Annotated in this window: 36 protein-coding genes and 1 pseudogene (1 of these 37 running past the window's edge); 22 read left to right on the forward strand and 15 right to left on the reverse strand. The window is 70.7% G+C overall.

All coding sequences use genetic code 11. The annotated features are described in order from the left end of the window. Positions 1–570, reverse strand: partial view of a hypothetical protein gene (locus AB4078_RS11725; protein WP_441977284.1) — the 5' portion only. 117 nt of this gene lie to the left of the window's left edge; only the first 570 of its 687 coding nucleotides appear in the window; the start codon lies at positions 568–570; its stop codon lies beyond the left edge, outside the window. A 153-nt stretch (positions 571–723) separates the two neighbouring features. Here AB4078_RS11725 and AB4078_RS11730 point away from each other — a divergent pair, with 153 nt between their 5' ends. Continuing rightward, complete coding sequence (locus AB4078_RS11730; protein WP_441977285.1) at positions 724–1,308, forward strand: TetR/AcrR family transcriptional regulator; 585 nt, start codon at positions 724–726, stop codon at positions 1,306–1,308. 226 nt (positions 1,309–1,534) lie between these two features. Next, positions 1,535–3,535 (forward strand): primary-amine oxidase, encoded by a 2,001-nt coding sequence (locus tag AB4078_RS11735; protein ID WP_441977286.1) that lies wholly within the window; start codon positions 1,535–1,537, stop codon positions 3,533–3,535. Positions 3,536–3,544: 9 nt separating this feature from the next. Here AB4078_RS11735 and AB4078_RS11740 read toward each other — a convergent pair whose 3' ends face one another. Further along, positions 3,545–4,153, reverse strand: coding sequence for an FMN-binding negative transcriptional regulator (locus tag AB4078_RS11740; RefSeq protein WP_441977287.1), 609 nt, complete (start codon positions 4,151–4,153; stop codon positions 3,545–3,547). After that, positions 4,153–5,073, reverse strand: coding sequence for a DMT family transporter (locus AB4078_RS11745; protein ID WP_441977288.1), 921 nt, complete (start codon positions 5,071–5,073; stop codon positions 4,153–4,155). Before AB4078_RS11745 ends, AB4078_RS11740 begins: the two co-directional genes overlap by 1 nt. On the opposite strand from AB4078_RS11745, the gene AB4078_RS11750 reads away from it, so the two are divergent. Further along, positions 5,072–6,478, forward strand: a complete 1,407-nt coding sequence (locus AB4078_RS11750; protein ID WP_441977289.1) for an aminotransferase-like domain-containing protein — start codon at positions 5,072–5,074, stop codon at positions 6,476–6,478. The genes AB4078_RS11745 and AB4078_RS11750 overlap by 2 nt on opposite strands. Before the next feature lie 37 nt (positions 6,479–6,515). Here AB4078_RS11750 and AB4078_RS11755 read toward each other — a convergent pair whose 3' ends face one another. Further along, a complete protein-coding gene (locus tag AB4078_RS11755; RefSeq protein ID WP_441977290.1) occupies positions 6,516–7,445 on the reverse strand; it encodes a LysR family transcriptional regulator in 930 nt (309 codons plus the stop codon). A 77-nt stretch (positions 7,446–7,522) separates the two neighbouring features. Here AB4078_RS11755 and AB4078_RS11760 point away from each other — a divergent pair, with 77 nt between their 5' ends. Then, a complete protein-coding gene (locus AB4078_RS11760) occupies positions 7,523–9,289 on the forward strand; it encodes an FAD-binding protein (protein WP_441977291.1) in 1,767 nt (588 codons plus the stop codon). A 131-nt stretch (positions 9,290–9,420) separates the two neighbouring features. Next, the gene (locus AB4078_RS11765; protein ID WP_440733416.1) at positions 9,421–10,377 is read left to right on the forward strand and encodes a helix-turn-helix domain-containing protein; all 957 of its coding nucleotides are present in this window, start codon (positions 9,421–9,423) and stop codon (positions 10,375–10,377) included. A 44-nt stretch (positions 10,378–10,421) separates the two neighbouring features. Here AB4078_RS11765 and AB4078_RS11770 read toward each other — a convergent pair whose 3' ends face one another. Further along, on the reverse strand, positions 10,422–10,988 hold the full coding sequence (locus tag AB4078_RS11770; RefSeq protein ID WP_441977292.1) for a dihydrofolate reductase family protein: 567 nt from the start codon (positions 10,986–10,988) through the stop codon (positions 10,422–10,424). Positions 10,989–11,173: 185 nt separating this feature from the next. Here AB4078_RS11770 and AB4078_RS11775 point away from each other — a divergent pair, with 185 nt between their 5' ends. The 6 genes from AB4078_RS11775 (at position 11,174) to AB4078_RS11800 (ending at position 17,178) form a co-directional block, all read left to right on the forward strand. Next, complete coding sequence (locus tag AB4078_RS11775; RefSeq protein WP_441977293.1) at positions 11,174–11,986, forward strand: MoaF C-terminal domain-containing protein; 813 nt, start codon at positions 11,174–11,176, stop codon at positions 11,984–11,986. A gap of 86 nt (positions 11,987–12,072) precedes the next feature. Then, entirely contained in the window at positions 12,073–12,462 is a 390-nt protein-coding gene (locus AB4078_RS11780) for a nuclear transport factor 2 family protein (protein WP_441977294.1), read from the forward strand. 68 nt (positions 12,463–12,530) lie between these two features. Beyond that, entirely contained in the window at positions 12,531–13,706 is a 1,176-nt protein-coding gene (locus AB4078_RS11785; protein ID WP_441977295.1) for an ABC transporter substrate-binding protein, read from the forward strand. A gap of 121 nt (positions 13,707–13,827) precedes the next feature. Beyond that, positions 13,828–14,688 carry an ABC transporter permease subunit gene (locus tag AB4078_RS11790; protein ID WP_441977296.1) on the forward strand — a complete coding sequence of 287 codons (861 nt, stop codon included), beginning with the start codon at positions 13,828–13,830 and terminating at the stop codon, positions 14,686–14,688. Next, positions 14,675–16,489, forward strand: coding sequence for a branched-chain amino acid ABC transporter ATP-binding protein/permease (locus AB4078_RS11795; RefSeq protein WP_441977297.1), 1,815 nt, complete (start codon positions 14,675–14,677; stop codon positions 16,487–16,489). The genes AB4078_RS11790 and AB4078_RS11795 overlap by 14 nt, the downstream gene beginning before the upstream one ends. Continuing rightward, positions 16,486–17,178 (forward strand): ABC transporter ATP-binding protein, encoded by a 693-nt coding sequence (locus tag AB4078_RS11800; RefSeq protein WP_441977298.1) that lies wholly within the window; start codon positions 16,486–16,488, stop codon positions 17,176–17,178. Before AB4078_RS11795 ends, AB4078_RS11800 begins: the two co-directional genes overlap by 4 nt. A 143-nt stretch (positions 17,179–17,321) precedes the next feature. Here the strand turns inward: AB4078_RS11800 and AB4078_RS11805 are convergent, their stop codons facing one another. After that, on the reverse strand, positions 17,322–17,834 hold the full coding sequence (locus tag AB4078_RS11805; RefSeq protein WP_440733424.1) for a DUF3465 domain-containing protein: 513 nt from the start codon (positions 17,832–17,834) through the stop codon (positions 17,322–17,324). Between the two features lie 66 nt (positions 17,835–17,900). On the opposite strand from AB4078_RS11805, the gene AB4078_RS11810 reads away from it, so the two are divergent. Then, positions 17,901–18,710 (forward strand): potassium channel family protein, encoded by an 810-nt coding sequence (locus AB4078_RS11810; RefSeq protein ID WP_441977299.1) that lies wholly within the window; start codon positions 17,901–17,903, stop codon positions 18,708–18,710. A 57-nt stretch (positions 18,711–18,767) separates the two neighbouring features. On the opposite strand, the gene AB4078_RS11815 is transcribed toward AB4078_RS11810, so the two are convergent. Beyond that, the gene (locus AB4078_RS11815) at positions 18,768–19,574 is read right to left on the reverse strand and encodes an SDR family NAD(P)-dependent oxidoreductase (RefSeq protein ID WP_233312560.1); all 807 of its coding nucleotides are present in this window, start codon (positions 19,572–19,574) and stop codon (positions 18,768–18,770) included. A 60-nt stretch (positions 19,575–19,634) separates the two neighbouring features. Then, a complete protein-coding gene (locus AB4078_RS11820; RefSeq protein ID WP_441977300.1) occupies positions 19,635–20,381 on the reverse strand; it encodes an SDR family NAD(P)-dependent oxidoreductase in 747 nt (248 codons plus the stop codon). A 264-nt stretch (positions 20,382–20,645) separates the two neighbouring features. Between AB4078_RS11820 and AB4078_RS11825 the strand changes: the two genes are divergently transcribed. The 4 genes from AB4078_RS11825 (at position 20,646) to AB4078_RS11840 (ending at position 26,056) form a co-directional block, all read left to right on the forward strand. After that, positions 20,646–22,091 carry an APC family permease gene (locus tag AB4078_RS11825; RefSeq protein WP_440733427.1) on the forward strand — a complete coding sequence of 482 codons (1,446 nt, stop codon included), beginning with the start codon at positions 20,646–20,648 and terminating at the stop codon, positions 22,089–22,091. A 34-nt stretch (positions 22,092–22,125) separates the two neighbouring features. Then, complete coding sequence (locus AB4078_RS11830; protein WP_441977301.1) at positions 22,126–22,989, forward strand: molybdenum cofactor biosynthesis F family protein; 864 nt, start codon at positions 22,126–22,128, stop codon at positions 22,987–22,989. Between the two features lies 1 nt (position 22,990). Continuing rightward, complete coding sequence (locus AB4078_RS11835) at positions 22,991–24,640, forward strand: amidohydrolase (protein WP_441977302.1); 1,650 nt, start codon at positions 22,991–22,993, stop codon at positions 24,638–24,640. A 144-nt stretch (positions 24,641–24,784) separates the two neighbouring features. After that, complete coding sequence (locus AB4078_RS11840) at positions 24,785–26,056, forward strand: MFS transporter (RefSeq protein WP_441977303.1); 1,272 nt, start codon at positions 24,785–24,787, stop codon at positions 26,054–26,056. Positions 26,057–26,080: 24 nt separating this feature from the next. On the opposite strand, the gene AB4078_RS11845 is transcribed toward AB4078_RS11840, so the two are convergent. The 3 genes from AB4078_RS11845 to AB4078_RS11855 are packed head-to-tail and all read right to left on the reverse strand — an operon-like array spanning position 26,081 to position 28,313. Continuing rightward, positions 26,081–26,722 (reverse strand): hypothetical protein, encoded by a 642-nt coding sequence (locus AB4078_RS11845; protein ID WP_441977304.1) that lies wholly within the window; start codon positions 26,720–26,722, stop codon positions 26,081–26,083. After that, positions 26,719–27,081 (reverse strand): PadR family transcriptional regulator, encoded by a 363-nt coding sequence (locus tag AB4078_RS11850; RefSeq protein ID WP_441977305.1) that lies wholly within the window; start codon positions 27,079–27,081, stop codon positions 26,719–26,721. The genes AB4078_RS11845 and AB4078_RS11850 overlap by 4 nt, the downstream gene beginning before the upstream one ends. A gap of 59 nt (positions 27,082–27,140) precedes the next feature. Further along, positions 27,141–28,313: a DUF1611 domain-containing protein gene (locus AB4078_RS11855; protein ID WP_441977306.1), complete on the reverse strand. Its 1,173-nt coding sequence runs from the start codon at positions 28,311–28,313 to the stop codon at positions 27,141–27,143. 266 nt (positions 28,314–28,579) lie between these two features. On the opposite strand from AB4078_RS11855, the gene AB4078_RS11860 reads away from it, so the two are divergent. The 3 genes from AB4078_RS11860 to AB4078_RS11870 are packed head-to-tail and all read left to right on the forward strand — an operon-like array spanning position 28,580 to position 32,573. Then, positions 28,580–30,097: a class I adenylate-forming enzyme family protein gene (locus tag AB4078_RS11860; RefSeq protein WP_441977307.1), complete on the forward strand. Its 1,518-nt coding sequence runs from the start codon at positions 28,580–28,582 to the stop codon at positions 30,095–30,097. Continuing rightward, a complete protein-coding gene (locus AB4078_RS11865; protein ID WP_441977308.1) occupies positions 30,094–31,404 on the forward strand; it encodes a beta-ketoacyl-[acyl-carrier-protein] synthase family protein in 1,311 nt (436 codons plus the stop codon). The genes AB4078_RS11860 and AB4078_RS11865 overlap by 4 nt, the downstream gene beginning before the upstream one ends. Continuing rightward, complete coding sequence (locus AB4078_RS11870; RefSeq protein ID WP_440733436.1) at positions 31,401–32,573, forward strand: acyl-CoA dehydrogenase family protein; 1,173 nt, start codon at positions 31,401–31,403, stop codon at positions 32,571–32,573. Before AB4078_RS11865 ends, AB4078_RS11870 begins: the two co-directional genes overlap by 4 nt. Positions 32,574–32,647: 74 nt before the next feature. Here the strand turns inward: AB4078_RS11870 and AB4078_RS11875 are convergent. Next, a pseudogene (locus AB4078_RS11875) lies at positions 32,648–34,144 on the reverse strand (DHA2 family efflux MFS transporter permease subunit); the annotation flags it as partial. A 93-nt stretch (positions 34,145–34,237) separates the two neighbouring features. Here AB4078_RS11875 and AB4078_RS11880 point away from each other — a divergent pair. Continuing rightward, on the forward strand, positions 34,238–34,906 hold the full coding sequence (locus tag AB4078_RS11880; RefSeq protein ID WP_441977309.1) for a winged helix-turn-helix transcriptional regulator: 669 nt from the start codon (positions 34,238–34,240) through the stop codon (positions 34,904–34,906). Positions 34,907–35,016: 110 nt separating this feature from the next. Here AB4078_RS11880 and AB4078_RS11885 read toward each other — a convergent pair whose 3' ends face one another. From AB4078_RS11885 to AB4078_RS11895, 3 genes are all read right to left on the reverse strand, one after another. Further along, complete coding sequence (locus AB4078_RS11885; protein ID WP_441977310.1) at positions 35,017–36,501, reverse strand: GMC family oxidoreductase; 1,485 nt, start codon at positions 36,499–36,501, stop codon at positions 35,017–35,019. 3 nt (positions 36,502–36,504) lie between these two features. Beyond that, entirely contained in the window at positions 36,505–37,938 is a 1,434-nt protein-coding gene (locus AB4078_RS11890; RefSeq protein ID WP_441977311.1) for an aldehyde dehydrogenase family protein, read from the reverse strand. A 117-nt stretch (positions 37,939–38,055) separates the two neighbouring features. Continuing rightward, positions 38,056–39,132, reverse strand: a complete 1,077-nt coding sequence (locus AB4078_RS11895) for a DUF998 domain-containing protein (RefSeq protein WP_441977312.1) — start codon at positions 39,130–39,132, stop codon at positions 38,056–38,058. Between the two features lie 206 nt (positions 39,133–39,338). Here AB4078_RS11895 and AB4078_RS11900 point away from each other — a divergent pair, with 206 nt between their 5' ends. Both AB4078_RS11900 and AB4078_RS11905 read left to right on the forward strand, forming a co-directional pair. After that, on the forward strand, positions 39,339–39,989 hold the full coding sequence (locus tag AB4078_RS11900) for an HAD-IA family hydrolase (protein WP_441977313.1): 651 nt from the start codon (positions 39,339–39,341) through the stop codon (positions 39,987–39,989). A 231-nt stretch (positions 39,990–40,220) separates the two neighbouring features. Next, complete coding sequence (locus AB4078_RS11905; RefSeq protein WP_441977314.1) at positions 40,221–40,745, forward strand: hypothetical protein; 525 nt, start codon at positions 40,221–40,223, stop codon at positions 40,743–40,745. Positions 40,746–41,020: the final 275 nt, after the last annotated feature.

Raw genomic sequence — 41,020 nt, forward strand, 5'->3', positions numbered from 1 at the left:
GGAAGACGCGCCACCGGCGGCGACAGCCACGACGCTCGCTGTCGCGCGAGCACCGACCGCTGCGGCACGGCCCAGAACCGTACGGTGCCGCACCCGCGCGAAGAGCATGAGCCCGAGCAGCACGGTGACTCCGGTCGCCGCCACCACGGACAGCGGCACGATCCCGCCGTGACCGGCATGCCCAGGACCCGCGGCCGCCGCCGCGGCGACGCCGCCGGTCGAGCCCGGATTCGCGCCCGTGACGACCTCGGTACGCAGCATCGCCAGAGCGCACACCGCCATCACCACGCCGCCGAGCGCGCGGTGGAAGCAGGCGTCGGCGTGCGTCCGCCCGCGCGTTCCCGCCACGCCCAGCATCGCGGAGACGATCCCCGAGACCGCGACCAGCAGCAGGATGCGGGCGTCGTGGCCGCCCGCACACAAGGCGACCATGCCGAGGGCCATCACCACGGCGCTCTGCCGCGCCTGCCATGGCACCGCGCTGGGCACGACGCGTCCGGCACCGAGGCAGCACGCCGCCGCGGCGATCGCGGATCCGATCATCAGCACCGTCGCTGCCATGTGGAGCATCCGAACAGTGTTATTGATCGAACGCTCAAAAACAATACCCCCGGGAGGCATCCGGATCTCGACGACCGATCGGTGACTGGCCAGACCGGATCCATCCGCGGCGCCACCCGGATGCGCGGACGACCATCGCGGAATCTGCGCCAGGATGGATGCATGCCCAGAGTCGTCGATCACGACGCGCGCCGGCGCGACATCGCCGCGGCGCTGCTGGCCGTCGCCGCCCGCGACGGCCACGACGGGGTGAACTCGCGGGCCGTGGCGCGCGAGCTGGGCGTCGCCGTCGGGTCCCTGTGGCACTACTTCGACGGCTTCGACGACGTGATCCGCGCCGCAGCGGCCGAAGTCACCCGCCGTACCGAGGAGCGGATCCGCACGGCGACCGAAGGCCTGCGCGGGCTCGCACGCCTGGAGGCGATCATGCGCGAGGTTCTGCCGGTCGACGCCACCACGCGCACCGAAGCGCATGTCGTCGTGGGGTTCTGGGGGCGCCTCGCCTCGATCGCGCCCACCGCCGAGGCGTCCGCTCCGACGATCCCGCTCTGGCGCACGGAGACCTCCGAAGCACTCGAACAGGCCGTCGCCGACGGCGAACTGCGGGCGGACACTCCACTCGACGACATACTGGCACTCCTGCGCGCGATCACGTACGGGCAGCAGATCGTCGAGGTCGCCGAGCCGGCGGACGCTGCCACGCACCTGCGCGTGCTCGCGGCGATCCTGCACCCCTGGCGCGCCTGAGGGACCACAGCCGGCCCACGCCGTGTCACGATCGGCACACTCCGTGACGATCAGCACAGGAATGGCGCCGATCCGTGTGCCGATCGCCACACGCTGTGCCGATCGTCACACGCTGCACCCCGTGACGGCGCGCGGATCCGCCCGTTGCGCCCGCGCCCCTGCGCGGCCTATCATCGAGCCAACCCGTTTCTTGAGCAAGCGCTCAACTAAACCGCAGAGGTCGACGATGCCCCACCACGCCCCGCAGCCGATCACGCTCGACGCCATCCCGACGCCCCATCCGCTGGATCCCCTCGCCGGCCCCGAGATCGCAGCCGCCCGCGCGATCCTCGCATCAGCGGGCCTGCTCGGCGACACCGTGCGGGTGCCGATGCTGCTGCCCGACGAGCCCACCCGGCAGGAGCTCGCGGCCTGGCGGCCCGGCGCTCCGATCGACCGCAGAGTCGACGCCACTCTGCTCGACACGGCGACGGGCGTCGCCACCGATGTCGTCGTCTCGATCACCCGCGGCGAGGTCATCCGTGCCGAACGGGTGCCGAACGACGCACCGCCGTACGGCCAGCCGCAGTACCTCTTCGAGGAGTACGAGCGCGCCGAGGCGATCGCGAAGGCCTCCCCCGAGTGGCGCGCCGCGATGCAGCGCCGCGGGCTCGCCGACCACATCGACCTGGCGTTCTGCGCCCCCCTCGCCCCGGGCTTCACCGGACGTGCCGACGAGGTCGGGCGCCGAGTGATCCGCTCGCTGACGTTCCTCCGATACGACGAGCTCGACTCGCCGTGGGCGCACCCGGTCGAGGGCCTCGTGGTGCACATCGACCTCACGTCGAACGCGGTGATCCGGGTCGAGGACCACGGAGACGTGCCGGTGCCTGCAGGTCACGGCAACTACTACCCCGAGGTGCAGGGCGAGGCGCGCACGAGCCTCAAGCCGATCGAGATCGTGCAGCCCGAGGGCCCGAGCTTCTCGGTCGCCGGATCCCTCGTGGAGTGGGAGAACTGGTCGATGCGGGTGAGCTTCAACGCCCGCGAGGGCCTCGTGCTGCACGACGTGCGCTTCGACGGGCGCCCGGTGCTGAGCCGCGCGAGCGTGCCCGAGATGGTCGTCCCGTACGGCGACACCGCGGCCGGACGGTTCTGGATCAGCTACTTCGACGCGGGCGAGTACCTGCTCGGCAAGAACGCCAACCACCTCGAGCTGGGCTGCGACTGCCTCGGCGTGATCCGCTACCTGGACGGCTACGTCGCCGACGACCAGGGCCACCCGGTGCGGATCCCGAACGTGATCTGCATGCACGAGGAGGACGCAGGGATCCTCTGGAAGCACACCGATCTGCAGGGCCGGTCCGAGGTGCGCCGCTCCCGCCGCTTCGTCGTGTCGTACTTCTCCACGATCGGCAACTACGACTACGGCTTCTACTGGAACTTCGGCCTGGACGGCACGATCGAAGTGGTCGCGAAGGCCACGGGCATCGTGTTCGTGGGCGCGGGCGAGCCGGGGATCCCGCAGCGGCACGCGACCGAGCTCGCGCCCGGCGTGTTCGCGCCCGTGCACCAGCACCTGTTCTGCGCGCGGCTCGACGTCGCGGTCGACGGCACGGACAACCGCCTCCTCGAGGTCGACGCCCAGCGCGTGCCGATGGGTCCGGAGAACCCGTTCGGCAACGCGTTCAGCTGGACAGAGACCGTGCTCGGCTCGGAATCCGCCGCGCAGCGCGAGGCGGACACCTCGGTCGCCCGGGTATGGGAGGTGCAGAGCGCCTCGCACACGAACGCCGTCGGACGGGCGACCGCCTACCAGCTCGTGCCGCAGCCGACCGCGCTTCTGATGGCCGATCCCGCGTCGTCCGTCGCCGCGCGCGCGACCTTTGCGACCAAGCACCTGTGGGCGACCGCGCACCGCGAGGGCGAGCTGTGGCCGGCCGGACGATTCCCCAACGCGCACCAGGGCGGATCCGGTCTGCCCGCCTACTCCGCAGGGGACGCACCGCTCGACGGGCCCGACGGCGCGGATCTGGTGCTCTGGCACACGTTCGGGCTCACGCACTTCCCGCGCCCGGAGGACTGGCCGATCATGCCGGTCGACACCGCCGGCTTCGCGTTCCGGCCGTACGGATTCCTCGATCAGAACCCGGGGATGGATGTGCCCGAGTCGTCGCAGGCGCACGCTGTCGCGGGCAACGGATCCGCATGCTGCGGCGGCGGGGACGGCTGCACCTGCGGACACTGACCGGACGGATCAACCCCGCCGGCGCCGCATCTCGACGGCGAGGGCGGGGTTGCTCTCGTCCAGGCGGGCGGCGATCGTGTCGCGCACCTCGGGCGTCTTGTTCTGGCTGAGCTTGGCCCGGGCGTCGAAGCGATCCACGGACATCCGCAGACCGACTGTGCCCCGGGCGATCCGGCGGGTGCCCTCCTCGTCCTCGGACAGGCTGCGGCCATGAGGGCGGTGCTGCTCGAAATGATCGGTGAGCCGGCCGAGCATCGCGTAGTTCTCCTCATCGGAGAGGATCTCCGGCGTGCCGTAGAGGTGCGCCGTGACGTGGTTCCAGGTCGGCACGAGGTCGCCCGGCGCGTACCAGCTCGGCGAGACGTAGTCGTGCGGACCCTGCACGATCACGAGCACCTGGTGCGCACCGAGCTCGTGCAGCTGCTCGTCGGGGCGACCGAAATGGCTGACGATCACGATCTCATCGCCGGCGGAGGCGGCCTCGTCCAGGATCACGGGGTAGTGCGAGGCGACGAGCCCGGTCGCCGTGTGCGAGACGAACGTCGCCCACGGGTGCGCGCGGATCAGCCGCTTGACCTCGTTCGGTTCGGTCATCAGGTAGCGAGGGGTGTGACGCATCAGGAGTCCTTCCGAAGGCGGGTGCGCACCGCGAGCGCGGCGCACAGGATGACGGCGAGTCCGCCGAGGATGGTGGCCCAGCCGAGCTGCTCGCGGAGCAGGATCCCCGCCCAGAGGATGCTCAGCACGGGCTGCACGAGCTGGATCTGGCTGACCTGCGCCATCGGCCCGATCGCGAGTCCCCGGTACCACGCGAAGAAGGCGAGGAACATGCTCACCACCGCGAGGTACGCGAACGCGAGCCACTGCACGGGTGTCGCGTCGGGCGGTCGGTTCACGAGCGCGAACCTCGCCAGCACGAGCATGAGCGGCGCCGAGAGCACGAGCGCCCAGGACACGGTCTGCCAGGACCCCAGCTCCCGCGCGAGCAGCCCGCCCTCCGCGTAGCCGATCGCGGCGGCGAGCACCGCGCCGAACAGCAGCAGGTCGGACGGCCGCAGCTCACCGAGGCCTCCGTTCTGCAGCGCCGCGAACAGGATGGCCGTCAGGGCGCCCAGGGCGGCGAAGAGCCAGAACGACCGGGCGGGGCGCTCCCCCGTGCGCACCACCGCGGCGACGGCGGTCGCCGCAGGGAGCAACCCGATGACGACCGCACCGTGACTCGCCGGCACCGACGTGAGGGCGAAGGACGTGAGCAGGGGGAAGCCCGCGACGACGCCGCCGGCGACGACCGCCACGCGCAGCCACTGCCGCGCCGTCGGCCGCTTCTGCCGTGTGAGAGCGAGGGCGGACGCGGCGAGGACAGCGGCGACCACGGCACGGCCGGAGCCGATGAACAGCGGAGAGAGCCCGCCGACGGCGACCCGGGTGAACGGCACCGTGAACGAGAACGCCACGACCCCGAGAAGACCCCAGCCGAGCCCAGGAGGGAGGGAAAACGCTTGGCGTGGCGGTTGAGTAACGCTACTCTGTTCTTTCATGAGTCAGGATAGCACCGAGCGCATCGTGACAGCGCTGCGCGAGTGGATCGCACGTGCGGCGCCGGGCGCCCGTCTCCCCTCGAATCGGGAGCTGACGCTCCAGCACGGGGCCAGCCCGGTGACGGTGCAGAAGGCGATGCGCCGACTGTCCGCACTCGGCCTGATCGAGACCCGGCCCGGGGTCGGCACGTTCGCCCGCGCGATGCGCACGGCACGACCCGCCGACTACTCCTGGCAGACCGCGGCCCTCGGGGCGCTGCCGTCGCGGATGCCTCTGCTCTCCTCGACCCAGCGCTCCGCGGCCCCCGATGCGATCGCACTGCATTCCGGCTACCCGGCTCCCGAACTGCTGCCCGAACGCCTGGTCCGGCAGGCGCTCGCCCGCGCAGCCCGCCTGGAGGCGGCCGTGCTGCGCTCCCCCGCGGCGGGATCCCCCGAGCTGCAGGCATGGTTCGCCGGGGAGCTCGCCGCTGCCGCTCCGGTCGGTGTGACCCCGGCATCCGCCCGAGACGCGCTCATCATCTCCGGCAGCCAGAGCGGGCTCAGCTCGATCTTCCGCGCCGTGGTCGGCGTCGGCCAGCCTCTGCTCATCGAATCGCCCACCTATTGGGGCGCGATCCTCGCGGCAGCGCAGGCGGGCGTCGAGCTCGTGCCCGTCCCCGCCGGTCCGGATGGGCCGGATCCGGATGCCGTCGAACGCGCCTTCGCCGAGACCGGCGCCCGCGGGTTCTACGCCCAGCCGACGTTCGCGAACCCGACGGGCGCGATGTGGTCCGAGACGACGAGGACCGCCGTGCTCGAGATCGTGCGACAGCACGGCGCGTTCCTCATCGAGGACGACTGGGCGCACGACCTCGCGATCGACGCGGATCCCCGTCCGATCGCCCTCCAGGACGACGACGGCCATGTGATCTACCTCCGTTCGCTGACCAAGAGCGTGTCGCCCGCCCTGCGCGTCGCGGCGGTCATCGCCCGCGGGCCTGCGCGGGAGCGCATCCTGGCCGATCGCGCCGCGGAGTCTATGTACGTCAGCGGGCTGCTGCAGGCCGCGGCGCTCGACGTCGTCACACAGCCCGCCTGGCGCGCTCATCTGCGCGGCCTGCGGGAGCAGCTGCGGGCCCGCCGGGATCTGCTGCTCGACGCGCTCCACGAGCACGCCCCGACCGCGAGCGTCGAGACGGTGCCGCGCGGCGGGCTCAATCTGTGGGTGCGCCTGCCCGAGGGCGGAGACGCCGAGCAGGTCGTGCGCGAGTGCGCGGTGCGCGGCGTGATCCTCGCGCCGGGGTCGGAGTGGTTCCCCGCAGAGCCGTCTGGTGCGTTCGTCCGACTCAACTACTCCGGAGCGGCCCCGGAGCGCTTCCCTGAGGCCGCACGCGTCCTCGGCGACGTGCTCTCCGGATCCTGATCCGCGCGACGCTCGGAGAGGACGAGCCGGAGCGGACTCAGACCGCCTTCGCGACGAAGCCGCCGGATCCGACGAGCGCATCGGCGGTGGCGATGATGGTGTCGCGGAGGGCCGCGGCCGCTCGCGTCGGCGCCATGTCGGCGCGGTGCGCCAGGCTCACCGTGCGGGTCAGCTTCGGCGAGGCCAGCGGCACGGCGCCCAAGCCCGGGCGGTCGAGCGCCACCATGGCGGGGACGACAGCGACGCCCACTCCGCGCTCCACGAAGCGCAGCACGGTGTCCATCTCCGGCCCCTCCACGACCACCTCCGCGGTCAGCCCCGATCCGGCGAAGGCGGCATCGGTCGCGGCGCGCAGCTCATAGCTGCGCGGGAAGGCGATGAGCGGCAGATCCGCGACCGCGGCGAGCGCGATCGCCCGGCCGTGGCTCACCGGCGACTGCGCGGCGGACGAGATCACCACGAGATCCTCTTCCAGCAGCGCGGTACGGGTGAGGCTCACCGGAGAGGCCGCCGCCGCATCCGAGGAGGCGAGGAGCGCAAGGTCCAGCGCGCCCTCGGCCAGCGCGGACACGAGCCCCCGCGAGCCGCGCTCGGTGATCTCCAGTTCGATCCCGGGGTGTGCGGCACGGAACGCGCCCACGACCTCCGGCACGATGCTCGCGCACAGCGACGGTGGAGCGCCCAGGCGCACCCGTCCCCGGCGCAGTCCCGCGATCTCGGCCATCTCCCGGCGCACCGAGGCGGCATCGGCGAGCATGCGGCGGGCGTACGGCAGCAGCACCTCGCCCGCGGCTGTGAGCGAGATGTGCCCGCGCGCGCGATGGAACAACTCGGATCCGAGCTCTCGCTCCAGCGTCGAGATCTGCCGGCTCAGGGAAGGCTGCGCGAGATGCAGCTCCTCGGCAGCCCGGGTGAAGTTGCCGAGCCGGGCGATCTCGACGAATCCGCGGAGCTGCTCGAGGTTCATGGCCATAGCCTAGAGGCATTCAGTCCAGCGGCATTATGCATTGGAGTAATCGTCGGCGGATTCCTAGCGTGGAAGCCATGACTGAGAACACCACCCACGAGCGCCTCGTCTCCACGACTGTGCTCGTGATCGGCACCGGCGGATCCGGACTGCGCGCGGCCATCGAGGTCGCCGAGCAGGGCGTCGACGTGCTCGCCGTCGGCAAGCGCCCGCGCCACGACGCCCACACCTCCCTCGCGGCCGGCGGCATCAACGCCGCCCTCGGCACCATGGATCCGCAGGACAGCTGGCAGCAGCACGCCGCCGACACGATCAAGGAGAGCTATTTCCTCGCGGATCCCCGCACGGTCGAGATCGTCACACGAGGCGCGGAAGAGGGCATCCGCGACCTCGAGCGTTACGGCATGGGCTTCGCCCGCGAGGACGACGGCCGCATCTCGCAGCGCTTCTTCGGCGCGCACACCTTTCGCCGCACCGCGTTCGCGGGCGACTACACCGGGCTCGAGATCCAGCGCGCACTCGTCGACCGCGCCGAACAGCTCGAGATCCCGATCCTCGACACCGTCTACATCACGCGCCTGCTGGTCGACGACGTCGCCGCACCCGACGGCGGCACCGCGCCCCGCATCTTCGGCGCCTACGGCTTCGACCTGGTCTCCGGCGAGCGCTACCTCATCCACGCCGACGCCGTGATCCTCGCCGCCGGCGGCCACAACCGGATCTGGCGGCGCACGTCGTCGCGCCGCGACGAGAACACCGGCGACTCGTTCCGTCTGGCCGTGGAGGCCGGCGGGCGGATCCGCGACCCCGAGCTGGTGCAGTTCCACCCCTCCGGCATCATCGAACCGGAAAGCGAGGCGGGAACACTGGTCTCCGAGGCGGCGCGCGGCGAGGGCGGCATTCTGCGCAACGGCCTCGGTGAGCGCTTCATGAGCAAGTACGACCCGGAGCGGATGGAGCTTTCCACGCGCGATCGCGTGGCGCTGGCCGCGTACACGGAGATCGCGGAGGGCAGGGGCACCCGGAACGGGGGCGTCTGGCTGGATGTCTCGCACCTGCCCCGCGAGACGATCATGACCCGCCTGCCGCGCGTGTACCAGACGATGCTCGAGCTGCAGATGCTCGACATCACGAAGGACCCGATCGAGATCGCACCGACCGCGCACTACTCGATGGGCGGAGTCTGGGTGCGCCCCGAGGACCACCGCACCGACGTGGACGGGCTGTACGCGATCGGCGAAGCTTCTTCGGGTCTGCACGGCGCGAACCGGCTCGGCGGCAACTCGCTCATCGAGCTGCTCGTGTTCGGCCGTATCACCGGCCGCGCCGCCGTCGCGCACGCCTACGGACTCGACGCGCAGCGCCGCTCGACCGTCGCGGTGCGCCGTGCGCGGGCGGAGATCGACGACATGCTCGCCGCCGACGGCCCGGAGAACGTGCGAGCCCTGCAGCGGGCGATCCGCGACACCATGACGGCGCACGCCGGCGTCGTCCGCAACGAGGACGGACTGGTCGCGGGCCTCGCCGAACTCGACGCGATCGAGGAGCGGATGACGCGGATCGGGATCCACCCCGACATCGCCGGGTTCCAGGATCTCGCGCACGCGTTCGACCTGCGCTCCTCCGCCCTCGCCGCACGGGCGACGCTGGAGGCGGCGCTCGAGCGCCGCGAGACCCGCGGCTGCCACAACCGCAGCGACTACCCCGCGATGGATCCGGCCCTGCAGGTGAACCTGGTGTGGTCGCCGTCCACGGGCGTCGTACGCGAGGAGATCCCGTCGATCCCGGCGGAGATCGACGCGCTGATCCGCGAGGTGGACACCGCCGGGAAGCTCGTGGAGTAGCGCCGGATCCTCGATCGCCGCGGCCCGTCAGGAGGGAACTCACCCGCCGGACGGGCCGCGGTGGTAGAGTGCCTCAACGGATCGTATACAAAGTCGTCGATCCACCCTTCATCTTCCCGAGGTGATCAGCCGTGGCAGCAGTCCCCGTCGCTCCCGCAGAGTCCGTCTCGACGCTCGTCGCGCGCAACATCAGCGAGTTCCGCTCCGCGGTCTCCGACTCGTTCGTGCCGCTCCAGGTGAGCGGCACCGGAGCCGACCCGTTCCGCGGCATGATCCGGGGCGCCTCGGTCGATGAGGTGCACGTCACCGACGTGCGCGCCACGAGCCATGTCGTCGAGCGCACGCCCGAGCTCATCGCCCGCGGCGACCGTTCCTACTTCAAGGTGAGCCTGATGCTGGCCGGCACCGGCCTGCTCATCCAGGACGACCGCGAGGCTGTCCTGGCCCCCGGCGACCTCGCCGTCTACGACACCGACCGGCCGTACTCGCTCGTGTTCGACGAGGACTTCCGCACCATGGTCGTCATGTTCCCGAAGCACCTGCTGAGCCTGCCGCCGGAGATGGTCGGGCAGCTCACCGCCGTGCGCATCTCGGGCCAGGAAGGCCTGGGCGGCATGGTCGTGCCGTACCTGCGTCAGCTCGCCACGAACCTCGACCAGCTCGCCGGCGCCACGGGAGCGCGCCTCGCGCACAGCGCCCTCGACCTCGTCTCCACCGTGTTCACCCGCGAGCTGGGACTCGACGAGGCGGCCGGCGACCCGCACCGCGCCCTCATCCAGCGCATCCGCGGGCACATCGACCGCAACCTCGCATCCACCGAGCTCGGTCCCACGTCGATCGCAGCCGCGCACTTCATCTCCACGCGGCACCTGCACGGCCTGTTCCAGGAGCAGGGCACCACCGTGTCGACGTGGATCCGCACCCGCCGACTCGAGCAGTGCCGCAGAGATCTGCTGGATCCGATCCTCGCCGATCGTCCCGTCGCCGCGATCGCCGCCCGCTGGGGCTTCGTCGACGCTGCGCATTTCAGCCGCGCGTTCAAGACCGCCTACGGCGTCTCCCCCAGCGAGTACCGCTCCACGCACTGATCTCGCGGTCACCGCCTCCGACGCCCCCTCGAGGAGGTCGCGTTCTACGGCTGGCGCGCGTAACGCAGCTCGACGATCCCGCTGGGATACGGCGTGCTCTGCACGAGTCGCAGCCGCAGCGGCGCGCTCTGCTCCGGGAACAGGGCCGTGCCCGTGCCGGCCGCCGCCGGCAGAACCCAGAGGCGGTACTCGTCGACGAGGTCGGCGGCGATCAGGGCGCGCTGGAAGGTGTCGCCTGCGATCGCGAAGAGGTCCTTGCCGGGTTCGGACTTCAGCCGCGCGATCTCTCCGGCGAGATCTCCTGCGGCGATGCTCGCCTCGCCCCATTCCTCCACCGAGACCGGCGTGCGTGAGAACACCACCTTCGGGATCGCGTTCATCGGCGCAGCGGACGGATGCTCCACCACCGGCCAGAAACCCTTCATCGCGTCGTACGAGGCCCGGCCCATCAGGAAGGCCCCCGCCTCCCAGAGTTGCCGGACATACTCGTTCTCCTGCACGTCGTCGTCGATCGACTCCATGACGCCGCGCATCCCGTTCTCCGCGCCGACGCTCTTGCCGTCGACGGACACGTAGTAACTCAGGATCAGCTTCCGCTCGCTCACTGTCATGGTTGCAGTCTGATCCCGTTACTTGTTTTTAGCAAGCAATCTTCCCGACCGGCGTCTTGCTCCTGGGGGCACGCCGGTTGACTCTCGGTGCGCGATCCGCGTCGGGTTGTTGAGCGCTGGATCGAGTACGGCGGAGCATTGCCTCACCCCGCAGTCCGGCGGGGCTGGGTCGAAGGAGTCCCACTGTGACCGACGATGTGACCGCATCCGCCGCCGATCCGGCGCGCGACGAGTGGCGGACCTACGACGAGTTCGCCGCCGGCATCGACACCTACCGCCTGCCGAACACCGACCTCGCCGGGACGGCGCTGACCCTCACGCTGGACGACGGCCAGACACTGGCGCTCTCGTTCGGCCCTTCGACAGGCTCAGGGACCGTCGACTGGTCCGGCCTCGGCTCCTCCGGCGCCGACCCCTACGACGCTGTCGCCGTACGTGACGATGTCGTCTTCGTGAACGTGCCTCTCGCCTCCCGCGAACGCGAGGCGCTCACCGTCGTCTACTCCACCACCACACACCGGGCGACCGTGATCCGCTCCCGGATCGCCGCGGAGGCGATCGAGGGCACCCCGCAGGTCGGCCAGGAGTTCTGGGCCGCGACGACCGACGGCGGCGAGCCGAGCGGCGAGGCACCCGGTCCGAGCCGCGACCTGATCGGCAAGCGCAACGTCTACCGGTACAGTCCGCACCACCTGTACGAGCACGTGTACCTGTCCAGCCAGCGCTACGCCTGGCAGTGCCTCGAGGGCGTGCAGCGCGGGCACGGCGACACCGACCTCTCCACCGTGTGGAAGTTCGCGGACGGCCTGTACCTGTTCTGCTTCCGGGAGTTCCGGATCGCGGTCGCGAGCGTCTGGCTGCACGACCTCGGCTACCAGCTCAGGACGACCGGCATCTTCCTCGGCCTGAACGGCGAGGGCGCCTCGGAGCACTCCCGCGCCGGCGGCCACATCTACCCGCTCGGGGCGGTCGTCTACCCCGACGCCCAGCCCGTCTGACAGACCGGCCCCCGAGGCTCACGACTCCCTTCCAGAGCCCCGGGGGCCTCCATTCCAGAATCCGACACCGCGAAAGGGCACACACGATGAGCAACGCCGACATCATCCGCGCGCACTACGAGGCGAGCGATCGCGGCGACCTCGACGGCATGCTCGCCCCGCTCGCCGCCGATGTGCGCTGGACCGAGGCTGCCGGCTTCCCCTACGCCGGCACCTACGTCGGCGCGGACGCGATCGTGGAGAACGTGTTCACCCGTCTCCAGGACGACTGGGATGACTACACGCTCGCGGTGGACGAGGTCATCGACGGCGGCGACACCGTGATCGGGATCGGCACCTACTCCGGCACGAACAAGAGCACCGGACGCTTCTTCGCCGCCCGCGTCGCTCACGTGTGGCGGCTCGAAGGCGGCGAAGTCGTGGCCTTCGAGCAGTTCACCGACACCGAGATGGTCTCCCGCGCCACCCGCGACTGACGAACACCTCGCACAGACCTGCACCACAGCGCGGGGGTCCGCCCCGCAACCCGAAAGACAGGAATCACATGAACAAGCGCATCACCGCCGCGGCAGCGCTGCTGACCGCGGGTGTGCTGGCTCTGGCCGGCTGCTCCGGATCCGGCGGATCAGGCGGATCAGGCGGATCCAAGGATCCGATCGTGGTCGGGTCCGTCAACACGATCTCGGGTCCTGCGACCTTCCCCGAGGCGTCCCAGGCCGCGAAGGCCGTGTTCGACCAGTTCAACGCCGCGGGCGGCTTGAACGGCCAGAAGATCGACTACAAGGCCCTCGACGACAAGGGCGACCCTGCCACGGCGACCGCCAACGCCCGCGAGATCGTCGGCAGCGACAACGCGGTCGCGATGGTCGGCTCCGCAAGCCTGATCGAGTGCGACCTGAACAAGAAGTACTACGAGCAGGAGGGGATCCTCTCGATCCCCGGCATCGGCGTCGACACGGGCTGCTTCGACAGCAAGAGCATCTCGCCCGCCAACGTCGGCCCGTACAACGACCTCACGCTCACCCTCACCTACGGCTCCGAAGTGCTGCACCTCGACAACATCTGCGTCCTGCTCGAGATCGCCGGCTCCACCCGTCCGACCTACCAGGCGGCGATCGACAAGTGGACCAAGGCGACCGGCAAGAAGCCCTCGTACGTCGACGACACCCTGCCGTACGGCGCGAGCGACTACACGCCGTACATCGTGAAGGCCCGTCAGGCCGGCTGCAAGGCGCTCGCCGTGAACCCGATCGAGCCGGACGCGATCGGCCAGATCAAGGCCGCCAACGCGCAGGGCTGGAACGACGTCACGTTCCTGTACCTGACCAGCGTCTACAGCGACAACTTCGCCCAGGCGGTGGACAACGCCGGCGCCGGGGTCTACGTGCCCGCCGAGTTCTACCCGTTCACCGACGACAACGCCATCAACAAGGGCTGGCGCGACCTGATGACGAAGAACAAGATCCCGCTCACCTCGTTCAGCCAGGGCGGCTACCTCGCCGCCACGCACTTCATCGAGGTTCTGAAGACGATCAAGGGCGACGTCACCCGGGAGAGCGTCAGCGCCGCGCTGAAGAGCATGAAGCCGATCGACGACAAGATGATCGGCACGCCGTACACCTTCGGCGTCGACAACACGGCCGGCTGGCCGATCGTGCTGAAGAGCGGCACCCACAAGTGGGAGAAGGTCTCGGACGACTGGCTGCGCCTGACCAAGTGATCCGAGGATCCGGTCTGCTCGGTCCCTGAGCCTGTCGAAGGGCCCGAGCAGACCGGATCCGCCTACCCCTTTCCGGGCGCTTCGACGAGCTCAGCGACCGGAACACAGAAAGGACGACGCCATGTTGCAGGGCGCTATCGCCGGCCTCGCCGCCGGCGGCCTCTACGCGGTGCTGGGCGTGTGCCTCACCCTGATGTCGCGGCTGGTGCGGGTGGTGAACTTCGCGCAGGCCGCCACTGGCATGTTCGGCGCGTTCACCGCTGTCTGGCTGGTGCGCCAGGCCGGCCTGCCCATCTGGCTCGGTTCGGTTCTCGGCGTCCTCGTCGCCGGAGTCCTGGCGGTCGCGATCGGCTGGATCGCCGCCACCTGGCTGTCCGAGGCCTCCACCACGACGCGCTCGGCGATGACCGTCGGGCCGCTGCTTCTGCTGATATCGCTGTCGTTCATCCTGTTCGGCAACAAGCCCCAGCCGTTCGACCCGATCATCGCCGGCCCCGCCTTCTCGATCGGCGGCGTCGTGGTCAGCCAGGTCACCGTCGCCACCGTGCTGATGGCGATCGTGACCGCGCTGCTGGTCAAGCTCGTGCTCAGCCGCACCCGGGTGGGCGTGCAGCTGCGCGCCCTGTCCGAGCGGCCCACCACGGCAGAGCTCCTCGGCATCCGCTCCCGTCCGCTGTCGATCGCGGTCTGGTTCGTGACCGGCGTGATCGGCGCGATCGCGATCATCATCGTCGCCCCCTCGCAGTCCAACGACGCCACGGGGCTCGCGATGCTGATCATCCCCGCCGCCGCCGCGGCGCTCCTCGGCGGGTTCAAGCGCCTCGATCTCACCGTCATCGGCGGTCTCGTCCTCGGCGTGCTCGGCGGCCTGGTCGCGCAGATCAACCAGGTCGCACTCGTGCGCAACTTCCTGCCGTTCCTGTTCATCGTGATCCTGCTGCTCTGGACGCAGCGCAAGGAGGTGTGGGATGCCGCACGCTGACCGCCCGCTCGCCCCGAGCCGGGGCCTGACCGGGAACCCCCTGTTCCGCAACACCTGGCCGTTCGCCGTCGCCGTGGTCTGCGTGCTCGTCGGCTTGGTCCTGTCGAACGTGCTCTCCGGGTACTTCGTCTTCCTCGCGATCAGCGCCGTGACCGCCGCGATCGCGATCCTCGGGCTCGGGATCGTGACCGGCTCCGCCGGCATGATCGCGCTGTGCCAGCTCACCTTCGCCGCGGTCGGTGCGTGGATCGTGGCACTGTTCAACCTCTGGCACGTGCCGGGAGGCTTCATCGTCTGGCTCATCGCCGGCGGCATCGCGGCAGGCCTGGTCGGCATGCTCGTGGGCCTGCCCGCCCTGCGCCTCCGCGGCGTGAACCTGGCCGTCGTCACGCTCGGCTTCGCGGCTGCGGCGGACGTGACGCTCGTGCAGATCCAGTTCCCCGGATCCGCCGACAGCATCTCGATCGACCGCCCCGCCGGCTTCACGAGTGACAAGCAGTTCTTCTTCCTCTCGATCATCGTGCTGGTGGTGTGCGGTCTCGGCGTCTTCTTCCTGCAGCGCGGCCGCTGGGGCGCGAGCTGGAAGGCCGTCGCCTTCTCCGAGCGCGGCACCGCCGCAGCCGGGCAGAGCGTGCAGAGCGCGAAGCTCACCGCCTTCGCCGTGTCAGCCGCGCTCGGCGGCATCTCCGGCGGCCTGCTCGCCGGTCAGGTGCAGCTGCCGTTCGCATCGAGCTTCACTCCGCTGCAGTCACTCGCGCTGTACGTGCTGGCGATCATGTCGGGCGCGCACCTCATCGACATGGCAGTGTTCGGCGGCATCCTCTGGGTACTCGTCCCCGAGCTGCTGAAGCGATGGGGCATCCCTCAGGACTGGGGCTTCGTGATCTTCGGCGTGCTGGGCGTGCAGGCCCTCACGAGCGGATCCAACCTCGGCCAGACGATCCGCTCGGCGATCTGGAAGCGGCAGGACCGCAAGAACGCGTCCGTGTCCGCCGCGGTGCTCACGGCGCTGCCGGCGGACGCGGACGAGCATGCCGAGGAGATCCGCACCACGACCACCGCCGTGCTCGACCCCGCGGTGCTGAACGGAGAGCCCGTGCTCACCGTCGAGCACCTCACCGTGCAGTTCGGCGCACTCAAGGCCCTGGATGATGTGTCGTTCTCCGTTCCCGCCGCGTCGATCATGGGTCTGATCGGCCCGAACGGCGCGGGCAAGTCGACGTTCGTCGACGCGATCAGCGGGTTCCTGCCCAAGCACGGCGGACGCGTGCTGCTGGGCGGACGGGATCTCGCCGGTCTCTCCCCCACGCGCCGCGCCCGGCTCGGGCTGCGCCGCACCTTCCAGCAGGACCGGGTGCCGCCGCTGCTCACGGTGGGCGGCTACGTGCGGTTCGTCGCACGGCGCCGACTGTCCGCCGCCGACATCGACGAGACGCTCGCGTTCTTCGGCTGCCCGCCCGCCAGGGCGAGGCTATCGAGCGTCGACGTCGGCACTCGCAGGCTGGTCGAGGTCGCGGCGGCGCTGCTCTCGCAGCCGCGGCTGCTGATCCTGGACGAGCCCGCCGCCGGACTCTCGCACGACGAGCACCTCGCGCTCGCCGCCCGGCTGCGCGAGCTGCCGGAGCGCTACGGCACGGCGCTCATCATCATCGAGCACGACCTCGATCTGGTCCGCTCGGTGTGCCCGATGCTCACCGTGCTGAACTTCGGCACGGTGCTCGCCACCGGGCCGCAGGACGAGGTGCTCGCGAACCCCGACGTGGTCAAGGCCTACATGGGAGAGACGGAGCTGCTGTCATGAGCGAACTGGTGCTGGACGGCATCACCGTCAGCCGCGGCGCGGGCCCGGTGATCTCGGACGTGTCGCTGACCGTGCGCGGCGGCGAGGTGCTCGCCCTGGTCGGCCCCAACGGCGCGGGCAAGACCAGCCTGATCGAGTCGATCTCCGGCGTCGTGGGTCATTCCGCCGGTGCGCTCAGGCTGGACGGGGAGCGCATCGACAAGCTCTCCCGCGTGTCGCGGGCCCGCAGGGGCATCGTGCACATCGAGCAGGGCAGAGCCGTGTTCCCGTCGCTGACGGTGCGCGAGAACCTGTCGCTCACCGCGCGCACCCCGGCCGAGCTCGAGGCGGCGCTCGCGCCCTTCCCCGAGCTGGAGAAGCGGATCGACTCCGCCACGGCGCTGCTGTCGGGCGGCGAGCAGCAGATGGTGGTCCTCGCCCGCGCGTTCGCCGCGAAACCGAAGATCCTGCTCATCGACGAGATGTCGCTGGGCCTTGCGCCGGTCGTGTTCATGCGGCTGGTGCCGATCGTGCAGTCGATCGCCGAGTCCGGCGTGGGCGTGCTGCTCGTGGAGCAGTTCACCCAGCTCGCGCTCGGCATCGCGCGCGAGGCCGTGGTCGTGGCGGGTGGGCGTGTGTCGTTCCAGGGAACCGCCGAGGACCTGCACGCGGATCCGCAGCTGCTGCACCGGGCGTATCTGGGCGGGTAGGCGGATCCGCGTCAATTCGGGACGCATCCTGCCGGCTCATGACGGATGAGACCCCGGGGCCTGTCAGCGCAACGAACGCCGACGGCGTCACCACGGCAGTCTCGAGGGCCTGCACAGGTCGCGGAAGCCCCGCGCGCAGGACCTCAGGAGAACGTGCGGCCGTTCCAGCGAAGCCAGCCGCTCTGGTGCTGCCCCGACGGGTCATGGTGCGTCCAATGCACCGTGCCGCCCTTGTCGCTCCACTCGTAGTCGCCGAGGAAGTCGACACGGTCGCCCTTCGACAGTCCGTCAAGCCGCGGGGCGATGTCGATGTTGTGCGCGATGAGGATCGAGACGCCCCCGGGCGTGGTGAGGATGAACTTCTGATGCGGCGAGCCCTCGGTGTCATCCGCCAAGACGCGCGAGACCACGCCGGTGCCCTGCACCTCCACTCCGCTGCGGTGCTCATCGAACAGCGCGCGGACGGGATCGTCGGAGCTTCCGCCGGCAGATCCAGAGGCGGCCGGTCCGACGGCGGCCGGTCCTGAGGTCGCCGTGGACGGAGCCACCACCGCGGGCTGATCAGCAGGGATCCATCCCCTCCCGACGGCGAGCGTCGCGAGCGCGGCGAGGATCACCACGACGACGATCGTCGTCCACCTCGTCCTCCGGGTCACGGCGCCCAGCCTATCCGGGCGCGCGCGGCCATCCCGTGCCGACCCGTCCGGGCGTACGATGCGCGCATGACGTTGGAGCGCTGGCGGCAGATCACCGAGTGGCCGCTCATCGTCGCGTCCGTGCTGTTCCTCGTCACCTATTCGATCCAGGTGATCGTGGATCCCCGGGGAGAACTCGGCGCCCTGCTCGAAGACCTGCTCTGGGTCTCGTGGGGAACCTTCCTCATCGACTACATCGTGAGCCTCGTGCTCGCGCCGCGGCGCTGGCACTGGTTCCTCACGCACCTGTTCAACCTCGCGACCGTCGTGCTGCCGATGCTCCGCCCCTTGCGCGTACTGCGCGTGGTCACCCTGCTCGCCGTGCTTCAGCGCACGGCCGGCCGCGCCGTGCGCGGGCAGATCGTCATCTACGTGACCGGCGCGACACTGCTCGTCGTTTATGTCGCCTCCCTCGCGGTGCTGGACGCCGAGCGCGCCGGCGGCGGCACGATCTCCACGTTCCCGGACGCGATCTGGTGGGCGTTCACCACCATCACGACAGTCGGCTATGGCGACCTCTCACCGGTCACACCAGAAGGCCGCATGATCGCCGTCGGTCTCATGCTCAGCGGCATCGCCCTGCTCGGTGTCGTCTCGGCGACGTTCGCCTCATGGATCGTCGAGCAGGTGTCGGCCGAGAACACCAGTCGCCAGGCCGCCACGGTCGCGCACGTCGATGCGCTGCGCGCCGAGATCGCGGAGCTGCGCACGGTGCTCGCCCGGACGGATCCAGGCCCGCGTGCCGCCGATAGCGCCGCGCCGACCGCCCCGACCACGGCGACAGCGCCGACCGCCGCGAAGACGGACGGCTCGGATCCGCGCGCGTCGAAGAACTGAACGCCTCGAACGCGGATCCGGGCCCTTCGACAGGCTCAGAGACCGGATCCACCCGCCCTACATCCCGGCGTGCTCGAACGCGGTCGTGGGCAGGTCGACGATGTGCGCGCCGCCGTCGACGACCAGCACCGATCCGGTCATGTACGACGACTCGCTGGATCCCAGGAACCGCACGACGGCCGCGATCTCGGCAGGCTGCGCGGGGCGGTGCAGGGGCACGTCCGCGGTGACCGTGGCGTACGCCTCCTCCCGCGACGCGAGGCCGGCGTGCTCCGCGAACTCGTCCATCTCCTCGTCCGCCATCGGCGTCTGCACCCATCCGGGGCAGACCGCATTCACGCGCACCCCGTGCTTGCCGTAGTCGCGCGCGAGCGTGCGAGTGAGGCCGATCAGCGCGTGCTTGCCGACGGTGTACCCCGCGACCGAGGGGCCGGCGAAGAGTCCCGCGAGCGACGAGATCACCACGATCTGCCCCTTGGCCTCGATGAGCGCGGGGAGCGCCTCGCGCGCCATCACGAACGCCGTCGTGAGGTTCGCGCGGATCGCGCCCTCCCAGCCGGCGTCGTCCGTCTCCCCCACCGGGGCGAACCCGTGCCCGCCCGCATTCGCGACCAGCACGTCGATGCGGCCGAACGTCGCCAGCACCTCGGCGACCGCACGCTTCGCGTCCTCGGTCGAGGCGGCGTCGGCGATCACGGGATGCGCGCCGACCGCGCGCTCGACCTCGCGCAGCGGCGCCTCGCGTCGTCCGACGACGACGACGTGCGCGCCCTCCGCGGCGTAGCGGGCGGCGATCGCGGCGCCGATGCCGGTGCCGCCGCCCGTGATGACGACGACGCGTCCGGTCGATCCGTTGGTGGTCATGGGGTCTCCTGTCGGGGAAGCGGGGATGCGAGAGAGAAGGGGCCGGATTGATGTCGAGGCTCAGGCGGGGAAGCCGGAGCGGGCGCTGTATCCGAAGTCGCTGAGGATGCCGGATCCGTTCACGGCGCGGGCGCGCGGAGAGGCGAGATAGACCACGTGCGCCGCGATCTCCTCGGCGCTCTGCACGGGGAAGGCCGGGGCGGCGAACGCCTCGTCGCCGAGATCGCCCCGGCTCATCGGAGTGTCGACGACCGACGGCGACACCGTCGTCACCCGCACGTCATCGTCCGCGAGGTCGACGCTGAGCGCGCGCCCGAACTGCACGAGGGCGGCCTTGGACGCGCAGTACGGCGCCATGCCTGGCGACGCCACGAACGCGGAGTCACTGGCCACCAGCACGACCGAGGCCGCGGGCGCCGCGCGCAGCGCCGGCAGCGCGGCCCGGAGCACGAGGAAAGCCCCGGTCACGTTCACCGCGAACACGGCCTGCCACTCGGCGAGCGAGGTCTCGTCGATCCCGGATCCGACCGAGCCGGAGATACCCGCACAGCACACCACCGTGTGCAGGGCGCCGAGGGCAGCGACGGCATCGGAGACGGCCGCGCCGACCGCGATCTCGTCCGTGACATCGGCGACCACGGGGACGGACCCCGGGCAGGTCGCGGCGGTCTCCGCGAGCCCCTCGGCCGAACGGTCCAGCAGCGCGACCCGCACCCCCTCTGCGGTGAGCGCCTGTGCGACGGCACGCCCGATCCCTCCGGCGGCACCGGTGACCAGGGCGGTCCTGCCCTGCAGCTGCAGCTCCATCGCCGCTCCCTCCGTGTGCGGTGTCGGCCATGCCGACCGTCTCCGTTCCGCCATCCTGCTCCGCCGACGAAGCGGGATCGAGGGGGCGCGGGACGGGTGTGCACGCTGACACCATCGTCCTTCGCTCATGAGCAAGTCCGCCGCACCCGGGAAGGGCAGACTCGGCAGAGTCCGAGAATGCCCGTCTTCCACGCAGCATCACGTCCGCGCTGCGACGCCCACCCTGGCCGGAAGAACGCGCCGTCACCGAGCGAAGGAGCCGACGTGACCACTGAACAAGACCAACAGACCCACACCGCACTGCGACAGGGAGCCCTCGGCGTCGCCGGGATCGTCTTCCTGGTGCTCGCCGCCGTCGCGCCGCTCACCGGCATCGTCGTCGTCGCCTCCCTTGCGATCGCGCTGGGCAACGGCGGCGGCGCGCCGATGTCGTTCTTCCTCGTCGCCGCGATCCTGCTGCTGTTCGCCGTCGGCTATGCGCAGATGTCGAAGCAGCTCGTGAACGCGGGCGGCTTCTACGCCTTCGTCGTGAAGGGCCTCGGCCGCACCGGCGGGCTGATCGCCGGCCTCATCGCCACCCTCGGCTACAACTTCTTCGTGGTCGGCACGATCGGCACGAGCGGCTTCTTCATGCAGTCGATCATCAAGGAGCTCACAGGCTTCGACATGAGCTGGATCCTCTGGGGCCTGCTCTCGATCGCCGTCTGCTTCGTGCTCGCCCGCATCGGCGTCGACTTCTCCTCCAAGGTGCTCGGCGTCTGCCTCGTGCTCGAGACGACGATGCTGCTCGTCTTCGATGTGTCGGTGTTCGTGCAGAAGGGATTCTCCTTCGCCGCGTTCAGCCCCGAATGGGTGTTCTCCGGCTCGCTCCCGATCGGCATGCTGCTCGCGGCGACCGGATTCCTCGGCTTCGAGGCAACGGCGCTGTTCAGCGAGGAGGCCAAGCAGCCGCTGCGCACGATCCCGCGCGCCACCTACACCGCGATCATCGCGATCGGCGTCATCCTCGGCGTCACCACCTGGGCGGTCGTCAGCGCGATCGGCGTGCCGGACGCGCAGGCTGTCGCCGTGAAGCACCTGCCCACGGGCGACCTCATCTTCGTACTGGCCCAGCGCTACCTCGGCGGCCCGCTCACGACGGTCATGATGATCCTGCTGCTGGTCAGCCTGTTCGCCGCGATGCTCGCCTTCCACAACTCCGCGAGCCGCTACCTGTACGCGCTCGGCCGCGCCCGCATCCTGCCCCGTGCGCTCGCCCGCACCCGCGCGGGCGGGTCTCCGGCGATCGCCGGCATCGTGCAGGCCGGCTTCGCAGGCGTCGTCGCCGTGGTCTTCTTCGTCGTCGGTGCGGATCCGATCGTGCAGGTCGTCCCGGCCATGCTCGGCTTCGGCACGCTCAGCGTGCTGATCCTGCAGGGCCTGGCGGCGCTGTCGATCGTCGTGTACTTCCGCCGGCAGCACGACACTCGCTGGTGGAGCACCTTCATCGCGCCGGGGATCGGCTTCCTGGGCATCGCGGCGATCTCGATCCTCGCGATCTTCAATTTCAACATCGTGGCCGGATCCGAGGAGCTCTGGATCAACCTCCTGCCGCTGCTGCTGGTGCTGGCGGTGGTCGGCGGGATCGTCTACGCGCAATACCTGAAGCGCACCAGACCCGCCGTCTACGACGGCCTCGCCGCCGATCTCGAGCAGTTCAGCAACCGCTGACATCCACTTTCACCACCCCTCATCAAGGAGCATCATGACCACCATGAACCCCGCCGACACCTCGACCTGGTTGCCGCTGGATGGCCTCGCCCCCGGCTTCGACGCGAACAAGGCGCCGCACACCACGGCTCTGTCCGGGCGCGAGATCACCGTCACCGCCCCCAACGGCACCCGCATCGCGCATCGCTTCGCCGACGACGAGGTCACCTGGACCTACTCGCCGGGTGAGGGCGACCCGACGGCGCCCGCGACCGACACCGACGCCTATGAGGCCATCGAGGTCGACGACGACCTGTTCTACGTGCAGTTCCACCACCGCTACCTGCCGAACGAGGCGGTCTCCCTCGTGATCGACCTGCGCGCCGGACGCGTGCTCTCGATCATCAGCGAGATCCTGCCGCAGGCCGAGCAGGGCCGCACGCGCGTGCAGCACCACTTCGGCACCGCGACGATCGACGGCATCGAGGCCACCGGCGTCGAGCCGCAACCGACGACCGCCCTCATCGGCCGCCGTGTCGAGTGGGTGTACAGCGAGATCCACGCGTACGAGCACGTGTACCTCTCCGAGCGCTGGTACACCTGGCAGTGCCTGGCCGGCCCGGAGCGCGGGCTCGCCGACACCGATGAGAACAGCGTGTGGGAGATCCGGCCTGGGATCTACATGTTCGCCTGGCGCGAGAAGGTCATCCCGTGCGCGTCGATCACCGTCGCCGACCACCGCGACATCAACAAGATCCGCTCGCACGGCGTGCTGTTCGGACTGGACGAGACCGGCGAGGTGCCCACGCACTTCACGTTCGGCGCCTGGGGCCGCCTCATCTCGGTGACGCACCACGCGCCCGAGCTCGAGCCGGCGGACTTCGGCGCGCAGGGCACCGGCGAGAAGGCGACGGCCTGACATGACGACCGCCCCCGCCGAGCTCATCGTCGCCGCCGACGTCATCCGCACCGTGGATCCCGTTCGGCCGGACGCCCAGGCGTTCGCCGTACGCGACGGCCGCATCGCCGCGATCGGCACGCGCGCCGAGGTCGACGCGCTGCGCGGCGACGGCACCAGGGTGCTCGAGCTCGGCGGGGCCGCGGTCTACCCCGGCTTCGCAGACGTGCACAATCACCACGCTCTGGCCGGGCGCACGGAGCTCTTCGAGCTCACCCTGCCGCCCTCCCTCACTCTGGACGAGATCCTCGACCGGGTGCGGGAGAAGGCCGCGACGCTGCCGGACGACGCATGGATCATCGGCGGCGTGGTCGCCTCGACCATGCTCCCGTCGCTGCAGAGCACGGCCGTCCGGCTCCGGCTGGACGAGGCCGCAGGCGGGCGCCCGGTGGTCATCGCGGAGGACTCCCGGCACAATCGCTGGGCGAACTCGCGCGCCCTCGAGCTCGCCGGCATCGGTCCCGGGTTGATCCCGGCAGGCGGTGTCACGATCCTCGACCCCGAGGACGGCACCCCGACGGGCGTGCTGCTCGAAGCCGCAGGGATCCCCGTGCAGGAGGCGTACGACCGATCCGGCGGCCTGAACGCCGCACAGCACCGCGCGGCGTCGGCGCACGGCGTGCACCTCGCGAACAGTTACGGCATCACCGCGTTCCAGGATGCCGGCGTCTCCATCGACATCCTCGGCGCGCTCCAGGCCCTCGACACGGATGGAGAGCTGAATGCCTGGGTCGTGTCCTCCCTGCTCGTCAACGACGAGATCTTCGGATTCGATCCGATCGGATCCGCCCTCATCGCGCGCGGCGAGGAGTTCCGCACCGGGCACCACCGACCCGACTTCGTGAAGATCTTCCTCGACGGAGTGCCGCCGGCACGCACCGCCTCGTTCCTGGAGCCGTACGTCCCCGACGCGGCGCACGGGGCGCACTTCCACGGTGAGACCACGATGACGTTCGACGAACTGTACGGCTGGCTGCGGCAGGTCGCAGAGCGCGGCCTCGGCGCCAAGGTGCACTGCACCGGCGACGGATCCGCCCGCCTCGTGCTCGATGTCGCGGAGCAGCTGCGCGCCGAGGGTTTCGCGACGCCGATCCAGATCGCGCACGGGCAGTTCCTCGCCGACTCCGACATCCCGCGACTCGCCGCGCTCGACGTCGTGGCGGACATCTCGCCCTTCATCTGGTTCCCCGGTGTCATCCCGCAGATGCTCACCGAGGTGCTCGGCGAGCGTGCCGAGCACTCGCAGCCGAACCGAGCTCTCATCGACGCCGGGGCTCTCGTCGCCGGCGGATCCGACTGGCCGGTGAGCGAGTCGCCGAACCCGCTCGAGGGCATCCAGGGACTGGTGACCCGGGCGGATCCCCTGCGCCGCGCGCCAGGAACGCTCTGGCCGGAACAGGCGATCACCGCCGAGGAGGCCCTGCAGGTCTTCACCCGCAACGCCGCCGTCGCGATGGGCCTCGGATCCGAGACCGGATCCCTGGAGGTCGGCAAGTCCGCCGATTTCGTTGTGCTGGACCGTGACGCGATCGCGGGCCCCGCCGACGCCATCATCGACGCGCGCGTGCTCTCGACCTGGTTCGCCGGGCGTGAGGTGTACACGGCCGACTGAGCAGTCGCGCATCCGTCCGCGCCGCCGTGCTCGTTGCCGGCGGCGCGGAGGCGTTCTGCGTGGCCCCGCCACGGGCGTAGAATGGTATACCAATCGCGCACCGTGCCCCGGAACGCGCCCGCCCGCGCACGATCAGGAGACCGGATGGCCATCGAGGAGCGCCCCGACGCCCGCCCGAATCGGTTCTCCGCCGCTCTGCTCCGCCCGTTCTCCTCCCTGCACGGCAATCGCGAGTTCTCGGCCCTGCTGCTCTCGAACATCGCCTTCTTCGGGGGGATGTGGACACTCACGTTCATCCTCGGCTGGATGGTGTTCGCGCAGACCGGATCCGAGATTCTCGTCGCCGCGTTCACCACGGTGCGGCTGCTTCCCCTGCTGCTCGGCCCGCTCTCCGGCGCGATCTCGGACCGGATGGACCGCAGGCGCCTGCTCATGATCGCGTGCGGCGTCGCGATCGTCGCAGCCGTCGGCCTCGCCGCCCTCACCACGGCCGGGCTCGGCTCGTTCGGCGTGCTCACCGCCGGCGGGCTGGCGCTGGGGCTGGCGCACTCCCCCTCCCAGCCCGCGCGGGCCGCGCTGGTCGCGGGTAAGGTGCCGGCGGAACAGCTCAGCAACGCGAACGCGCTGAACGCCCTGGCGATGAACACGACGCTCATGCTCGGGCCTGCGGTCGGCGGGCTGCTGGTGAGCGCGTTCGGCACGGCGACGGCGCTGTGGATCGGCTCCCTCTGGTTCGTGCTCTCGCTGATCGCGCTTCGTGGCGTGACTGGCGGCTACAGGCTGCCCGAGGTGCCGCACGGGTCGATCTGGCGCATGCTGGGCGAGGGTTTCCTCGCGATCGCGCGCCTGCGCGTGGTGCTGGCAGTGCTGCTGATCACGGTCGCCGTGAACTTCCTCATCTGGTCGATCCACCAGGGCTTCATGCCGGTGTTCGCGCAGAGCATGCGGCTGGACGCGGCCGGACTCGGCCTGCTGCTGACCGCATTCGGAGTGGGCGGAATCGTCGGCTCGCTCGTGATCGCCGCCCTCGGCGACTTCCCGCGGAAGGGCGCCGTGTTCGTGTGCGGGATCGCCGGGATGTCAGTGTGCTGGATCCTGTTCGCCCTGGCGCCCACGACGCTCATCGCGACCGGCGCATTCATCCTCGCGGGGCTCGTCTCGTCGGTGTTCGGAGTGCTGCAGAACACGCTCATGCTGTCCGCCACGCCGCCGACGCTGCAGGGGCGGGCCATGGGCCTGCAGGAGCTGGCGATCGGGGCACAGCCCATCGCGGCGCTGGCCATCGGCGCCGCCGCGCAGAGCATCGGGATCGCCGCCACAACGGTGATCAGCGCGAGCCTGCTGATGCTGTTCCTGGCCGTGATGGCGCTCAGCGTGCCCGCGCTGATGCGCTACCACGGCACACCGGGAGCCTGATCGGATCCGGATCCGCGGCATTCGTCAGCGACGCGGTGCCTCGCGTCCGCGCAGGCGCCAGAGCAGCCATGCTGCGCCGACGGGGACGAAGAAGAACCCCAGCACGATCGACGTGTGCCACATCGCAAGCCCCGATGGCAGCAACGGATTCGACGTGCCCGGTCCGGCGGCCGAGCCGCTGCCTTGCCACAGCGCGCCGAGGAGTGAGATCAGCGCGATCAGGACGCAAACGGCGAACGGCAGCAGGATCGCCACCGCCTTCTCCCACCGCCGCCAGAACCTGCTCGATGTGACCAGGGCCACCCCGATGACCCATCCGCCGATCGGGAACAGGAAGCTGCCGATGCCGAGCACGAGTGCGCCGACGATCGCGAACCACTTCGTGTCGACCGTCGCAGGCTTCGCCGACGGAACAGGTGCCGGAGTCACGACGACCACGGGCGCGGGTGGCGCGGACCCGGTCTCCTCCTTCGCGGCCGCGGCGATCCGCACCGGATCCCCGAGCTGCACGATCCGCGACTGCAGTTCCGCAGCATCGAGCCCGTCGAGCTCCTCCTCGATGCCGCTGCGCAGTTCGTTCGCGACACGCCACGGCAGATCCGCGATGGCGGCGTCGAGCCGTCCCAGGTAGTCGTCGCGCAGGCTCTGCGCCTCGGCCTCGGTCATGCTTCCCCCTCTGCGGTCACCCGCGCCGTCGGCGGGGCCTCTGCGATCAGACCGGCCACGCTGCGCGCGAACGGCGTCCACGATGTGCGGAACTGCGCCAGTTGCCGCACTCCGCTGTCGGTGAGCTCGTAGTAGCGGCGCACCGGGCCGGACTCCGACGGGCGCTCGAACGTACGCACCCAGCCGCTCTGGCGCAGCCGCGACAGCAGAGGATAGAGCGTGCCGATGCTCGCGATGAGCCCCTCGGCCGTGAGCCGCTCGGCGAGCTCCCAGCCGTACATCGGGCCGCGCGCGAGCAGGCCGAGCACGCAGTACTCGACAACGCCCTTTCGCATCTGCGCCCCGGCGTCCGGTGTCATGCATCACAAGCTAGCTTGCATGGCAAGAGAGATCAAGACGAAGCCCGGCAGGGCGGTCTTCAGAGCGACCGCGCGGACGCCAGACGCTCGACCGTCGGGGTGAGCTCCGGGAACGCGTGGAGCACGATCTCGACGAGGGCATCGAGCGGGCGGGTGAGCGGATCGGTGGCGGGAAGGCCGAGCTCGAGCTCGATGCTCTCGATGGCTATGCCGATCTCCGCGTCGGTCATGCCTTCGTGGTTCACCGTCACCCCGATGACCTTCGTGTCGGCGAAGGCCTCGATCAGTGCCACTTCGCTGGCCAGGGTGGGCATCGGCACCATCGGGAAGTCCCCCAGCGTGCGGCGTTTGGGAGCATGCTGCACCAGAACGCCCGCCGGACGGCTGCCGCGAAGGATGTGCGCCGACGTCAGATAGGCGGGGTGGCTGAGCGCGCCCTGCCCTTCGACGACGATGACGTCCGGATCCTCCCCTTCGAACGCGGCGACCACCTGGTCTTCGACCTCGCCGGAACAGTACTGGGGAACCAGAGCGTCGAGAGCGATACCGTATTTGCCGCCCTGGATGATCGTCGTCTGCCCGGTGCCGACCATCACGGCGCGGATGCCGCGCTCGTTCAACGCCCGGACCAGCAGAGTCGCGGTGGTGCGTTTGCCGATCGCGCCGTCCGTGCCAAGGACGGCGATCCGCGGGCAGGTGACGTCGAAGATCCGTCCGGAGAAGAGATGCAGATCCTGCATCTCGCGCGGGCGTCGGATGTCCGTGAGGGAAACGCGCGCCAGGAGGGACGCCGCCACGAACTCGGCGTCGTCGTTGAGGAACTCGTGCAAGCCGTTGATGATGTGCATCCCGTGGGCGATGCCGTCCAGGAGCACCACCCGCTGTTCCGTGGAGAGCAGGCCGTCCGCCGGCGCGACTCCGCAGATCAGGTAGTCGGGCGCTGTGCCCGCATGAGCGATCGCCTCAGCAAGACTGGCGAGCACCGGAATGCCATTGGCATGGCCATCCAGCAGCATTCCCGCATCGGCTCCGGCATGGCGGCTGTCGAGGACGCTCAGGATCTCGTACTTCTCGGAGTGGCGGATGAGACCGTTCGCGGTCTTGCCGTCCTGCTCGCCGAACTGGCCTTCGCAGTAGATCACCGCTGTGGAGCCCGGGGGAAGGGCAGGAGTCGGATCGGTCAGGTCCGCGGAACGCGGCTCGGCAGAATCAACAGCGACAAGAGCGTGCATCGGTCTCCTACAGGTCTCGCAGAGGAGGCGACGCAAAGCGGAAGGCCGAAGCCCGTCGGTCGACAAGAAGTCTTCCCTGGTCGTCGGCAGGAATGCCGACTCCTTCGACAGTAGCACCGTTGCCTGTGCACCCGATCGGCGCGGTCGCCTCGCTCACAGGACGAGTGACCAGCGGCCCGACCGGTCCCGTGACCGCGCCCGGTCATAGACTGGATCGGCGAAGCCGGGCCGCGCCCGGCGCGCACGCGTCACGGGAAGGGCGGGGCATGCCGATCACCAGGACCGTGCTCTCCACCGCCGCGCACGATCCCGCTCAGCCGGCCATCGTCGGGCCCGATGGCGCCCTGGACTACGCCGGGCTCGTCGAGGACTCCCGTCGCGTGTTCGCCGTCGTCGACGCCGCACATCGCGCACAGGCTGCTCCCCCGCCACCCGCGCCGGAGACCCGCGGGATCCCGATCACCGCGGTCAGCATCGCCAGCGCCTTCCACGCCGCGCGCATCGTCGCCGGCCTCGCCGGCTATCGCGCGGTGTCCGCCACCATCGACCCGCAGTGGCCGCTCGCGCACCGCGTGCACGTCGTGGTGGCGGCGGGGATCGGGCTCGTCATCGGCGACGACCCCGCGCTCGCACCCGCACTCCGCGCCGCCGGATGGACCGGCACCGTGCTCTCCCTCGCGGAGTTCCGCGCGCGGGAGGCGACGACGGCTTTCGCGGATCCGCCCACGGTGCGCGATGCCGACGAGGCGTTCCTGCTGCTGTTCTCCTCCGGCACCACGAGCGATCCGAAGGCCTTCCTGAAGACGCGACGGCAGTACCGCGAGAACGTCACCGTCTCGAGCGCGCACCTCGAACCACGTCCCGGTGTGCAGACCCTGGCCCCGGGACCGCTGTCGTACAGCCTCACGCTGTACGCGCTCATCGAATGCCTCGCCACCGGCGGCGGCGCACACCTCGCCGATGCCTTCGATGCCGCCCACCTGGCGCAGCGCGTCGCGGCGGAGAGGATCACTCGGATCGTCGCCGTGCCGGCCGTGGTGCAGGTGCTCATCGATGCCGCCCGGCGCGCTCCCGACGCCTTCGCCGGGCTGGACCTCGTCGTCACCGGCGGTGCGAACCTGCCCGCGGCGCTGCGCGGTGGCCTCGCCACGGCACTGCCGCGCGTGCGGCTGATCAGCTACTACGGCGCCGCGGAGATCGGATTCATCGGCGACAGTCGCGGCGGCGACGGCACCCTGCTCGACGTCTACGACGGCATCGGCGCCGAGATCCGCGACGACGAGGGCAGCGTCCTGCCCGACGGCGAGCTCGGCACGCTGTGGATCCGCGCCGCCGCCTGCTCGGACGGCTACCTCGCTGCGACGACCGACGCCGTGCTGCGAGGGCCCGACGGCTGGGCGACCGTGCACGACATGGGCCGCCTGGTGGACGGGCGACTGCAGCTGGCCGGACGAGCCGGCGACATCGTCACGACGGGCGGGCACAAGGTCTCACTGCCCGAGGTGGAGCGCGCGTTCGACGCGATGCCCGGGCTCGGTCCGGTGTGCGCCGTGGCCCTGCCGGATCCGCGACTCGGCAGCGTTGTGGCGCTCGTGGTCGAGGCGGGTTCCCCCGCGCAGATCACCAAGGCCACCCTCCAGGCCTGGGCGCGCGAGCGGCTGGCGCCGCAGTTCGTGCCACGGCGCTGGTACGTCCTCGAGCGGATCCCGCGCACGGCCGGCGGCAAGATCCGGCGCCCGGCGACCACCGCGCTCATCGAGCAGGGCGAAGGGATCCGGCTGTGAGCCCGGCGGCGCGGCGCGTCGTCGTCACCGGGCTCGGCGCGATCACGCCGAGCGGCCTCGACGTCCCCTCCCTCTGGGACGCGGTCGTCGCGGGCCGCAGCGCCATCACCGCCCTCGACGAACCGGACTTCCGAGAACTGGCCGTGCGGATCGGCGGCAGAATCCAGGGCTTCGACGCGACAGGGGTCGTTGATCCGCCGCTGAGCCGCCGCCTCAGCCCCCTGCAGCTCTGGGCGATCGCCGCCGCGGATCAGGCCCTAGCCGACGCCGGCGTCGATCCCGGCGCGCTGCGCGCCGGAGCAGCGCTCCCCTGGGATCCGACCCGCGCCGCCGTCCTCGCCGCGACCGGATCCGGCCCGGTGGACGCGATGCAGGCCGCCACCCGCGCCCTCGACGCCCGTGGTCCCCGCGGCGTGCCGCTGAGCGTCGTCGTGCACGGCGCGCCGGATGCCGCGGCGGCGCTGCTCAGTGAGCGGTACGGCGCCCGCGGCACCGCGCACGGGGTCACGGCGACGTGCGCGTCCAGCGCGATCGCGCTCGGCGACGGGCTGCGTCGCATCCGGCACGGGTACGCCGACGCCGTGCTCGTCGTCGGCATGGAGGACTGCCTGAACCCTGTCAACCTTGCGGCGAACGCGAACCTGCGCGCGCTCGCCAGCGGGTACGAGTCGGATCCGTCCGCGGCCAGCCGTCCGTTCGACCGCGGACGCCGTGGCTTCGTGATGGCCCAGGGCGCCGCGGCTCTGCTGCTCGAGGCCGAGGACGTCGCGCGCGCCCGCGGCGCCGCACCGCTCGCCGTGCTGGCCGGGTTCGGCGAGTCCAGCGACGCGCACCATCCCACGGCCCCGCATCCGCAGGGACTCGGCGCCGCGCAGGCCGTGGCCGCGGCGCTCGCCGACGCCGGGCTGGATCCGCATGCCGCACACGGCATAGACCACGTCAACGCCCACGGCACAGGCACCCCGGCCGGCGACGCGGCCGAGCTCGCGGCGCTCGAGAACGTGTTCGGCGCGCACGCCCGGCAGATCCCGACCACGGCGACGAAGTCGAGCACGGGACACCTGCTCGGCGCGTCCGGAGCCGTCGAGGCCATCCTGGCGATCCAGACGCTGCGCACCGGCCTGATCCCCCCCACGATCAACCTTGACGACCCCGACTTCCCGGAATGGGACATCGTGCGCGGCACGGCCCGAGCGGCCGGACCGATCCGCCGCGTCCTCTCCCCCTCTTTCGGGTTCGGCGGCCACAACGGCGCCATCGTGCTCGAGTCCCCCGACCTCTCCGACCACGCACAGGAGGCACGATGACCGACCGTCTCACCCGCCACGCCGAGCTCGCCGAGCACTATCTGCCGGATGAGCTGCTCGAGCGGTTCCGCGAACGCGCCGCCGTGTACGACCTGGAGAACCGGTTCTTCGACGAGGACCTCGCCGAACTCACCGAGCGCGGGTACCTGCTGCTGTTCGTGCCGGAGGCGCACGACGGCCCCGGCCTGAGCCTCGATGAGGTCTCGCATCTGCAGCAGCGGCTCGCGACCGCGGCTCCCGCGACGGCGCTGGCCGTGAACATGCACCTCATGTGCACCGGCGTCGCGAAAGCCCTCGCCGACCGCGGCGACCACTCGCTCGACGACGTATTCGCCGAGGCGATGGCCGGCGAGATCTTCGCCTTCGGGATCAGCGAGCCCTCGAACGACTGGGTCATGCAGGACTCGAAGACGGCCGCCGTTCCGCAGGCCGACGGCGGCTACCTCCTCAGCGGCGTCAAGATCTTCACGTCTCTCTCCCCCGTCTGGACCCGGCTGATCACGCACGGCCGCGACGACACGGATCCGGAGAACCCGATGCTCGTCTACGGCTTCCTCGAACGCGGCACGGAGGGCATCACCGTGTCGGACCAGTGGGACGTGATGGGGATGCGGGCGTCGCAGAGCCGCGCCACGATCCTGAAGAGCGTGCGCATGGCGCCGGAACGCGTGAACCGCCGCATCGCCGTGGGGCGGGTGCCGGATCTGCTCACGTTCGCGATCACGAGCAACTTCCAGCTGCTCATCGGGTCCGTCTACGCCGGCGTCGCCCGTCGTGCGCTCGACCTGGGCGCAGCAGGTCTGAAGAAGCGACGTTCCGCGAAAGCTGACGCGACCTACGCCGAGGTTCCCGAGTCCCGCACCCGGCTCGCCGATGCGCACCTCGACTATCTCGCCGTGCCGGCGCAGCTCGAGGCGTACTGCCGCGACTTCGACGAACTGCTCGACCACGGCGCACGGTGGCCGCTGCTGCTCGTGAGTGCACGCCTGAACGCCTCGACGGCCGCCCGCCGCGCCGCCGAGGCCGCCCTCATGTGCACCGGCGGATCCGGCTTCGACAACGGCCACGAACTGAGCCGTCTGTACCGCGATGCCACGGCGGGACTGTTCCACCCGCCGAGCGCGGACGCCGCCCGCCCGATGTTCGCCGCGGCGCTGCTGGACGACTGAGCGACTCCCGCCGCCGACGCCCCCTCGCAGCATCGGGGCCCCCTCGCAGGAACGTCACTGCGAGGGTCCTCCTCCGCCGCCGTCGTCGCCGCCTCCTCCGCCGTCGTCGCCACCGCCGCCGGACGGCGCACGCACAGGGCGAGGGCGATGACGACGAGCGAGAGGATCGCGCCCGCGAGGAACGCGAGGTGCGAGCCCGCGGCAGCTGCTGCCGGCGAGGGGAGGTCGGGATCCGCGGATCCGGTCGCGGTCACCCCGGTCGCATAGAGGGCGACGAAGATCGCCGTGCCCGCGGCGCCCGCCACCTGCTGCAGCGTCGCGATCGTCGCGCTGCCGTGCGAGTACAGCTGCGGGGCCAGCGAACCGAGCGATGCGCTGAACGCCGGCGTGAACAGGAAGGCGAGCGACAGCATCAGCACGATGTGCGCCCCCAGCAGCACCACCCAGGAGGAGTGCTCCCCCAGTCCGAACGCGAGGGTCCAGAGCGAGGCCGCGAGACCGATGGATCCCGGGATGACCAGCGGGCGCGGACCGAAGCGGTCGTACAGCCGCCCGACCGTGGGTCCGGCGAGCCCCATCAGCAGGCCGCCGGGGAGCAGGATGGCGCCCACCCAGAGCGGGTCGAGGCCGAGCGTGTAGCGCGCGAACTGCGGCAGCACGATGAAGGCGCCGAACAGCGAAACCATGCCGGCAGTCATCATGGCGACGGCGACGGCGAAGTCCCGCGAGAGGAACGTGCGCAGATCGAGCAGCGCCGAGTCGGTGCGCTGCAGCACGAGCTGACGCCAGACGAAGAGCCCGAGCCCGGCCAGGCCGAGCACGATCGGGATCCAGGGCTGCACCGCCGCCTCGCCGACAGCGGTCGCGCCGATCTGGCTGAGACCGAACACCAGTGCGGAGAACGCCAGGGCGGCGAGGACCACCGACAGCGCATCGAGCGGAACGGCACGCGTCTCCGAGACGTTCGGGATGCGGCGGATCCCGATGGCGAGCATCGTGAGTGCGATGGGGAGCATCACCCAGAAGAGCCCCTGCCACGGCAGCACCTGGATCAGGGCGCCCGAGACGATGGGGCCGACGGCGGGCGCCACGGACATGACGATCGAGACGCGCCCCATGATCCTGCCGCGCTCCTCAGCGGGCACGACCGTCATCACGGTCGTCATCATGAGGGGCATCATGACCGCGGTGCCCATGGCCTGCACGACACGGCCCACCACGAGCATCTCGAAGACCGGGGACAGTGCGGCGATGACCGTGCCGGCGACGAAGCTCGACATCGCGACGGTGAAGACCGTGCGGGTGCGCAACCGCTGCATGAGCCAGCCGGTGGTGGGGATGACGACCGCCACGGTGAGCGCGAAGGCCGTGGTCAGCCACTGCCCGCGGGTCGCATCGATGTGCAGGGACTCCTGGATCCGCGGCAGCGCCACGGCCATCATCGTCTCGTTCAGGAACACGACGAAGACCGCGGCGAGCAGCAGCCTCAGCGCGGTGCGGTTGCGCGCGGCGACTCCGGCGTCCGATTCCGGCGAGGCGTCGATCTCGGCCGGGGCGATGGTGGCGGTCATGTCCTTCTCCTTCTCGCGATGTGCCCGAATCCGGGTTACTGCAAAAAATAAAGCACACTGCAAATATTGAAGTCAAGTGATAATCTCATTCTCATGACGAACCAGCACTACGGTCAGTTCTGCGGCCTCGCCCGCGCGGCGGAGATCGTCGGGCAGCGCTGGACGCTGCTGATCCTGCGCGATCTCAGCGTGGGACCGCGGCGCTATTCGGAACTCGTCGCGGGGCTCCCCGGCATCCCCACGAACACGTTGGCGACGCGGTTGAAGGAGCTCGAGGACGAGGGCATCGTCGCGCGGACCGCTCCCAGCGGCACCGAGCGCTCCGTCGTCTACCGCCTCACCGCGCGCGGGGAGGAGCTCGGGCCGGCACTGGACGCCCTCTCCCGTTGGGGCGCCGGCGGCATGCGGGAGCCTCGCGACGGGGAGATCGTCACGACCTCCTCGATCACCGCCGCACTCCGGGTGGCGACGGGCGACGGCATCGTGCCCGCCGACTGGGACACGACCTACAATGTCCGGGTCGGCGAGGTCGAGGTGCACCTCGTGATGCGGGACGGCACCGTCGTCGCCGACCCCGGGCTGGTAGAGGATCCGGATCTGGAGATCACTGCGGGTCCCGGGATCCGAGACCTTCTCGCAGGCACGCTCAGTCCGCAGGACGCACTCGCGACCGGAGCGGTGCAGATCGACGGCGACCCCGCGCTGTTCGAGCGCTTCGCCAACGCGCTGCACGTGCCGTACAGCCCGTCCCTGGCAATCTGAGCGCATCCACCCCGCACGCATCCGCGCCCCCGCGCAGCACCCACGCCCCCTCGCAGGGACGTCGATCCGTGGGGGCGCCGATGCTCATCGGGGGCACCGACGATCCAGTGTTACTCGGCGTCCTCGAGCACGAACCGTGCGCCGCGCTCCCCGATGACGGCAGCGGGGGCGTTGGTGTTGCCCGTGGTGATGGTGGGCATCACCGAGGCGTCGATCACCCGGAGCCCCGCGATCCCGTTCACGCGCAGGCGCGGATCCACGACCGCGTCCGGATCCGACCCCATCCGGCAGGTGCCGACCTGGTGGTGATAGGTGATCGCGGTGCGGCGCACCCAGTCCTCGACGTCGGCATCCGAGACCTCCGGCCCCGGATAGGCCTCGATCGCGCCCCACTCCCCGGCAAGCGCCGGGCGGGCGCCGATCCGGCGCGCCTGGCGCACGGACGCGGCGAGCGCGGCCACGTCGCGGTCGTCTTCCAGGGCCGCGAGGTCGATGAGGAGCGGATCCTCGGTGCCGGGTCCGGAGAGGCGCAGTGCGCCGCGGCTGTGCGGCGTCACGAGCCCTGCCAGAAGCGAGAAGCCGTCGCCGGGACCGTGCGCGCCGGGGCGCGGCTCGAGCTCGCCCCACATCGGCACGGAGAAGTGGATGGGCTGGGTGTCGGGTTCTGCGAGCTCCTCGCGCGAGCGCCAGAACAGGTGCGTCTGCGTCACCGAGACTCCCGGCTCGGGGGGTCCCACCGGCCGCGCGGTCGTGAAGATCACCGGGGACAGCAGGTGGTCGTGCAGGTTCGCGCCGACCGCCGGGACGTCGCGGAGCACCTCGATGCCGAGCGCCTCGAGGTCCGCGCGCGGACCGATGCCGCTGCGCAGCAGGATCGCGGGACTGCCCAGCGCACCGGCGGCGAGGATGACCTCCTCGGCACGAAGGTCGGATCCGTCGCTCAGCCGCACACCCACGGCCACGCCGTCCTCGACGATCACGGTCGCGACCTCGGCGTCGGTGACGACGCGCAGGTTGGGGGCGTCCTCGGCCGGGCGCACGTACGCCATCCACGTGTTGACGCGCCGACCGTCCCGCATCGTGACCTGCTCCTGCGAGACGCCGTCGAGGGTGCCCCTGTTGTAGTCGAGGTTGCGCTCCAGCCCCTCCTGCACGGCGGCGTCGATGATCGACTGCTGGATCGGCACGAGCGGGTAGTCGTCCGTCACGGGAAGCAGGTCGTTCTCGATCGCCTCGTAGACGGGCAGCACGTCCGCCCAGCTCCAGCCGGTCGCCCCGGCACGCTCCCAGCCGTCGAAGTCGGCGGCCGCGCAGCGCACCCAGATCATGGCGTTCAGGGCGTGGGATCCGCCGGTGACCTTGCCCCGCGGCAGGTGCAGCCGTCGCCCGGCCGCGTGCTCCTGAGGGACGGTGGAGTAGTCCCAGTCCTCGGCGGCGTGCCAGAGCTCGCCGGCGCGCGACGGGTCGTGGATCGCGGGGTTGGTGTCGTAGCCGCCGGCCTCGATGAGCGTCACGTCGTACCCGGCGTCCACAAGACGCCGGGTGACGATGCTGCCCGAGGTGCCGGCTCCGACGACGATCGCGGAGCGGGCCATGGCCTAGGCCTTCCGGCCGGGGCCGGAGACGACCTGCGGAACGGCCACCGACTTGAGCCCGGCGACACCGAACTCGAGGCCGTAGCCGGAGCTCTTCACCCCGCCGAACGGCACCATCGGGTGCAGCCCGCCGTGCGAGTTGATCCACACCGTGCCGGACTGCATCCGGGTCGCGGCTTCGCGGGCCGCCTCAGGGTCGCTCGACCACACCGAGGCGCCGAGGCCCACATCGACCGCGTTGGCGAGCGCGAACGCCTCGTCGACGTCGGAGTAGCGGATGATCGGCAGCGCCGGCCCGAACTGCTCCTCCTGCACGAGCGCCGCGTCGTTGTCGATGTCGGCCACGATCGTCGGCCGGTAGAACAGCTCCCCGAGCTCGGGGGCCGCCTCGCCGCCCGTCACGATGCGGGCGCCGCGCGCCTTGGCGTCCTCGACGAGACGCGAGACGATGTCGAACTGCTGCTTGTTCTGCAGCGGGCCGAGCACGTTGTTCTCGTCCAGCCCGTTGCCGATCGGCACGGACGCGGCGATACCGGCGAGCGCGTCGACCACCTGGTCGTACAGCGAATCGTGCACGTAGAGGCGCTTCATCGCCGCGCAGGTCTGGCCGGTGTTGATGAACGCGCCCCAGAACAGGTCCTGGGCGATCGCGGCCGGATCCGTGCCGGGCAGCACGATGCCGGCGTCGTTGCCGCCGAGCTCGAGCGTGAGGCGGGCGAGATTGCCGGCGGAGCTCTCGATGATCTTCCGGCCGGTGGCCGTGGATCCGGTGAACATGATCTTGTCGATGTCGGGGTGCGACGCGATCCCCGCGCCGACCTCGCGGTCGCCGGAGATGCCGATCAGCACGTCGGCCGGCAGCACCTCGTTCATGACCGACAGCAGAGCCAGCACGCTCAGCGGCGTGTACTCGCTGGGCTTGGCGACCACGGTGTTCCCCATCCGCAGCGACGGGCCGATCTGCCAGATGGTGATCATCAACGGCCAGTTCCACGGCCCGATCGCACCCACGACGCCGGCGGGCTTGTAGACCAGCTCGGCGTGCAGATTCTCGTCGTCGACGAGCACTTCGGGCTCCAGCACCGTCGTCGCGTTGGTGCGCAGCCACGCCGTGCACGCCCCCACTTCGAACCGGGCGTTCGGGCCGTTCAGCGGCTTGCCCTGCTCACGGGAGAGCAGCTGCGCGAGCGCCTCCGCGTTCGCGTCGAGCGCATCCGCCGCCGCGAGCAGCAGCTCGCTCCGCTTCGCGTGACCGAGCGCCTCCCACGCAGGCTGCGCGGCCTTGGCACGCGCGATGGCGTCGTCCAGGTCGGCGACGGTCTGCACGGGAGCGCGGCCGATGATCTCACGCGTGGCGGCATCGGGGATGTCGCGGCCGGCCCCCTCGGGCGCCTGAATGCGGTCGAGCAGCGCGGACACAGCGGACGTGTCGGTCATCGGTCTCTCCTTCGAGTGTGCGGACGACGGTCGATGTTCCCATTGTCGACGGGGTGGCTCGCCGCGACTTGTCATGCAGTGCACGGCGCTCGTCCAGCCGCGAAGGATCCGCCCCGGTCAGCGTCGGGCCGCGGCCTCCGCGCGGACGACGCGCTCGGCGTCCCATGGGCCATGGTCGGCCCCCGCGGTGCGCAGGAACACGATGATCCAGCTGAAGATCAGCACGGCGGCGACGAGCTCGACCGCGGTGAGGTTGTAGTAGCCGGTCGCGAAGAACACTCCGAGCAGCGCGATCACCAGCACGAACACCCAGCCCAGCACCACGAACACTCGCGAGATCCGTCGCAGCAGCCAGGGAAGCGCGATCACGACCGCGGCGAAGCAGACCGCCATGCCCGTCGCGACCGTGTTGTGCAGGAGGAAGAAGCGATCCACAGGGAAGATCCCCACACAGGCGAGGAAGAGCCCGATCAGGATCAGGGCGACCCGCACGATCGTGCGCCCGCGCTCATCCCTCGGCTCCGGCACGGGCAGCGCCGCCGTGGCATAGCGGGCGATCGTGGTGACCATCACGCCCGCCACGATGAGGGTGCTGTTGAACGCGGGCGAGGAGGCGTTGCTCGACATGCCCAGAGCGGAGAGGTTGTCACGCCACCAGTGCGGATCCGTCGCCTCGAGCATGGCGGTGAGAGCGCCGATCACAAGGAAGATCGCGAGGATCAGCGAGATCGAGGTGGGGCTGAGCGCAGCCGCGCTGAGGTAGCAGACATAGGCGGTGAGGGCGAGCGCGACCGCGACGAGAATGGCACCGGGGAAGGGGAAGACCGGGGCGTCGCGGAAGCTCGCCTCGAGCAGCGCGGCGAGTCCGAACAACGCGAGCAGCGCGACCGCACCATGTGCGAGGGATATCGCGACGAGATCGTACCAGCGCAGCTTCTGCCCGGGGATCGCGAAGCCGTCGTTCGCGGCGCTCGGATCCTGCTTCTCGGGCGCTTCGACCGCTTCCATGCGCAGCCCGATGCGGCCGGCGGTGAAGCTCAGTACAGCCACGGCAGCGCCGCCGATCGCAGCGACCGCGCCGACGGACCAGGGGCCGGTGATCGACAGGGTGCGGTTCCAGAAGATCGCGAACGCCACGAGGAACCCCAGCACGAAGGCGATCGCCCCTGTCAGCAGCGCGTCGGTCTCGCGCATCTGGCGCAGCGTCGCCAAAGCGCGCGCGTCGCGTATCCAGGTGATCAGTCGGTCCCACTCGGCTCGCATCGCGCCGCCCTCCCTTGTCACGTCCACCCTATGGCCGAGCTGCCCCGTGCTCGCGGCCCGACGGACCCGTGCTCGCGGTCGGTCGCAGGCAGGCGCTCGCGAGCCGGTGGCGCGAAACCCGCCACTACCCTGGGAGCATGACCCAGACCTTCCACGCCCGCGCCGCCCTGCTCGACATGGACGGCACACTCGTCGACTCGACGGCGGTCGTGGAGCGGCTGTGGCTGGCCTGGGCGGAGCCGCACGGACTCGACCCCGACTTCGTGCTCAGCGTGGTGCACGGACGCCAGGGGCACCAGAGCATGGCGATCATGCTGCCGGACCGTCCGCACGAGGCGAACCTCGCCGAGAACCAGGAGATGCTCGAGCGCGAGAGCGGCGACGTGGACGGAGTCATCGAGGTGCCGGGCGCCGCCGCATTCCTGAACGCCCTCGCACCCTTCCCGCACGCGATCGTCACCTCGGCCGACGACCGGCTCATGCGCGCCCGCATGGGTGCCGCCGAGCTCGACGTGCCGGCTGGCCTGGTCACCGCCGAGCACGTGAGTGCGTCGAAGCCGGATCCGGAGGGCTTCCTGCTCGGCGCGGCCCGGCTCGGGGTGGATCCCGCGGACTGCATCGTCTTCGAGGATTCCGAGGCCGGAATCCAGGCCGCTCAGGCGGCGGGGATGCGCGTGATCGGCGTCGGCGCGGGATCCGCGGTGCACGCCCCGGACGCGGTCGTCGCCGACCTGACGCACGTGACGGTGTCCGCGGACGGCGACGGGTTCGTGCTCACGGTGGATTGAGACGATGAAACGCACCCGCATCGTGCTCCAGGCCGACTGGTATCAGTTGGTCTGGGGCGGGCTGACCGGCTTCGCCCCCGGATCCGGATCCGTGCGGGCTGCTGTTCTCGATCGGATCCGAACTTCTGCCCATGGAAGCCGGCAGGTACGTCGGGCTCACGACCGGCGTGTATTCAGGCCCTGTCATCGTCGACGTCGAGGTGCTGGTGGCACCGCCATCTGACGAGATCGATGACGCGGCCAGTGACGCCGATGAACCCGTGGGAACGTTGCACAGAGGTCGTCGCCGGGCGCGTCCCCGGCACGACGGTCGCGCTGCGCAGCATGATGGAGCCGGCCACCGCGAACACCGTCGACCTGGTCGCTCGCGACTCCCCGTCGGTCGGCATTCGCATCCGCGCCCGAGGCCTCTCGACTGCCTACGATCAGGCTGTCTCCGAGCCGACCGAGCACTACCTCGTGCAGCTGTGGCCGTCGTGGGTCGAGCTGGAGACGCCGCCTCCCGCGCTGAGTCGGGCGGTCGCGTCGGAGGCGCCGATCCTGGTCCGCCCCGGCGGGATCCACGTCGTCGACTCGGACCGAAACGTGCCCGCCCGCACGAGTGCCAACGGAGGCGACGGCGTCGAGACGGCGATCTCGATCGGCGCGTCGCCCGCGGATCCGGGCATCGCCGCCGCCGGCCTCTCCGACGCCGAGCTCCAGGCGGCGCGCGAAGCGAACTTGCGCGCCGTGGGCCGTCCATCCTCGCCCGACTGACGTGGGAAGGGATTCAGCGGGGCGCGACCGCAACAGCCGCACGGGCGTCGGCCGGGTGCCCGGGTGCGGCCCGGAGGGGTGAGAAACCACTTTCAGCATGAGACATCACGACAGTCGTGAAGTCTCATGCTGGATCTGGTTTCTCACGACGCGATCGCAGGATCCCGATCACCGGATCCGGCCGCGGGCGACCGCAGCGAGCCCCGGCGCGCCGCGGCTAACCCAGCACCGCGGCCGCAGCGGCGCGCGCCTCGACGGCGGTCGCGGATCCGCGC

The sequence above is a fragment of the Microbacterium sp. 2MCAF23 genome (genome assembly GCF_052115565.1).
Classification (GTDB): domain Bacteria; phylum Actinomycetota; class Actinomycetes; order Actinomycetales; family Microbacteriaceae; genus Microbacterium.

What these genes read in the sequence shown, in the direction of transcription:
- AB4078_RS11880 (WP_441977309.1), top strand. Translation starts at nt 34,238, where the DNA reads ATGACGAACCAGCACTACGGTCAGTTCTGCGGCCTCGCCCGCGCGGCG.
- AB4078_RS11750 (WP_441977289.1), top strand. Translation starts at nt 5,072, where the DNA reads ATGAGTCAGGATAGCACCGAGCGCATCGTGACAGCGCTGCGCGAGTGG.
- AB4078_RS11900 (WP_441977313.1), top strand. Translation starts at nt 39,339, where the DNA reads ATGACCCAGACCTTCCACGCCCGCGCCGCCCTGCTCGACATGGACGGC.
- AB4078_RS11845 (WP_441977304.1), bottom strand. Translation starts at nt 26,722, where the DNA reads ATGACCGAGGCCGAGGCGCAGAGCCTGCGCGACGACTACCTGGGACGG.
- AB4078_RS11870 (WP_440733436.1), top strand. Translation starts at nt 31,401, where the DNA reads ATGACCGACCGTCTCACCCGCCACGCCGAGCTCGCCGAGCACTATCTG.
- AB4078_RS11860 (WP_441977307.1), top strand. Translation starts at nt 28,580, where the DNA reads ATGCCGATCACCAGGACCGTGCTCTCCACCGCCGCGCACGATCCCGCT.
- AB4078_RS11905 (WP_441977314.1), top strand. Translation starts at nt 40,221, where the DNA reads ATGACGCGGCCAGTGACGCCGATGAACCCGTGGGAACGTTGCACAGAG.
- AB4078_RS11780 (WP_441977294.1), top strand. Translation starts at nt 12,073, where the DNA reads ATGAGCAACGCCGACATCATCCGCGCGCACTACGAGGCGAGCGATCGC.
- AB4078_RS11730 (WP_441977285.1), top strand. Translation starts at nt 724, where the DNA reads ATGCCCAGAGTCGTCGATCACGACGCGCGCCGGCGCGACATCGCCGCG.
- AB4078_RS11820 (WP_441977300.1), bottom strand. Translation starts at nt 20,381, where the DNA reads ATGGAGCTGCAGCTGCAGGGCAGGACCGCCCTGGTCACCGGTGCCGCC.
- AB4078_RS11810 (WP_441977299.1), top strand. Translation starts at nt 17,901, where the DNA reads ATGACGTTGGAGCGCTGGCGGCAGATCACCGAGTGGCCGCTCATCGTC.
- AB4078_RS11770 (WP_441977292.1), bottom strand. Translation starts at nt 10,988, where the DNA reads ATGACAGTGAGCGAGCGGAAGCTGATCCTGAGTTACTACGTGTCCGTC.
- AB4078_RS11890 (WP_441977311.1), bottom strand. Translation starts at nt 37,938, where the DNA reads ATGACCGACACGTCCGCTGTGTCCGCGCTGCTCGACCGCATTCAGGCG.
- AB4078_RS11835 (WP_441977302.1), top strand. Translation starts at nt 22,991, where the DNA reads ATGACGACCGCCCCCGCCGAGCTCATCGTCGCCGCCGACGTCATCCGC.
- AB4078_RS11855 (WP_441977306.1), bottom strand. Translation starts at nt 28,313, where the DNA reads ATGCACGCTCTTGTCGCTGTTGATTCTGCCGAGCCGCGTTCCGCGGAC.
- AB4078_RS11885 (WP_441977310.1), bottom strand. Translation starts at nt 36,501, where the DNA reads ATGGCCCGCTCCGCGATCGTCGTCGGAGCCGGCACCTCGGGCAGCATC.
- AB4078_RS11840 (WP_441977303.1), top strand. Translation starts at nt 24,785, where the DNA reads ATGGCCATCGAGGAGCGCCCCGACGCCCGCCCGAATCGGTTCTCCGCC.
- AB4078_RS11760 (WP_441977291.1), top strand. Translation starts at nt 7,523, where the DNA reads ATGACTGAGAACACCACCCACGAGCGCCTCGTCTCCACGACTGTGCTC.
- AB4078_RS11755 (WP_441977290.1), bottom strand. Translation starts at nt 7,445, where the DNA reads ATGAACCTCGAGCAGCTCCGCGGATTCGTCGAGATCGCCCGGCTCGGC.
- AB4078_RS11895 (WP_441977312.1), bottom strand. Translation starts at nt 39,132, where the DNA reads ATGCGCGAGACCGACGCGCTGCTGACAGGGGCGATCGCCTTCGTGCTG.
- AB4078_RS11790 (WP_441977296.1), top strand. Translation starts at nt 13,828, where the DNA reads ATGTTGCAGGGCGCTATCGCCGGCCTCGCCGCCGGCGGCCTCTACGCG.
- AB4078_RS11740 (WP_441977287.1), bottom strand. Translation starts at nt 4,153, where the DNA reads ATGCGTCACACCCCTCGCTACCTGATGACCGAACCGAACGAGGTCAAG.
- AB4078_RS11795 (WP_441977297.1), top strand. Translation starts at nt 14,675, where the DNA reads ATGCCGCACGCTGACCGCCCGCTCGCCCCGAGCCGGGGCCTGACCGGG.
- AB4078_RS11785 (WP_441977295.1), top strand. Translation starts at nt 12,531, where the DNA reads ATGAACAAGCGCATCACCGCCGCGGCAGCGCTGCTGACCGCGGGTGTG.
- AB4078_RS11735 (WP_441977286.1), top strand. Translation starts at nt 1,535, where the DNA reads ATGCCCCACCACGCCCCGCAGCCGATCACGCTCGACGCCATCCCGACG.
- AB4078_RS11830 (WP_441977301.1), top strand. Translation starts at nt 22,126, where the DNA reads ATGACCACCATGAACCCCGCCGACACCTCGACCTGGTTGCCGCTGGAT.
- AB4078_RS11850 (WP_441977305.1), bottom strand. Translation starts at nt 27,081, where the DNA reads ATGACACCGGACGCCGGGGCGCAGATGCGAAAGGGCGTTGTCGAGTAC.
- AB4078_RS11800 (WP_441977298.1), top strand. Translation starts at nt 16,486, where the DNA reads ATGAGCGAACTGGTGCTGGACGGCATCACCGTCAGCCGCGGCGCGGGC.
- AB4078_RS11745 (WP_441977288.1), bottom strand. Translation starts at nt 5,073, where the DNA reads ATGAAAGAACAGAGTAGCGTTACTCAACCGCCACGCCAAGCGTTTTCC.
- AB4078_RS11815 (WP_233312560.1), bottom strand. Translation starts at nt 19,574, where the DNA reads ATGACCACCAACGGATCGACCGGACGCGTCGTCGTCATCACGGGCGGC.